42 protein-coding genes (2 of these 42 cut by a window edge) are annotated in these 57,671 nt (G+C 49.1%); 20 read left to right on the forward strand and 22 right to left on the reverse strand.

The window, feature by feature from the left end; translation table 11 throughout:
* Both MWL85_RS00225 and MWL85_RS00230 read left to right on the forward strand, forming a co-directional pair.
* On the forward strand, positions 1–206 hold the final stretch of the coding sequence (locus MWL85_RS00225) for a trimeric intracellular cation channel family protein (RefSeq protein ID WP_021903560.1). 448 nt of this gene lie to the left of the window's left edge; 206 of the gene's 654 nt are visible here — the last part of the coding sequence; its start codon lies beyond the left edge, outside the window; its stop codon occupies positions 204–206.
* 764 nt (positions 207–970) lie between these two features.
* A complete protein-coding gene (locus tag MWL85_RS00230; protein ID WP_244400838.1) occupies positions 971–1,288 on the forward strand; it encodes a hypothetical protein in 318 nt (105 codons plus the stop codon).
* 40 nt (positions 1,289–1,328) lie between these two features.
* Here the strand turns inward: MWL85_RS00230 and MWL85_RS00235 are convergent, their stop codons facing one another.
* The 7 genes from MWL85_RS00235 to MWL85_RS00265 all read right to left on the reverse strand — a co-directional run bounded on the left by MWL85_RS00235 (position 1,329) and on the right by MWL85_RS00265 (position 13,002).
* Entirely contained in the window at positions 1,329–3,659 is a 2,331-nt protein-coding gene (locus MWL85_RS00235) for a TonB-dependent receptor (RefSeq protein WP_244400839.1), read from the reverse strand.
* Between the two features lie 924 nt (positions 3,660–4,583).
* Positions 4,584–5,339: a 2,3-diphosphoglycerate-dependent phosphoglycerate mutase gene (gene gpmA, locus MWL85_RS00240; RefSeq protein ID WP_018028528.1), complete on the reverse strand. Its 756-nt coding sequence runs from the start codon at positions 5,337–5,339 to the stop codon at positions 4,584–4,586.
* Positions 5,340–5,380: 41 nt separating this feature from the next.
* Positions 5,381–6,388, reverse strand: a complete 1,008-nt coding sequence (locus tag MWL85_RS00245; RefSeq protein WP_244400841.1) for a polyprenyl synthetase family protein — start codon at positions 6,386–6,388, stop codon at positions 5,381–5,383.
* A 21-nt stretch (positions 6,389–6,409) separates the two neighbouring features.
* The gene (gene mutS / locus MWL85_RS00250) at positions 6,410–9,055 is read right to left on the reverse strand and encodes a DNA mismatch repair protein MutS (protein WP_244400843.1); all 2,646 of its coding nucleotides are present in this window, start codon (positions 9,053–9,055) and stop codon (positions 6,410–6,412) included.
* 80 nt (positions 9,056–9,135) lie between these two features.
* Positions 9,136–9,939, reverse strand: coding sequence for a nucleoside triphosphate pyrophosphohydrolase (gene mazG / locus MWL85_RS00255; protein WP_244400845.1), 804 nt, complete (start codon positions 9,937–9,939; stop codon positions 9,136–9,138).
* 75 nt (positions 9,940–10,014) lie between these two features.
* The gene (locus MWL85_RS00260) at positions 10,015–12,036 is read right to left on the reverse strand and encodes a protein-disulfide reductase DsbD family protein (protein ID WP_244400847.1); all 2,022 of its coding nucleotides are present in this window, start codon (positions 12,034–12,036) and stop codon (positions 10,015–10,017) included.
* Between the two features lie 24 nt (positions 12,037–12,060).
* A complete protein-coding gene (locus MWL85_RS00265; protein WP_244400849.1) occupies positions 12,061–13,002 on the reverse strand; it encodes a pseudouridine synthase in 942 nt (313 codons plus the stop codon).
* 479 nt (positions 13,003–13,481) lie between these two features.
* Between MWL85_RS00265 and MWL85_RS00270 the strand changes: the two genes are divergently transcribed.
* Positions 13,482–13,970, forward strand: a complete 489-nt coding sequence (locus tag MWL85_RS00270; protein WP_244400851.1) for a BT0820 family HAD-type phosphatase — start codon at positions 13,482–13,484, stop codon at positions 13,968–13,970.
* 42 nt (positions 13,971–14,012) lie between these two features.
* Positions 14,013–14,453: a hypothetical protein gene (locus tag MWL85_RS00275; protein WP_244400852.1), complete on the forward strand. Its 441-nt coding sequence runs from the start codon at positions 14,013–14,015 to the stop codon at positions 14,451–14,453.
* 664 nt (positions 14,454–15,117) lie between these two features.
* Here MWL85_RS00275 and MWL85_RS00280 read toward each other — a convergent pair.
* The 6 genes from MWL85_RS00280 to rsmA all read right to left on the reverse strand — a co-directional run bounded on the left by MWL85_RS00280 (position 15,118) and on the right by rsmA (position 24,833).
* Positions 15,118–16,692, reverse strand: coding sequence for a SusD/RagB family nutrient-binding outer membrane lipoprotein (locus tag MWL85_RS00280; RefSeq protein ID WP_244400854.1), 1,575 nt, complete (start codon positions 16,690–16,692; stop codon positions 15,118–15,120).
* Positions 16,693–16,736: 44 nt separating this feature from the next.
* The gene (locus MWL85_RS00285) at positions 16,737–19,913 is read right to left on the reverse strand and encodes a SusC/RagA family TonB-linked outer membrane protein (RefSeq protein ID WP_244400855.1); all 3,177 of its coding nucleotides are present in this window, start codon (positions 19,911–19,913) and stop codon (positions 16,737–16,739) included.
* A gap of 454 nt (positions 19,914–20,367) precedes the next feature.
* Positions 20,368–20,979 carry a master DNA invertase Mpi family serine-type recombinase gene (locus MWL85_RS00290; RefSeq protein ID WP_021903698.1) on the reverse strand — a complete coding sequence of 204 codons (612 nt, stop codon included), beginning with the start codon at positions 20,977–20,979 and terminating at the stop codon, positions 20,368–20,370.
* 183 nt (positions 20,980–21,162) lie between these two features.
* Positions 21,163–22,692, reverse strand: a complete 1,530-nt coding sequence (locus tag MWL85_RS00295; RefSeq protein ID WP_244400857.1) for a glycoside hydrolase family 10-like protein — start codon at positions 22,690–22,692, stop codon at positions 21,163–21,165.
* On the reverse strand, positions 22,693–24,057 hold the full coding sequence (gene mgtE, locus MWL85_RS00300; RefSeq protein WP_244400859.1) for a magnesium transporter: 1,365 nt from the start codon (positions 24,055–24,057) through the stop codon (positions 22,693–22,695). It abuts the gene before it with no gap.
* Positions 24,054–24,833 (reverse strand): 16S rRNA (adenine(1518)-N(6)/adenine(1519)-N(6))-dimethyltransferase RsmA, encoded by a 780-nt coding sequence (gene rsmA, locus MWL85_RS00305; RefSeq protein ID WP_244400861.1) that lies wholly within the window; start codon positions 24,831–24,833, stop codon positions 24,054–24,056. The genes mgtE and rsmA overlap by 4 nt, the downstream gene beginning before the upstream one ends.
* A gap of 105 nt (positions 24,834–24,938) precedes the next feature.
* Between rsmA and MWL85_RS00310 the strand changes: the two genes are divergently transcribed.
* Genes MWL85_RS00310 through MWL85_RS00325 form a run of 4 tightly spaced genes read left to right on the forward strand, consistent with a single transcriptional unit; the run spans position 24,939 to position 28,157 of the window.
* Positions 24,939–25,931 (forward strand): lysylphosphatidylglycerol synthase transmembrane domain-containing protein, encoded by a 993-nt coding sequence (locus MWL85_RS00310; protein WP_244400863.1) that lies wholly within the window; start codon positions 24,939–24,941, stop codon positions 25,929–25,931.
* 4 nt (positions 25,932–25,935) lie between these two features.
* On the forward strand, positions 25,936–26,964 hold the full coding sequence (gene pheS, locus MWL85_RS00315) for a phenylalanine--tRNA ligase subunit alpha (protein ID WP_244400864.1): 1,029 nt from the start codon (positions 25,936–25,938) through the stop codon (positions 26,962–26,964).
* Positions 26,961–27,617, forward strand: a complete 657-nt coding sequence (gene nth / locus MWL85_RS00320; RefSeq protein ID WP_244400866.1) for an endonuclease III — start codon at positions 26,961–26,963, stop codon at positions 27,615–27,617. The genes pheS and nth overlap by 4 nt, the downstream gene beginning before the upstream one ends.
* Positions 27,618–27,629: 12 nt before the next feature.
* Positions 27,630–28,157, forward strand: coding sequence for a GNAT family N-acetyltransferase (locus tag MWL85_RS00325; protein WP_244400868.1), 528 nt, complete (start codon positions 27,630–27,632; stop codon positions 28,155–28,157).
* Between the two features lie 611 nt (positions 28,158–28,768).
* Here MWL85_RS00325 and MWL85_RS00330 read toward each other — a convergent pair.
* Positions 28,769–30,451: a nucleoside kinase gene (locus MWL85_RS00330; RefSeq protein WP_244400870.1), complete on the reverse strand. Its 1,683-nt coding sequence runs from the start codon at positions 30,449–30,451 to the stop codon at positions 28,769–28,771.
* A gap of 80 nt (positions 30,452–30,531) precedes the next feature.
* Between MWL85_RS00330 and MWL85_RS00335 the strand changes: the two genes are divergently transcribed.
* The 3 genes from MWL85_RS00335 to uvrB all read left to right on the forward strand — a co-directional run bounded on the left by MWL85_RS00335 (position 30,532) and on the right by uvrB (position 35,790).
* Positions 30,532–31,941, forward strand: coding sequence for a Gfo/Idh/MocA family protein (locus MWL85_RS00335; RefSeq protein ID WP_394802105.1), 1,410 nt, complete (start codon positions 30,532–30,534; stop codon positions 31,939–31,941).
* Positions 31,942–32,157: 216 nt separating this feature from the next.
* Positions 32,158–33,357 (forward strand): OmpA family protein, encoded by a 1,200-nt coding sequence (locus MWL85_RS00340; protein WP_021903707.1) that lies wholly within the window; start codon positions 32,158–32,160, stop codon positions 33,355–33,357.
* Between the two features lie 303 nt (positions 33,358–33,660).
* Complete coding sequence (uvrB, locus tag MWL85_RS00345) at positions 33,661–35,790, forward strand: excinuclease ABC subunit UvrB (protein ID WP_244401886.1); 2,130 nt, start codon at positions 33,661–33,663, stop codon at positions 35,788–35,790.
* A gap of 16 nt (positions 35,791–35,806) precedes the next feature.
* Here uvrB and MWL85_RS00350 read toward each other — a convergent pair whose 3' ends face one another.
* The 5 genes from MWL85_RS00350 to rnr are packed head-to-tail and all read right to left on the reverse strand — an operon-like array spanning position 35,807 to position 42,332.
* Positions 35,807–37,060: a Y-family DNA polymerase gene (locus MWL85_RS00350; protein WP_244400872.1), complete on the reverse strand. Its 1,254-nt coding sequence runs from the start codon at positions 37,058–37,060 to the stop codon at positions 35,807–35,809.
* A gap of 3 nt (positions 37,061–37,063) precedes the next feature.
* Positions 37,064–37,525, reverse strand: coding sequence for a LexA family protein (locus MWL85_RS00355; protein ID WP_244400873.1), 462 nt, complete (start codon positions 37,523–37,525; stop codon positions 37,064–37,066).
* Entirely contained in the window at positions 37,522–39,009 is a 1,488-nt protein-coding gene (locus tag MWL85_RS00360) for a lipopolysaccharide biosynthesis protein (protein WP_244400875.1), read from the reverse strand. Before MWL85_RS00360 ends, MWL85_RS00355 begins: the two co-directional genes overlap by 4 nt.
* Positions 39,010–39,020: 11 nt before the next feature.
* Positions 39,021–40,106: a Holliday junction branch migration DNA helicase RuvB gene (gene ruvB / locus MWL85_RS00365; RefSeq protein ID WP_018028506.1), complete on the reverse strand. Its 1,086-nt coding sequence runs from the start codon at positions 40,104–40,106 to the stop codon at positions 39,021–39,023.
* Positions 40,107–40,115: 9 nt separating this feature from the next.
* Positions 40,116–42,332 (reverse strand): ribonuclease R, encoded by a 2,217-nt coding sequence (gene rnr / locus MWL85_RS00370; RefSeq protein WP_244400877.1) that lies wholly within the window; start codon positions 42,330–42,332, stop codon positions 40,116–40,118.
* A gap of 601 nt (positions 42,333–42,933) precedes the next feature.
* On the opposite strand from rnr, the gene MWL85_RS00375 reads away from it, so the two are divergent.
* Positions 42,934–43,953, forward strand: a complete 1,020-nt coding sequence (locus tag MWL85_RS00375) for a peptidoglycan DD-metalloendopeptidase family protein (RefSeq protein ID WP_244400879.1) — start codon at positions 42,934–42,936, stop codon at positions 43,951–43,953.
* Positions 43,954–44,428: 475 nt separating this feature from the next.
* Here the strand turns inward: MWL85_RS00375 and MWL85_RS00380 are convergent, their stop codons facing one another.
* Positions 44,429–44,956 carry a hypothetical protein gene (locus MWL85_RS00380; RefSeq protein ID WP_244400881.1) on the reverse strand — a complete coding sequence of 176 codons (528 nt, stop codon included), beginning with the start codon at positions 44,954–44,956 and terminating at the stop codon, positions 44,429–44,431.
* Here MWL85_RS00380 and MWL85_RS00385 point away from each other — a divergent pair.
* The 8 genes from MWL85_RS00385 to MWL85_RS00420 all read left to right on the forward strand — a co-directional run bounded on the left by MWL85_RS00385 (position 44,955) and on the right by MWL85_RS00420 (position 54,692).
* Complete coding sequence (locus MWL85_RS00385; RefSeq protein ID WP_244400883.1) at positions 44,955–45,287, forward strand: lipocalin family protein; 333 nt, start codon at positions 44,955–44,957, stop codon at positions 45,285–45,287. The genes MWL85_RS00380 and MWL85_RS00385 overlap by 2 nt on opposite strands.
* 272 nt (positions 45,288–45,559) lie before the next feature.
* On the forward strand, positions 45,560–46,030 hold the full coding sequence (rimP, locus tag MWL85_RS00390) for a ribosome assembly cofactor RimP (RefSeq protein ID WP_018029309.1): 471 nt from the start codon (positions 45,560–45,562) through the stop codon (positions 46,028–46,030).
* A gap of 84 nt (positions 46,031–46,114) precedes the next feature.
* Entirely contained in the window at positions 46,115–47,500 is a 1,386-nt protein-coding gene (gene nusA, locus MWL85_RS00395; RefSeq protein WP_021903020.1) for a transcription termination factor NusA, read from the forward strand.
* 27 nt (positions 47,501–47,527) lie between these two features.
* Positions 47,528–50,461, forward strand: a complete 2,934-nt coding sequence (gene infB, locus MWL85_RS00400; protein ID WP_244400884.1) for a translation initiation factor IF-2 — start codon at positions 47,528–47,530, stop codon at positions 50,459–50,461.
* A 116-nt stretch (positions 50,462–50,577) separates the two neighbouring features.
* Complete coding sequence (locus tag MWL85_RS00405; RefSeq protein WP_070707077.1) at positions 50,578–51,108, forward strand: CvpA family protein; 531 nt, start codon at positions 50,578–50,580, stop codon at positions 51,106–51,108.
* A 6-nt stretch (positions 51,109–51,114) separates the two neighbouring features.
* On the forward strand, positions 51,115–52,557 hold the full coding sequence (gene sufB / locus MWL85_RS00410) for a Fe-S cluster assembly protein SufB (RefSeq protein WP_018028722.1): 1,443 nt from the start codon (positions 51,115–51,117) through the stop codon (positions 52,555–52,557).
* Positions 52,558–52,605: 48 nt separating this feature from the next.
* Positions 52,606–53,367: a Fe-S cluster assembly ATPase SufC gene (gene sufC / locus MWL85_RS00415; RefSeq protein ID WP_018028723.1), complete on the forward strand. Its 762-nt coding sequence runs from the start codon at positions 52,606–52,608 to the stop codon at positions 53,365–53,367.
* Complete coding sequence (locus MWL85_RS00420) at positions 53,364–54,692, forward strand: SufB/SufD family protein (RefSeq protein WP_244400886.1); 1,329 nt, start codon at positions 53,364–53,366, stop codon at positions 54,690–54,692. Before sufC ends, MWL85_RS00420 begins: the two co-directional genes overlap by 4 nt.
* Before the next feature lie 344 nt (positions 54,693–55,036).
* Here the strand turns inward: MWL85_RS00420 and MWL85_RS00425 are convergent, their stop codons facing one another.
* Both MWL85_RS00425 and MWL85_RS00430 read right to left on the reverse strand, forming a co-directional pair.
* Positions 55,037–56,335, reverse strand: coding sequence for an NCS2 family permease (locus MWL85_RS00425; RefSeq protein WP_244400887.1), 1,299 nt, complete (start codon positions 56,333–56,335; stop codon positions 55,037–55,039).
* Positions 56,336–56,362: 27 nt separating this feature from the next.
* Positions 56,363–57,671, reverse strand: the 3' portion of a protein-coding gene (locus MWL85_RS00430; RefSeq protein ID WP_244400889.1) for an alpha-L-fucosidase. 569 nt of this gene lie beyond the right edge of the window; 1,309 of the gene's 1,878 nt are visible here — the last part of the coding sequence; the start codon falls outside the window, past its right edge — the gene reads right to left on this strand; its stop codon occupies positions 56,363–56,365.

Here is a 57,671-nt window from a genome sequence, read left to right on the forward strand (position 1 = left end):
TCTGTATGAATCAGGTGCCACTGATCTTACGAAAAGATATCTATGCGATGGCGAGTGTGGTCGGAGCAGCGGTCTATGGAATCCTAGACCTGATCGGCGTGCAACATATCGTGGTGCAGGTGGTGAGTGTGATGGTAGTGATCCTCACCAGAGTCCTTTGTGTGAAGTACCACATCTCCCTCCCCGTCCTTAAAGGTCTCGACTAACCCCTCCCTATAAAAATAATAAGCCCGAGCAGTCATCTGACTGCTCGGGCTTATTGCATTGGTTATGCATTAGATGGAGACTTAGAAGAGATTGTTGTACGAATGATCATCTACAAGCTGTTGAGGATAATGGCGTAAGGACCTCGGCAGAGGTCCCTCTTAAATAGGCACAGGTCGGAGGGGCGTTAGCCCCGAACGACCTGTGTGCAAGAGCATATTCACCGCCTCCTTGACCCCGGCTGAGGGGTCAGACCTAGAGATAGGGTTGTCCGACCCCTTGACCGGGGTCGCAAGGGTATTTTACACCTATCTATACACAGGTCTTTGGCACTGCGTGCCTTGACCTGTGCCTATTTAGCACGGATCTCTGTCGAGGTCCTTTCTCATAGACACCCTGCTAAAAAACAAGCAACAAGACACTTCTAATGCATAACCCCTGGTAAGGACTTCCGTGAGGAGATCCGATTTGTCGTAGCCCCTATTTGAGGCTCGTATAGCCGATGAATGGGGGTAAATAAGTCACTCAAATCCCACGACCCCTTGTGGGTCGGACAAATCCATAACCTAGACAAGAGGGCTGATCGCATAGGTGCACAATCTCATATGATCAATGCTATGCCACTTATTGCCTCGCCTTAATAACTGATAAGGTGAGGTTTATTTGTATTAACCTTCTGATGTTTTTGAATGTGCGTATCGGAAGTGCTATCCCACCTATAATCGCAGCTAACCATAATTTCAATACAAAATAAATTACCCAGCCGATGAGTGGTAATATTAAAAAGAGTCTTGGAGTCATTGATGATAGGGCTTTCCACCCCGATATTATACCCGCAAAACAAAAGAATGAGGATAATATCCTTATAGCTTTGCTATCAAATGATTCAGCCATCCATTCTTGTGCCACAAAAACTCCAATAATACCAGCAACCAATGTTATCAGCAACTCTTTGATGATTCGTGTTCGTTCGGCATTAGCTCTCTTTTTGTTGCATATGTCGCAAATGGGTATTTCCCAATGCGACAAACAATTCTTATTCCAGGAGGTAGCCTCAGAGTCTTTAGGCTTTCGTGCCATATGAGGGGTTAGAGTCGGTGAGGGGGTGCGCCCTTATTAAAAGACTAATCTTGAACCTTTACCACACTGTTGTTGCTGTCGTAGTTCTTGAGTCTCCTTTTCATTCGATTCACACGCTTGCCAAAGTCAAGATTCCAGACTACCCCGAGGGTGAGCATATTACCATTCTCTGGGATCTTCACATAGGACTTAAGTGGATTTACCTTGGAGTGGTTGGTGGTTCTATAAGTATCCCCCTCCTTAAATCCCACGTATAGCATCTGAGCATAGAGGATCCAATTATTTTTATTCCACATCAAGGTCAAGCCCATATTGTCACCTGATAGTTGCTCTGTTTCGTTATAGATCGTCCTTCCCGCTTTCGTATAATAGCCAGCAAAGACCAGCTCCTTGTACACTACCTGTGCCGAGATATCCCAGTAGAGGCTATTGAGATGAAGTGGATGATTCCCTACGTTACTCTCATACCGCTTGTAGCCCACTGTGGTATAGAGCGAGAGGAAGTTCATCAGATTGCTAAAGTTGACTTTCCATTCGGCTCCATACTGTCGATTGTATAGCCCATTGTCGGACTGAAATAGGAAGTACTCCTCTTCGGGCAGATAGGTGACACGGGTGTACAGCGGATGGGTGGTGTGATTGTAGCTTAGGGCTAGATTGGTATTGAACTTATCCTTGCGATAATTCATATTGAGGCGATTGGTAAAGGCGTAGCTCGACTTCAATTCACTGTTCCCTGTAAATACAGTCAGTCGGTCAAACCTCTGCTTGACACTGGATAGCTGAGCCAATGAGGGGAGGAAGGGGATGAAATTGCTATTGAGGGAAAAGGAGAGGCGATTATTGGGATTGTAATAGAATCCCAAGCTGCTCTGATTTTTGAAGTACTTCTTACTCTTCTCTTTACTTTCAACATAAAAGAACTTCAACCCACTCCCCAAGCTATACTGAACTTTTGGATTGAGCCGCCCAGAGATTTGAGCATAAAGATAGGTGTTATTATGATGCAGTTCGTCAAGATAACTACTCGGCGAGAGGTACTCATTTGTGGTGAATGCATATCTATTTTGCAGACCAGTGGTGAGGTACACCTTTGGGTGCAACGACTTTTGATACATCACTTCGCCAATTAACGACTTGTACTTACTTTCTACGGGGTTGGAGATCTTGGCTACCTCTGCTCCATTCCTGGTGTCTACCAAATCTCTGTCGTTTCTACCTGTGGATAGTGTGCCTAATAGGTTGGCTTCCAGCTTCGATCCATCTCCAAATTGGTGCTGATAAAATAGGTCTAGTGCTGGCACGTAGCCTCTATATTTGCTTTTTGAGGCTCTATGATAGGGATCTTTATCGGTCTCAATTATCTGACCTCTGATATTGTTGTACTGTCGGGCAAAAGAATTGCGCCAAGTGGCACTAAACTGGCTCACTTTGCTAGGCTGATAGAGGTAGGTGAAGTTCAGGTCGTTTGTAAAATAGCCAAATGGGCTCGCCTCCCCCTGAAGGATCCGTGTGATTTTCTTGGAGTCAGCGATAAACTTCTCCTCACTATCTCTTTGCCACTTAGGGTAGTTGCGATAAGAAGTGTTGTAATCAATTGAGAAGTCCGACTTCCCTTGGTGGTAGCTAGCACTCGCACTACCATTGACAAATCCTACCCAGAGGGCACTCTGCAGGTGACTCCTCACAGAGCCTCCATCGGTTCGCTCCTTTAGGATCACATCTATGATACCTCCAAAACCTTGGTCCAATTCGCGCATCGTAGGCATATCGGAGTAATCGACTCTAAGGATAGATTCGGGTTTGAGGTTACGTACTTCAGCAACCGACCGAGGGACGCCATTGATTTTCCATTGAATCGGCTTGCCATTTATGGAAGCATTCTTATTGACCTGATCCACCGAAAGCCCCGTTAGTCCTAGATTATGGAGTAGCGTCATAAAGTCGTGGCTCCCTCTGATCTGTAACTTCTCGGGGAAAACCAATTGGCGATTGTACTGGCGAAGAGAGCCGGTGACCGTCACCTCGTCCAATTGCTTACTATCCTCTACCAGATAGAGATCTCCAAGGGAGATGCTTCCTTTGCCACCCTCAATCTGCACCGAAATCGGGACATGCCCCACAAAACTTATCTCTAAGCGACTTTCTTTGCTCTCGTTGCCGGTGACCGTGAAGTTTCCCTTCTCGTTAGTCGTTGTCCCAGAAATAGTTGTTCCTTCAAGGTCTAGTAGCCGTACCGAAGCTCCGATGACTGCGGTAGAATCTCTTGAGAAGAGTAGACGCCCCGAGATTTTCACCTCATTAGCCAATAAGGTGGTGGCTCCAAAACATAGGAATATAGTCAGGGTCAGGAATCTAGTTAAGTTCTTTTCCATTAGGCTCCGATTAATAGCGTTGTTCCTAAATACGTTACCTTCGTAAAGATAGCCTATTTTCTTGATACTATTCCCATTAAATCTAAAGAAAAGAGAGGCTGCACTTCTCGATGCCCCCACCACCACCCCACGACCTCCCCTCGTGGAGGTCGAACAACCGAATCTAAGACTTATCACTTCCTCTCAATGTGTCTACCAGGGGTTACGCATTAGAAAGTTCTTACACCATTATCCTCAACAGATTGTATATCATCATTCGCACAATAGTCTTTTCTAATGCGTAACCCCTGATGTGTCTACTTTTTCAGGAATAGAAGAAATGGAGTGTCTACACTTTCAGGAATGCGATAGTATAGCGTCCACATATTCCGCATAGGGTGCGGAATGAATTCCGTACGCGTGCGGAACGCATTCCGTAGCCCTGCGGAATCCATTCCGCACGCATACGGAATATGAGGTTGATACAAGAGGGGAATACATGGACCTAGGCCGAGATCCTTCTTCCAAATATCGCCACTCTGCATCATCCACCTTTACCATGGGCACTTGCGACGAATAGCATACGTATATATTCGGTTCCATGTGGGCTGTGCCCATCAATCCTGCAGAGCTACCTTGCTACATGAGACTGTTGCACGAAGGCGATCTGCGGCGTTGCTTTCGGAATTCGGCTTCGGTCACGTACGTGAGTACGCTCCCTTCAGCCTCATCCTCAGCGTCTTGCATCTCATCCTTCGTGCAAAGTCTCAGCACATTTGCTTCAAATGTGCGAGAACGGCACTTCGTGCAACATTCTCTTTCTGTGAATGTTATCCACATCTCCTAATCTGTGGATTCCTAAGTTCGACAGCCTTTAATGTGAAAGGGGGCTCCGTCGCTATTGCGATGGAGCCCCCTTTTTGGAATTATTCTAGTCTCAGTGGGTTACTTCTGGCTTTTGCCTTGGTTGGCTACTGCCTCCATTAGCTTTTTCACCTCCTCTGGATCACCTACGAAGTAGTCCTTCACCAGCTTCATACCGTTTTGCTCGTCAAACTCGAAGACGTAAGGTACAGCGGTTGGAAGGTTGAGCGATACGATATCCTCATCGGAGATGCCTTTGAGTTTCTTGATGATGGCCCTCAGACTATTGCCGTGAGCTGCTACAATAATATCATCGTGCTCTGCGAAGGAGGGGAATATCTCTTGCTCCCAGTAGGGAAGGATCCTTTGGATGGTATCCTTAAGGCTCTCGGTTAGAGGAAGCTCCTCCTTATTGATATGGGCATATCTCACATCGTTGTATGGTGAGCGAGGATCGTCGGCTGCCAATGGTGCTGGTGGCACGTCAAAGCTACGACGCCAAATAAGTACCTGCTCATCGCCATACTTAGCGGCAGTCTCAGCCTTATTAAGCCCTTGGAGCATACCGTAGTGCTTCTCATTGAGTCGCCAGCTCTTCTTTACTGGGATCCAATCGAGGTCCATCTGGTCGAGGACGGTATTAAGCGTCTTAACGGCACGCTTTAGGTAGCTAGTAAAAGCCAGCGTGAAGTGAAATCCATCCTTCTTGAGCTGCTGACCAGCCTTGATGGCCTCCTCTATACCGAGTGGAGTAAGGTCTACATCGGTCCAACCGGTGAATCGATTCTCCAGGTTCCACTGGCTCTGTCCATGTCTGATTAAAACCAATCTCTTCATAATCTACAATCTTATATATATTGTTTCAAAAACCTAATACACTATTTTTCTCGTGTTGCAATATAATCGGCCACCATGATCAGTCCGTCACGACTTTCGCACGGTGGCAATCCTGCAACTAAAAGGCTCTTCGCCTCCTCTATCATTTCCTCCATTCGCTTTCCAGCATATTCAATGCCTCCCATGCGGATGGCGAAGTCTATAATATAAGCAATCTCGCCGCGCCTAAGCTCCTCATGGCGAAGGAGCTTGAGCACCTTGTCGCGCTCTTTACTCTCCTGCTGTAGGGCATGGATCAGTGGGAGGGTTACCTTGTGCTCTGCGATGTCTTGACCCGATGGCTTCCCAAGTTGGACGGTGGGTTGGTAATCAAAGATATCATCACGTATCTGGAAGGCACGGCCTAGAAGTTGCCCCGCCTGCTCTATTTTCTGAAGCGTCTCTGCATCACTCACCTTGGCCAGTAACGCACCTACCATCATACTACTCTCGATGAGAGAAGCGGTCTTTCGGTCAATGATCTCTAGGTACCGCTCCTCGGAGTGTTCGCCCAGTTCGGCCGTGTCCATCTGTAGAAGCTCTCCCTCGGAGAGGTTTTTGCCGAGGACGGCTAGTTGGAGAAGTATCTGCTTGTTATTGGTATGAACCGCCTGCATCATCGCATTGGCGAGTAGGTAGTCGCCAATCAGCACTGCCTTATGATTACCAAAAACCGCATTCATCGAGGGCACCCCTCTCCGGTGTCCACTCTCATCCACCACATCATCGTGCACAAGAGAGGAGACGTGAAGTAGCTCAATAAAGGTTGACCCTTTGATGACCTCCTCCGTGATAGGACCAAAGCAATTGGCCGTAAGAAGTAGGAGGAGCGGACGTACCTGCTTAGCCGTCTGTCGGCTCAGCAATTCAGTCGCTTTGACAATGGTTGGAGCAATACTTCGTATAGAGCCTAGATAGGCCTCCTCAAATTGCTTGAGGGCCTCTTGGATCTCTTGAGGCATCTGCTCAATGAGGGTTGCGGATTGATTATGTGGTTTGTTGCTCTGCATAAGTAACCTAGAATGCTTCTATTAATGGAGGTCTATTCCCTCCTTGCCACCTGTGAGGAGTCGCTGGATATTATTGAGTTTATTGAGGGCGTCAATGGGGGTGAGCTGATTGAGGTTGAGCCCTACAATCTCCTCTCGCACTTGGCTGAGGAGCGGGTCGTCTAGCTGGAAAAAGCTTAGCTGTACTGGCCCATCTTGCACCTGCTTTTCGGGGAGGCGTGGTTTGGAAGGAGCCTTGATTCGTCCACTCTCCTCATCGCGCTCTCTTGCCGACTCCTCTAGTAGGGTGAGGATCTCTTCGGCACGGCCGATGATCTCCTTGGGCATTCCTGCCAGTTTGGCCACGTGAATACCAAAGGAGTGCTCGCTCCCGCCTGCCACTAGCTTGCGGAGGAATATGATCTTACCCTCCACCTCCTGTACCGTGACATTGTAATTCTTGACCCGAGCAAAGTGCCGCTCAAGGTCGTTGAGCTCGTGGTAGTGTGTGGCAAATAGCGTCTTGGCTCGCCCCCTTGGGTGGTCGTGGATATACTCCACAATCGCCTGTGCAATAGAGATGCCGTCGTAGGTGCTGGTGCCACGTCCCAGCTCATCCACCAGTACCAAACTGCGATTGGTGATACCATTAAGAATCGTCGCTGCCTCGGTCATCTCCACCATAAAGGTACTCTCACCTCGCGAGATATTGTCCGAGGCACCTACACGGGTAAAGATACGATCCACGATGCCTATCTTTGCTGCACTAGCCGGTACATAGCTACCAACTTGTGCCAGCAGTACAATAAGGGCAGTCTGCCGAAGTAGTGCCGACTTACCTGCCATATTAGGACCAGTGATGATGAGGATCTGCTGCACCTCATTATCGAGGAAGAGGTCGTTGGGGATATAGCTCTCACCAGGGGGCATCAAGCGCTCAATTACAGGGTGCCTACCCGCCTCTATGTCTATGGTGTCGCCATTGTCTACCACTGGGCAGGCGTAGCCGTAAAGCGAAGCCACCTCGGCAAAGGAGCTCAGCACATCTATCTGTGAGAGCACCGTCGCATCCGATTGAATCTCTTTGATAAAACCACGCACGTAGTTGAGTAGCTGGTCGTAGATCTCATTCTCCAAGATCTGTATCTTCTCCTCTGCCCCTAGGATTTTACTTTCATACTCCTTTAGCTCGGGGGTGATAAAACGCTCTGCCTGAGTCAAAGTCTGCTTGCGGATCCACTCATCTGGCACTTTGTCCTTGTGGGTGTTTCGCACCTCAATATAATAACCAAAGACGTTGTTGTAGGCCACCTTCAGGCTTGGAATGCCCGTGCGTTCGCTTTCGCGATTGCGGAGGTCGAGGAGGTACTCCTTGCTACCACTGAGGATATCCCGTAGCTCATCCAGTCGGCTGTCAAAGCCTTTGGCAATCACATTCCCTTTACCTAGCTGATTGGGTGTCTCCTCGTTGATGGTCCTTTCAATCCGCTCCGCCAACTCCTCGAGGGGGTCTAGGGCAATGCTTAGCTCCTTGAGCGAAGCGTCGCCAGTATTGTAGAGGGCTCCCATAATCGGCTTTACCAAGCGTAGCCCACCCGCCAACTGTCGTAGCTCACGAGGGTTGATGCGGAGGACGGAGACCTTACTTGCCAATCGCTCCAGGTCGCCTATCTCCGATAGAATTTCGGAGAGCTGATGCCGTAGCTCCTCTCTCTCGAGAAAAGCGGTAACGGCAGCCTGTCGCTGTACTATCTCACGGGCGTCGAGTAGGGGGAATACCAGCCACCGCTTGAGCAGTCGGCCGCCCATTGGTGTACGAGTATGGTCAATGACGCTGATGAGTGAATTACCATCCTCATTGAGGGGTTGTAGGATCTCAAGGTTGCGGAGGGTAAAGCGGTCGAGCTGTACGAAACGATTCTCCTCTATCTTGTGAATGGTGTTGATATGCTGTATCTCGGAGTGGTGCGTCGCCTCAAGGTAGTAGAGGATTGCCCCGCAGGAGATAATCGCTAAGACCTCATGCTCTATCCCGAATGCCTTGAGGTGCTTCACCTCGAAGTGCTTTAGGAGCCTATCGCGTCCATAATCTTGCGAAAAGGTCCAATCCTCCAAAGGGTAGAGGTTGAGCCGCTCACCGAAGTGAGCTTGTACCTCGTGCTCCGTTCCCCGCTTCACCAATACCTCTTTAGGATTGAAGTTGGTGAGCAACTTATCAATTTCATCGTAGCTCCCTTCACTGCAGACAAATTCGCCAGTGGAGAGGTCTAGCAATGCTGTTCCCGCCTTGCCTCCTCCGAGAGCAATGGCAGCGAGGAAGTTATTGGTATCTGCTTCGAGAACAGAGTCGTCCATCGTAAGTCCAGGGGTCACCACTTCGGTCACCGCCCGCTTCACCAGCTTCTTGGCCAGCTTTGGATCCTCCATTTGGTCGCAGATCGCCACCCGCTTTCCCTTGCGGACCAGCTTGGGGAGGTAATTGTCAAGAGCATGGTGGGGGAATCCCGCCATAGGGTCATCACCCCTCTTAGTAAGAGTGATATTGAGTAGGCGAGAGACCTCTACCGCATCATCGTTGAAGGTTTCATAAAAATCGCCCACTCTAAAAAGCAATAACGCACCTGGGTACTGCTCCTTAAAGCGTCGAAATTGTGCCATCATCGGCGTCTCCGAAACCTTTTTCGCCATCTTAATTATTCAAATAGCCTCTTACCTAATTATGGGATACTCTATATCCCTACAAATATACCTCTTTTTACCGAGACTGCTTAAATCTCTTGCCTTTTGGCTTCATTCCAAAGGGCGTCCATCTCGCCAAGGGTCATCTCTTTGAGGCTTTTCCCCTCTGCCTTGGCCGATGCCTCAATGTAATTAAAGCGACGGATAAACTTCTGGTTGGTTCGCTCCAAACTGGTATCGGGATCCACGCCATAGAGGCGTCCCATATTGATCAGACTAAAGAGGAAGTCCCCCATCTCTCCCTCTTTATGAGCCAAGTCGCCATTGCCCTCTATCTCGGCACGTAGCTCTCCCAGCTCCTCATACACCTTATCCCATACGTCGCTTTTCTCAGCCCAGTCAAAGCCTACATTGGCCACCTTCTCCTGCACACGGTACGACTTGATGATGGAGGGAAGTCCCTTAGGCACTCCAGCGAGTACCGTTTTATTTCCTCCTTTTTCTTTGAGTTTGATCTGCTCCCAATTGAGTTCTACATCATGTGCATTATTGACCTGCACATCACCGTAGATATGTGGGTGGCGAAAGATGAGTTTATCCGCCTCACGATTGCAGACATCGGCGAGGTCAAACTGCCCCTTCTCCTCTCCAATCTTGGCATAAAATAGTACATGGAGGAGCACATCCCCCAGTTCTTTAGCAATCTCCGAGTGATCCTCATTGATGATTGCCTCGCTCAGTTCGTATACCTCCTCTATGGTATTGGGGCGTAGCGATTCATTGGTTTGCTTCGCATCCCACGGGCACTCTACCCGTAGTCGCTCCAGCACATCTAGCAGTCGTCCGAGGGCTTCTAGTTTCTCCTCACGGCTACTGCTGCTCTTTTCCTTCATGGTGATTTCTATTAATGGATTGCGTGGGTAGATCGTTTTGCACCTCTCTACCCACGCAATATAATTTGCTCTTAATTACTGTTGCTTTTTGCGATACTCCTCAAGTCCGCTCTTTAGCCAATTGACATAGTGGTCTACATCCTTATCGAAGCCAAAGCTAGGACCCAGAGGGAGCCCATTGCCATCCAGCATCACGTAGAATGGCTGCGCATTGGAGCCAAACTTCTGTGATTGGAAATAGCTCCACCGCTCTCCAATGGTCTTGAGCTTGCGGGTGCTATCGCCATCCTTCACCTCGATATACTTAGGTAGCTTGGTCTTGTCGTCCACGATGAGGGTGACGAGGATAAATTCATCATCGATGATGCTCTTCACCTTTGGATCGGTCCAGACGGAAGCCTCCATCTCACGGCAGTTGACGCAGCCGTAGCCCGAGAAGTCAATCAAAACAGGCTTTCCCTCGCTCTGAGCCGCCCGCATACCACTCTCATAGTCGTGGAACTTAGGGTGTACCTCCGAATCATAGAGGTTGAAGTCCTGAGTATAAAGCGGTGGTGCAAAGGCACTGATTGCCTTGAGCGGTGCACCCCAAAGCCCTGGCACCATATAGACGGCAAAAGAGAGTGAGATGATGGCAAGGAATAGTCGGGTCACACTCACGAAGGGGAGGTCGCTATCCTGTGGTAGCTTGAGCTTGCCGAGTAGGTAGATACCTAGAAGGAAGAAGATCACGATCCAAAGTGCCACAAAGGTCTCTCGGTCGAGGATGCCCCAGCCATATGCGAGGTCGGCAACGGAGAGGAACTTGAGAGAAAGTGCCAGCTCAAGGAAGCCGAGGGTCACCTTCACACTCGTCATCCAGCCACCACTCTTAGGCATACTCTGTAGAAAGTTGGGGAATATGGCAAAGAGGGTAAAAGGAAGCGCTAGTGCCACAGCAAAGCCGAGCATACCAATAGCAGGGCTAAGGAGACTACTTCCCGAAGTGGCTGCCTGCACCAACAGGGTTCCGATGATAGGGCCGGTACAGGAGAAGGAGACCAAAGCCAAGGTGAAGGCCATGAAGAAGATACTTAGCAGACCGCTCGTGCTCTCTGCCTTGGCATCCATCTTATTGGTCCACGATTGTGGAAGAACTAGTTCGAATGCCCCGAAGAAGCTGACCGCAAAGAAGACCAGTAGGGCAAAGAAAAGGATATTGAAGAGGGCACTTGTAGCTAAGTCATTGAGTGCACTCGGTCCAAAGATCGCTGTAATCAGCAACCCTAGTGTGAGGTAGATTACAATGATTGCCAACCCATAAATCACCGCATCGCGAATAGCGGCTTGGCGGCTTTTGCTCCGCTTGAGGAAGAAGCTCACCGTCATCGGAATCATCGGCCATACACAAGGGGTGAGTAGGGCTACCAAACCGCCCAAGAATCCGAGGATAAATATCATCAGGAGGGAGTTGTCGGTGGCGCTCAGCGTGGTATCGCCATACGCCTTGATCTCCTCTACTACAGGCTTCCAGATGTCGCCCGTAAAGTTGGCTGCTTCGCTCTCCACCGTGGTGGTAGACTCCTCCTCGCTACTGCTGTCGCTAGCAATCGCTTCCATCTCCAATGGCGTGGTGAGGTCACCAACCTTTAGACTAATGGGAAGTCTGGTAGGAGGGAGGCAAGTTTGGTCGTTGCATAGCATGTAAGTAAGGTCGCCAGCTAGCACAAAGTGCTCTGGATCCTCTATCTGTACCTGTTGCTCAAAAGTGACACTTCCCGTGTGCCAGCGCAGGTTCATCTCAAAGTTGGGGTCGTAGACGGAGGCCGCCTCTTTTGATGGCTTTAGTTCCCCTAGCAGTTTCACCCCTTTAGCCTCGTCTAATGCAAAGGAGGTGGGGGTTGGTCCGCCATCTGGGAGGGTCACATCGTAAATATGCCATCCCTGCTTTAGGGTTGCCTTGAAGCTCAAGGTCACCACCCCATCAGCACTATTTGTGTGGCTTTGCTCCCAGCTCACCGCATCGGTAATCATCTGCGCCTCTGTACTACTCCAGGGGAGGAGGGCGATGAAATAACTCAGCACGAGCCATACAAGTTGTCGTTTCTTAATCTTCATAAAAGTATGTATAGAGTGTTGGTTTTAATAGTCTCTTCCTGTTGGTTGCTTCTCTTTATCCAGCCTTAGCCAAGAGAAGTAGTGGGTGGGGTAGGGACGCTCAAATCGGCGTGGCTGCTGCTCCCCAGGGATCAGTAGCTCAAGACCGATCTGCTCCAAAGCGATCTCTCGATCGGTGCGAATCTGGCTACGTGAGCGTACATCGCCCAAGATGCTCAGCTCATTGTCACCAAATAGCTTGCGGAGGGAGAAGATTCGTGCCCCCACCACATCTATCTGTACAATATGCATCTGCCCATTTCGACTGCTCTTATCCACCCGCACCTCTGCGGTGATCAGCTTGGGCTTTGAGAGACTACGCTCCTCGGAGGTGGCACTCAGTAGCTGCACCTTCTCCTTTAGCTCGCCCTCAATGCAGGCGATGAAGCGTTGGTGCTTGGCACGTCGGCTCCACTCCTTCACCAGAAGCTCCTTGGCCTCTACACTCCTCGCAAAGACCACAAAGCCAGCCGTGTTGCGATCCAATCGATTCACCATAAAGAGCTTTGCCCCCTCTTCCCCCTTCTTGTAGTGCTGACTGAGGAGAAATAGAGCCGTCTGTTGGCGGTTTTTATGTGCGGTATTGACCGTAGGCAATCCCCGCTTTTTGTAGGCAACTACATACGCTTCACTTTCCCATACTATCTCTAGCTTGGGGTGTCGAAAAGGCATTGGTGGCACTCCACGGTGCACACGCACTACCACGCCGGCTCCCACCGTCTCAGTAGCTCTTGTGGTAGACCACTTCCCTACAGAGACCCTTCCCGAGGCAATCAATTGCTTCGCAGCTGTGCGATTGCGGCTGGACTTCTCCATCAAGAGCTCCAGTAGTGGGGCTTCGCTGCCCGCCCTGTAGGTCTCCTGCACGGGGGTAGGGTTCTCTACCCTTGTTGGATCCGGCTGTTTTATTTTATTATCATTACTCATGGTTTTCTTACCACCTATTTATATGCTTCAGTCTCAATTCCAGCCCTATTTAGTGGGGCGAATCTAGACAACTTATCACGCAAATATACTATTTTCTCCCTATCTGCCGTAACCCTTAGTACCGATTCCGAATTCCAAAAGCAGCACAACAGCTTCCCTTCGTGAAATAGGCTCAAAATAGGAGTAATATAGGGTGTCAAAAGTAGTTTTTCTAATAGGCTGAAAGCTAATGTCTTATAAGGGCGAAAGTTTAGTTGCATCTCGGTATTTGCTTAGTTGCAACTAACCGATTGCTTAGTTGCATCTCGCCAATGGCTTAGTTGCAACTAAACTTTTCCTCTCCTCTCCACTCGTTTATCGGTTGGTGGAATTCTATTAATTCTCCAATGAGTTTGACCTGCCAAATCTGAGTAGAGCCAAGATAAATTGTGTCGGGAGAATTGGGTATCTTTGTCGGCGTTAGAGGCAATAATAGAGATATGAATACCAACCGCAGATATACCATCGCCGTAGACTTTGACGGCACCATTGTGACGCATGAATACCCAAAGATCGGCACTGAGATACCCGGTGCTGTAGAGGCGCTCAAGGAGCTCCTGAGAGAGGGGCATCGGCTGATCCTATGGACTGTCCGTGAGCGAGAACTCCTAGAGGAGGCGCTGGCATGGTGCGAAGAGCGAGGGTTGGTCTTTTATTCGGTCAATAGCAACTTCCCCGAGGAGACACTCGAGGATCGCCACTTCTCACGCAAACTGAAGGCCGATATATTTATCGACGACCGCTCTATTGGAGGGCTGCCCGACTGGCCAAGTATGCTCCAGATGATTCGTGAGCAAACTCCTTTCAAAACCCCTATGACCCCGCAATTTACCGCTCAGATAGACGATACCCACCGTGAGATGATGGAGCGATACCAGAACGGCTCTCGACCCAAGCGTGGCGGGCTCTTCTCCAAGCTCTTCAAGTAATCCATCATTAATCATTATCTATCCATTACAATACAAAAAGAGATGAAAAGAGAATCCCTTACCTTTCGAGCACTTGGCCTTTTGTTTTGCCTTCTATCTGTAGTTCTTGTGTTCAGCTCTTGCAAATCCCAACTTGCGGAAAGAGATTTCGTACTATCGCAAAAGCGAGATAGCCGACTTACCGGCTCTTGGAAGTTTATACGTGAAGACCCTACGGACAACTACCTCTTGGTTTTTGAATACACTTCAAAGGGTGAGCGTAAGCAGTATCACAATGGAGAGCTAGGCCCTTTCAAAGAGTATTTCTACACCAATGACAATATCTTGTACGTATTGGAGTTGGGTGCTGGCATCAAGAGATCCAATTGGACAAGAGAGTACGAATACCATTTCTCTGAAGATGAAAATACCCTCTATATTAAACATCGAGATGGTACTATCGTGGAGCAGTGGCAACGTATTGCTGCCCAAAAAGAGAAATAATATCTGAATGCCAGCAATTGATGAAGTGACTACCCTTAGGAGTCAGGGGTTACGCATTGAGGGATAATGGAGAAAGGACCTCGGCAGAGGTCCGTGTTAAATAGGCACAGGTCGGAGGGGCATTAGCCCCGAACGACCTGTGTATAAGAGCACATTTCCCACCTCCATGACCCCGGCCGAGGGGTCAGACCTAGATAAGTTTGTCCGACCCCTCAGCCGGGGTCGTAAGGGTGTTTTGTACATCGTTATACACAGGTCTTCGGCACTACGTGCCTTGACCTGTGCCTATTTAACATGGACCCCTCAGCCGGGGTCCTTACTCATAAACACTCCGCTAAAAATCATTCACAAGACTCTTTCTAATGCGTAACCCCTGCCTTAGGGGTTGAGTTATTGTACCTATAAATGAAATATTCAGTCAGAATTCGAATTATTGTAGGTATACCTTAAATAAGTGTTATAGAGTGGCTGTGATGCCGTGGGCGATGTAGTAGCTACTTCTCATGCCTATACCTTCTGCACACTTCATTATTCATTACAAACGAGGCCACCCTATCCCTATCGATAGAGTGGCCTCTGGTGCTAATAAATAAACAATTAACAATCTCTAGCAGTCATCGAAATGGTACGAAAATGGTTGCTAGAACTGTCCTTTAGCTGTGTATTAGTCGTTATCTGCAACGTCCCACCATAATCTGGTATCAAAGTTATCGGGTCCTTGAAGCTTAATCGCTGCATCATAATTATCTCTATTCACCTCATAGTCGTTGAGGTAATAGTAGCGGCGGTAAGGGATATGTGAAGCATTGAGCTTGCCTGCTTCCCCTACACCTAGCTTTGGATAATTGAGACGTCTCCAATCGCTCCAGGCTTCAATGCCATTCTCATTAAATCCTGAGAGCCATCTCTGTAGTGCAATCTTATTGATCTTTTCTTGCTGAGAGCCTTGTAGCTTAATGGCATCTTGTGCAAGGTACTCATTAGGATCTACTAGCAGTTGATACTCTCCCTGCATCTTGTCAAAGGCGGATATTCCAGCTGGAGTCTTTTCAGCCTTAAGGAGGTCTACCGCTTCATTGACCCGCTTATTGTCATAAGAGAGGATAATGGCCTTATCATAAAGAGCCTCGGCATCAGCTGTGATCCAACCACGTACAGCTGCCTCTGCTTCAATAAGAAGCATACGAGTGGCGGAGATGATGGTAATTTTGGAGTTTTTGGCTGTGATAAATGGGTGAAGCTCGCACACCTTACCAGTATATTCTCCTATCTCAGCTCTAGGGGTACCAAATGGTACTGCAAATAGTTCATAGGTAGCTGTAGGAGCAGCATACGTGTAGACACGTGCATCCTTAAGCTCTACAAACTTATCTACTAGTGTTGCAGAGGGATAGAAGTCCTTACGATTAGAGACATAGTAGTTGCTGTAGATGGGGTTCATATTGTCATTTTCCAGCGTATACTGGTAGCATAGGTTGGCATCATTGGTGGTGATACCGCCATCGGCATAGGCTTTTGCAAAGCGAGCCTTACCTACCTCGGGAGCTACGTCGGATAGCTTAATTGCCATCATCATACGGATAGAGGCATTAAGCTTCTTCCAATTGTCAATATTGCCACCATATAAGATATCAAAGTATCCATCAATAGAGCCTCCCTGTGAGAGTAGTGCATAGGCTTCGTTGAGCTTTTTGTCAAGGGCCTCATAGATATGCTCTTGGGTGTCAAACTTGGGAGTGAAGTTACCCTCGTCTCCTAGCAGTGCCTCATCAAGATAGAGCATACCTACAATATCGGTCATATGCATGTAGTAAAAAGCTTCAAGGGTCATAGCTACACCTAGCTGGATATTGTTACTTCCCATTCCGAGGACGGTCTCAGAATTGGCTAGCTCCTTATCTAGATTCATCTCTCGGATATTCTTGAGATTCTTTAGGAAGGTGGTGTAGTAGAAGGTCATATTGAAGTCCTTAATCCCAAACTGTGTATACTGCACGTTCTTTGCTTCAGCAAAATAGTGGGTATAGAGCTGAGAGAATGGGTCGTACATATTGACGCTAGGTGCAGGTGCCGAAGTGTAGACTGGGAAGGTGACGCCTTGCATGGCTCTAGAGAAGAGATAGCGGGTATCTCTAGTACTAGGGTTATTTGGATCTATATTGACATCGCCGAAGTGACCACAAGCACCAAGTAGCATGAGTGCCAAGGTGGCGAATAGTGTGTATTTTATAGTTTTCATATTTGTCGTCTCTTCTAGTAAATTATTCCTATTTCTCTAAAGATCTAGAATGTAAGCCCTATTGTGAAACCATAGGAGCGTGTAGAGATGGACTGACCACCCTCTACATAACCATAGGTTGAGCCACTGATTTCAGATGGGTCAATATTAGGGGTAGCAGAGTAGATGAGCCATGGATTTTGAGCAACGAAAGATATGCGTGCTGCAGTAAGTCCAATACCTAGCTTGTCTAGTAGCTTTCTTTCAAAGTTGTAGCCCACTGAAAGCTCACGAAGTTTAACGTAGGTGGCATCGTAAACAGCGTCTGCCCAAGTCATAGGACTTAGATCTTGATAATAAAGCTGTGCATCAATATAGCCATCCATTGGCTTACCATTTTTATCTACACCAGTGAGATGGAGACCTCCACCCTTGTCAACTGGATCGCGGAGTGGGTTGCCCTTGTCATTGAGTCCAGCAGTCTCTTGAAGTATACCAGAGCCCTTACCCCAATAGTTGGTCCAAGAGACGATATTTCCACCTACAGCATAGTCTAGTGCTGCACTGATGACAAAACCATATAGATTGAGGGAGGTGTTAAATCCTCCAGTAAACTTTGGCTGAGCGATACCTAGCTCCTTATCTTCCTTATCTTGGATTGGAGCAACCATACCATTCTTTAGCTTACGAAGAATAAGGTTGCCACTCTCATCTCTTTGCCAGTCGTTACCCTTGATAACACCAATAGGACGACCTTCAATAGCATTGATGGAGATGGGGGTGTAAAACTTGGTCCAATAAATCTGATAGGAGTCGTCATCGCGGTCATTGGCCTCTAGCTCAACAAGAGTATTGACGTTGCGAGCGATATTGAAGTTGACGTCCCATTGGATATCTTTGGTCTTTACAGGAGTGCCACCTAGGCTGATCTCAATACCTCTATTTCGGATAAGTCCAGCATTGATCTTACGGGTGGTATAGCCACTAGCAGGAGTAACGTTTTTATTGATGATTTGGTTCCGTGAGTCACGATTATAGAAATTGATATCACCCCAGAATCGATTGTCAAACATTCTGAATTCTGTACCTATTTCGTATGAGGTAGAGATAGTTGGCTTGATTGATGGGTCTAATAGGTTACGAGAAGTACGCATAGTGGTACGACCGTCGTACTTGGTTTCTGCCACGTAAATAGGGTTGATGAGGTAGCTATTCATCGTGGAACCCACTTGAGCTGCTGAAGCTCTTAGCTTCCAGAAGTTGAGCCAAGGTGCTTTGATCAGGTTGCTGAGCATCACGGATGCACTGGCGCCACCATACAGGTAACTATTGTAATCTGGGTGAAGAGTTGAGGTCCAGTCGTTGCGGAGGTTAAGGTCGAGATAGTAGGTGTCGTCCCACCCTAGGGTCGCTGTCCCAAATACACTTTGGTTTTTTTGCTGGATAAGTTCGTTCTCACCTCCAGGAAGTCCATTTGAACTTTTTAAATTCCAGAAGCGGTTAAGGAACATACCATCTCTCGTAAAGCCTCCTACATATTTGTAATCATAGGTTTGATACTCTCCAAATAGCATGGCATCTAGGGTTAGGCGATCTTGGAAATACCTATCGCTATAAGAGAGGAAGCCTTGATACTGCATATCTTTGATGGAGGTTTGCTGAGTTACAAACTCCTCGGTGGTACCTAGACCCGCTGGTATCTTACGCTCGTAGACACTGCTCCGTATATTACCATTGATATTGGTTCCGATCTTTAGCCCTTCAATGATTGTGTACTCTACATTGCCACTGAAGACGTTCCAAAGATACTCTGATGTCCTATTGACTTCGTTTTGAAGGGCAAAAGGATTCCAGTGGAATGCTGGTGATAAGTCGGTTGGACTATTGATGTTCCAAGTCCTAAAGGTGCCATCGGGGCGCTTGTAGTCCTTTAGTGCATTGATATCTACGTTGGTATTACCCCATTGGAGGTAAGACTGTAGGAATTCACCGAACTCCCCAAATCCCTCAATCGCTGCATTGTGATTCATACGGTAGGTCATCTTGTAATCCAGAGATACTGTGAGCTTTGGACTTACGTTGAATCCCGAATAAATGGAGAGGAAGTGGCGCTTCGCATCTGAATTGTACTGCACACCATTTCTTTGGACGTTGGTAAAGGAGATCCTAGTATTGTACCCTTCACCAGCCTTGGCAAATGAAACGTTTGTGGTATTATTGGTACCTGTGCGATATAGTTCGGTGATATCCATTCCAAAGGTCCAAGGTGCCTCCTGTCCAAAACGTGGGTCGGTAGGATCCCAAGCATAGAATGGCATATATGGCTTTCCATCAAAATTTGGCCCCCAGCTAGAGTCATTATTGTAGTCATAGTATCTACGACCTTCAAATTGCTTGAATGACTCGGGCATTGTGGCGGGATCAAACTTAAAAGTAGGTAGTGGCTCGCTGGCACCTAAGTAGCCACCACCATACTCCTTTTGAATCTTAGCATGAGATAGTGGAACCTCAGCGGTGAAGGTGTGGCTAATCTCAAAGATGGCACGACCTTCCTTAGCCTTCTTGGAGGTGATGATGATAGCACCATTGCCACCTCTAGAGCCATAAAGTGATGTGGCAGCAGGCCCCTTGAGCACATTGACACTCTCCACATCGTCCATATTGACGGAGTTGACATTGGTAATCACTCCATCTACTACATAGATAGGCTCATTACCCACTGCAGAGGTAAGAGATGAAGTACCACGAAGTACTACACTACCAGCATCGAACTTGGAGCCTGAACCACCTAAAAACCTCACACCAGAGACCTTGCCAACCAAGGCATTATTGAGATCGGTCTGGCGAGTGGTCTGTAGCTTTTCGGCTTTAATCTCCTGTGCAGCGTAGCCGATAGACTTTTTCTGCCTCGAGATACCCATAGCGGTGACCACTACTTCATCTAGAATTTCATTGTCGGGAACTAATTTGACACGCATAGTAGCCGCTGCTGGCACCTCTTGATTATGGTAGCCTACATAGCTGAAGAGAATGGGCTCCCCTTTAGTTGCCTTAAGTTCAAAGGCACCATTGAGATTGGTGAGAGCACCAACGGATGGGTTGTTTTTCAGACGGACAGTTGCACTAATCACTGGGTCGTTGTTTTCGTCGACTACGACACCTTTCACTGTGATGGTCTGTCCAAGTGCACTTCCTATGACGCAAGTGCAAAGGGCGATTAATAACCAAAATCTTCTTTTCATAGTCTTCTCTTGATTAGTTTTAATTGTTATTTTTATTGTTTGCGTCTTGTCGTTCTATTGTAGTAGTGACCCTATTATTATCTAGTTATCTGTTTTATTGTCCTCTCTTGTAGCTCTTTAATCTGATTGTATTTAGCTTTGAGAAGTGCCTATAATAAATGGTCTATTCCCTTGTCTATTCATATTGAAGCTTAGATGTTGTGTTTTTCTTCTTTGAGTGTCACATCATTAATTTTCCCCAAATGTAATTAATGTTTTCTAAATGACCAAATATTCCAATAGTTTTCAGTTGTATTGCTTGGTATTGTTACTGTTTTCAAGATAAAGATGAAAATATGAACACTTTGCTGGAACTTTAATTGAGATGTTGATAGTGATAGATTTATTCATGTTGCTGTATCTAGAGATTGATTAAAATAGACCCTATAAATTCCACAGTGCTTTACTCTTTTCTTTAGGGTTCCGCCAGCTTCTGTTCGTTGATGTAGCGGGAGAGGGTATTGCGGTCGACCTTGCAGATTTTAGCTATCTTTCGTTTGGAGATTCCCTCATTGAGTAGCTCCCTAATCAGGTTTTTCTTCTTAAAGAGTTTATGCTTTTCGGGTGCTGTGCGGCTTCCTTTTGGACGCCCTAAGATGACGCCTTCCGCCTTCTTTCGGGCAAGTGCTTCTCGGGTGCGTTGGCTGATGAGGTTACGCTCTATCTCGGCTGAGAGACCGAAGGCAAAGGCGAGGACTTTGCTCTGAATGTCGTCGCCCAATCGGTAATTATCTTTGATGGTCCAGACGCGGCACTCCTTCGTCATGCAGATATTGAGTATCTCCATAATCATAAATAGGTTTCGCCCTAGGCGGGATAGCTCACTGCAGATAATGATGTCGTCTTTGTCCACCTTCTTGAGGAGAGTGCCCAGCTGTCGCTTTGTATAGTTTTTAGTGCCGCTGATGGTCTCTTCGATCCAATCGTCAATAGTTAGCTGTTGCCGCTCGCAGAAGTTGTTGATCTCAAAGCGTTGGTTCTCCACTGTTTGCTTGTCGCTACTGACTCTGATGTATCCGTATATCATGTCTCTAAGGGTGTTTTTACCGTTGTACACGAACAGAGACAATAATGGGGATCTAAACTAATGGCGCGGTTACTCTATTTTCGGTGGTATGCTGCAGCTCTTTCCTTCGGTGATTTAATAAAAAAGGCACCACTAGTTCTTTTGTATGCTATCTATTTATGACTACGAAAGGGGGAAGTAAGGTTAGATTTTGGCTTTGATGCCGTGGGCGATGAGGATCTCGTGATTGTACCGATTGATGCGGGTGATGGTGAAGGCGACTTTGTGTCGACCGTCGATGTGGGGGAGTTGAAAGAAGGGGTCTTGGGTGATAGTAAGTAAGTGCTCACCGCTGATCGCCTTCTGTAGTTTCTCGCCCCGTGGGTGCATATAGACTACAAAGTACTTGGTCTCTAGGCCTGCGGGGTAGGGCATATCAGGCTCCCAATAGAGAGTGGTGAGCCCTTGTTGCTTGATGAGGGAGGTGTCTCGCTCTGGTTCGTCAAATAACCTAAGGTCGGCAGGATAAGGGGTAGGGGGTATGAGGGCTATGGGCTTCCAATAGGTATTGAGCAGCTGCTTATTGATCCCCTTGTAATTGGCAAATAATTCGTCGGCTGGCCAAAGGATGTCGCCCTGAGCCGTCTGAGCGGAGATGTTGAGCTTGGCGTGTAGGTCGTTGGCATCAAGGCTTCGCTTCACGTCTTGCCCTATATAATAGTGTGCGAGGTGTATCTTTTGGCTCCACCAGCGTGCTAGCTCAGTATATTCGGCCGCCTTGTGCCCGATCTCCCAGTAGATTTGTGGCACAATGTAATCGACCCAACCCATAGCGTCCCATAGTAGGATATCGGCATAGAGGTCGTCGTAATTCTGTAGTCCAAAGGTCTCGCTGCCGGAGGGGTGACTCCTTTGGTTACGGTAGATGCCAAAGGGGCTGATGCCTAGGCGGACATAGGGTTTACGGGCTTTTATGGTCCGGTGTAGCTCTTGTATGAGCTGATTGACATTATCGCGTCGCCACTCCTCAATCGCTTTGAAGCCTCGTGGGTTTCGCTCAAAGTCGGCTCTATCGGGGAGCACTTCGCCAGCAATGGGATAGGGGTAGAAGTAGTCGTCGAGGTGGATGGCATCAATATCGTACCGCTCTACAAGGTCATCGACCACTTGCGAGAGGTAGTGAATCACCTCGGGAAGAGCGGGATTGAAAAAGAGCTGTTGGCCGTAGCGGAAAAACCACTCTGGGTGTCTGTAGTAGGGGTGCTGAGGGGCTAGGGTATTACTGATGTTGGTGGCAGCTCGGTAGGGATTGATCCAGGCGTGTAGCTCCATTCCCCGCTTGTGGCACTCCGCCACCATAAAGGCGAGGGGATCCCAAAGTGGCTGTGGGGCTATGCCTTGTTGGCCTGTGAGGGTACGGCTCCAGGGCTCGTAGGGGCTATAAAACCACGCATCGGCCTCCGACCGCACTTGGAAAATAACGGCATTGGCTCCTAACTGCTGTAGGAGGTCGAGCCGCTCTATCAGCTTTGCCTGTATGTATTGAGTGCTTTTTCCTTGGAACTCACCCCGCCACGCATTGGGGATCCAAGCACCTCTAAACTGTCGCTTCTGAGGTTGGTAGACCTGGCTATTGGCCTGCTGGGTATACTCTTTATTGGAGAGTGCTTTCTGTGTTTTACACCCTAAGAGGAGTAGTGGTAGGAGCAGTAGGAGTAGATATAGTCGCTTCATTTACATACCTCCAAAGTAGGAGAATAGGGCGTTGGTGATATTCATATAAATAAACATACCGATCAGGTCGTTCATAATCGTGATGAAAGGACCAGTCGCACGGGCAGGGTCCATCTTGAGTTTATTAAGCCCGAGAGGCACGACCGTGCCAAAGAGATTGGCAAAAAGCACCACCACAAAGATGCTGATTGAGACGGAGGCCATCACCACAATATTCTTGAGGAAAAAGTAATTGTAGATGAAGAGGATAAAGCTGAGGATGCCACCATTCATAATTGCGATAGCGAGCTCCTTGGAGAGAAGTTTGCCGATCCTTTCCGTCTTGAGTGACCCTGCGGCAAGGTCCTGCACGATGATAGCGGAGGACTGCATCCCCACGTTACCCCCCGTACCACCCATTAGTGGAATAAAGAGAGAGACGGCGGGCACGGAGGCAAAGACGGTATCGTAATTGCCGAGGATCATACTATTCAGCACTCCACCAACCATGCCAAGCATCAGCCAAGGGAGGCGGGCTCCTATCTGCCGGGTAACGGTATCGGAGCTCTCTACATCTTGTGAAAGACCGGATGCCAACTGGTAATCCTTTTCATGCAAGTCGCGCATCTCATCGACTACGTCGTCCACGGTAATCACTCCTACCAAGCGACCGATGCTATCAACTACTGGGATCGCCACTAAGTCGTACCGCTCAAAGGCGTGTACCACCTCTTCGGTAGTGTCGTTTTCGTGTAGCATCACAGGGTCGTGCACGATAATATGCTTGATCTTAGAGACATTGGGGCTGGTAAGTACCTTCTTGATAGGGAGGATGCCTTGTAGCCGCTCCTCATCATCCACTACATAGATGTAGTAGACCTCGTCCATCTCCGAGGCTTGCTTGCGGAGCTCCTCCATGCACTGAGGCATAGACCAATTTTCATTGACCACCATCATCTCCTTACGCATGATACCACCGGCGGTATCGTGCTCGTAGCGGAGTAGGTCGATAATCTCACCCGCCTGCTCTATATCATCAACGTGCGAGAGAATCGCTTCCTGCTTATCTTCGTCTAGCTCCTGAAGTAAGTCGGCCGCATCGTCGGTGTCCATATGGGTGACGAAGGTATCGGCGATCTCCTCATCGGAGAGGAGGTTGAGCACCTCTTTTCGCTCATCCTCATCCATCTCCATCAGTGCATCAGCAGCAAGAGACCCTGGAAGCTGTCGGTAAAGGAATAGGGTATCCTCTGCCGGTAGCTCCTCAAGTAGCTCTGCAATATCGGCAGGGTACATCTGAGTTACCAGATCTTTTAACTGCTGCTCGTCTCTATTGGCAATGAGGTCGAGGATTTGCTGCTCCTCTTTCTTATCCATCTCTATCATTGGAGTAGTTGTGCTATATCGTTGGTGAGGGTGATGAAGTCATCTACCGCTAGTTGTTCTGGTCTCTTCTGGAGAATAGGGTGCGACTCGGGCAGTTGCTGCTCACTGAGTAGGGGTTTAAGTGAATTGCGTAGCATCTTACGTCGCTGGTTAAATGCCGTTTTCACCACCTGCTTGAATAATCTCTCGTCGCACCCTAGCTCGGTACGCTGGTTGCGGGTCATTCGGATCACTCCACTCTGTACCTTGGGAGGTGGGTTGAAATTACCTGGGGCAACGCTAAATAGGTACTCTACATCGTACCATGCTTGTAGTAGGACGCTCAGAATGCCGTACTCCTTGCTCCCCGGTCCACTGGCTAGCCGTGCTGCCACCTCCTTTTGGAGCATGCCCGCTGCCGCTGGGATGAGCTCTCTGTATTCAAGCATATGGAAGAAGATCTGGCTGCTAATGTTGTAGGGGTAGTTACCAATGAGCAGAAAGGGGGCACCATCATAGACCGTATCAAGGGGTAGAGTGAGGAAGTCGGCCTCAATGATATGGGGGATGAGTGAGGGAAAGGCTACACGTAGGTAGGCGATTGACTCGGTATCTATCTCTACCACCTTAGTGGCTGGGTACTTGGTGGTGAGGTACTGAGTGAGCACTCCCATCCCTGGACCTACCTCTAATATGGGCAGATTGTACTGCACAAGGGTATCGGCAATTCGCTCCGCAATCTCAAGATTGTGGAGGAAGTGCTGACCCAATGATTTCTTAGCCCGTACCTTTTGCATCTCTGAATATTCTATTTATTGAGGTAGAAATGGTAACTTTGCCAAGTCGTATCTACCTATTTGTGCAAAGATACCAAAAACAGATGAGGAGATGAGGCATTGAAGATGAATAGGAGACTTAAGCGAATACTCAAAGTAGTCCTGCCACTAGCATTCGGACTGCTGATCCTGTGGTTGCTTTATCGCCATATGGATATGCAAGCATTGCTCTCAACACTGAGGAGTGATGCTCGCTTTGGTGTCATCTTCCTTGGCTGTCTCTTCGGTACACTAGGCAATACCATTAGGGGGTTGCGCTGGCAGCTCCTCAATCGCACACTCGATCCCGAGGTGAGCTGTATCAATTCGATTCTCACCACTCATGGCAATTATGGCGTCAGCTTGGCCCTGCCACGTGTGGGGGAAGTTTGGAGAGTGGCTACCATGTCGCACTACTCAGGGATCGGCTTTGGCCGACTCTTAGGAACCCTCTTTGTGGATCGCATCTTTGATGTGATTGTTTTGGTGGTATTGGTGCTACTAGGATTGTTGGTCAACGCTCCTTTCTTTAGTGAGTTCATAACTGCCAATCCCAAAATCGTTGCGTGGTGGGGGCAAGTGGTTACCTCGCCTTGGTTCTATCTGGTGATAGCAATTTTGATTGGCTCGCTGGTGGCTCTTGTGCTGTGGGTAAAGCGGAGTGAGCGAGGTCGACATTTGGTCAAAAGCGTGATAGAGGGGTTGCGAACGCTACAGACGATGTCGCACAAGGGACACTTTTATCTCTACACTGTGGGGATTTGGGCCGGCTACTTCTTGCAGTTTTATATCTGCTTTTGGGCTTTTAGCTTTACCCAAGGGCTAGGTTTTTCTGCTGGTTTGCTGAGCTTTGTGATGGCGAGTGTGGGGGTGTTGGTTCCTACGCAAGGGGGCATGGGTGGCTGGCACTTTATGGTGATATATACGCTGATGGCTTATGGTGTGGAGAGTGCCGATGCGCAGAGCTTTGCACTGATAGTACACACTTGCCAGGCGATCCTATGGACGGGATTCGTAGGCTTGCTATCCATGGCACTATTGCCAGTGGTGAATAGAAATAGAAATATAGTAAATGAATAAAGATATGAAGGATAAGATTCAGAACCTCCTGGAGGAGGTAAAGCAGTTGGTAGCTCCTAAGACAGAAGAGGAGCTGGAGGCGCTTCGCCTCAAGTATCTGAGCAAGAAGGGGCTGATCAATCAGTTGATGGCCGACTTCAAGAGCGTACCTGCTGAGGAGAAGCGGGAGATAGGCAAGGCACTTAATGAGCTGAAGACCAAGGTGACTAGCCAGATTGAGGGATTTAAGGCCGCGATAGAGGCCTCTAAGCATAGCGAGGAGCTACAGAGTATAGACCTCTCTCGTACTGCCTACCCATTGCCACTCGGTACGCGCCACCCTCTGAGCCTAGTGAAGGAGCAGATTATTGATATCTTTAGTCGCTTGGGCTTTAATGTGGCTGAGGGACCAGAGATAGAGGATGATTGGCACGTGTTTGAGAGCCTCAACTTCCCTGAGGATCACCCAGCTAGGGATATGCAGGATACCTTTTTTATCTCTCACCACCCTGAAATTTTGCTCAGGACGCACACCTCGTCGGTGCAGAGCCGTGTGATGGAGCAGACCGAGCCTCCTATCCGTATCATCTGCCCTGGAAGAGTTTATCGTAATGAGGCGATCTCTGCTCGAGCTCACTGCTTCTTCCACCAGATTGAGGCCCTATATGTGGCAGAGAAGGTGAGCTTTGCCGACCTCCGCCAGGTGCTGATGCACTTTGCTAGAGAGATGTTTGGCGAGGAGACCAAGATCCGTTTGCGTCCTAGCTACTTCCCCTTTACCGAGCCTAGTGCCGAGATGGATATCTCATGTAACATCTGTGGCGGTAAAGGGTGTAACCTCTGTAAGGGCTCTGGCTGGGTAGAGATCCTGGGCTGTGGAATGGTGGATAGTGCCGTGCTAGAGTCGTGTGGCATTGATAGCACCAAGTACTCGGGCTACGCACTCGGTATGGGGCTGGAGCGTATCGCCAACCTGAAGTACAGTGTGAGTGACCTACGACTATTCTCGGAGAATGACCTCCGCTTCTTGGAGCAGTTTGAGAGTGCACGATGAAACTTGCTGAGCGGTATCAGGGCGTACTCCAATGGTTTGAGAAAAATATGCCTGTGGCTGAGACGGAGCTGAACTACCGTACCCCTTTTGAATTGTTGGTGGCGGTGGTGCTCTCGGCTCAGTGTACAGATAAGCGGGTGAATCAAGTGACTCCCGCTCTCTTTGAGGCGTATCCCACACCAGAGGCGATGGCGCTGGCAACGGAGGAGGATATTTTCCGCTATATCCGCTCTTGCTCTTACCCCAATAGCAAGGCGAAGCACCTCGCTGGACTTGCCCGTATGCTTACGGAAGAGTTTGGCGGAGTGATTCCCGACGACCCGAAGGAGCTAGTGAAGCTACCTGGGGTGGGGCGGAAAACGGCCAATGTGGTGCTGAGTGTGCTCTTTGATCAGCCTCGTATTGCAGTGGATACGCATGTCTACCGCGTGGCTAGGCGGATAGGACTGGCACCACAGACGGCCAATACGCCACTAAAGGTAGAGACGGTACTCGTGCGTCATATACCTGAGGAACAGCGAGCTATTTCGCACCATTGGCTGATACTACACGGTCGGTACACTTGCCTCGCTCGTGCCCCTAAGTGCGGAAAGTGTGGTTTGGCTCCCTTTTGCCGTTATTATGCTAAGAAGGGGGTACTATTATCTGAATGATTTTGGAAGGTTATGATGAACTTTGAAAAAGTAAGTCCCAATGATAGTAAACTACAGCGGGTGATTGATATTTATATTTCGGCCTTTCCTCAAGAGGAGCGTAGAGAGATAGAGAGTATTGAGTGGCAATTGGAGCACAATGAGTGCTACAATATGTATGCAATATGCCTTGATAAGGAGGTGGTGGGGATGTTTGTTTACTGGGACTTTGGGACGACTGTATATATCGAGTATCTGGCGATGGATGCCAATCTCCGTGGAGGAGGCCTTGGAACCATAGCCCTTACTCAGATGATTGACCTTATTGGTGCGCGTAAGGTGATCTTTGAGGTGGAGCTGCCTGAAAATGAAATTGCTACTCGTAGGATAGACTTCTACAAGCGCTTCAACTTCCACCTTTGGGATCAAATCCCTTATGAGCAACCCCCTTACAGAGCCACCGACAATTGGTTCCCAATGCACTTAATGACCAATGGTGAGGAGCCTAATACCGATGATATTTTGCTCCTTCGTCAAAGGGTGTATAATGTATCTCAGTGACTTTAAACAATAAATCAAATTGTGAGACTGTTGCACGTGAGCGATCTGCTTCGTGCGACAGTCTCTATTTTTATCGTGCGTGCAATATTCTCTAGTTAGTAGAGCAAAAGTTGAGTTGCAACTAAGCATTTGCTTTGTTGCAACTCGCTGTTTGCTTAGTTGCATCTCGGCAATTGCTTAGTTGCAACTCAACTTTTGTCTACTTGGGCTTTCCTTTTTACACTCCCAGAGCTTACGCATTAGAAAGGCCTTATCGTATGATCTTTAGCGTGTTGTCTACGAGAAAGGACCTCGGCAGAGGTCCCTCTTAAATAGGCACAGGTCGGAGGGGTGTTAGCCCCGAACGACCTGTGTATAAGAGCATATTCCTCACCCCCTATGACCCCGGCTGAGGGGTCAGACCTAGGTAAGGTTGTGCGACCCCTCAGCCGGGGTCGTAAGGGTGTTTTGCATGTCGTTAAACACAGGTCTTCGGCACTACGTGCCTCGACCTGTGCCTATTTAACACGGACCCCTCAGCCGGGGTCCTCACCTATAGACACACCTATGAATGCCCTACGGTAAGGCTTTCCTAATGTGTAACCCCTGTTTATAGCCTCTGAAAAAGTCGCTTAGTCACCATAGGTGCTACCACCGAGGAACTCTCGGAGAAGAGAGTTGCGGGGTGTGGACTCCATAGGGAGCGACTCGAAGAGATCTAGGAAGGTGAGAAGGCGACTGGCGGTAGGGTAGGCGGGACTCTTTTCACATACTTGGCGAAGTGCCGATACCGCTTGCTCTTTGAGAGCCGGCATCTCGTACAGAAAGCCACTATTAAACATCACATCGGCATTCTCCTGGTAAGGGAATATCCACTGCTCCTCACCTCGGCGTACCTCTTGCCACCGTAGGATGGTTTCTTCGGCGGAGGTGCCTCTAAACTTCATATCACGAACCATTCTGCGGATAAGTCGATTATCGCTGGTGGAGATCCAGTTGTGGTCGTCAATGGAGAGGGGAGAAAGGGCGGAGACATAGACACGATAGATGGCTTCCTCAGGGATTCCTCGGAGTAGCTCAGGATTGAGTGCGTGGATTCCCTCCATGATTAAGACACCGTGATTGTCTAGCTTCATCTCTTTGCCTGGCAAATATTCGCGCTCGCCCTTAACGAAGTTATAGGTGGGGATATGTACCTTTTCACCCGCCATCAGGAGGGCTACATCTTCTCTCAGCTTGGGGAGGTCTATAGCGTAAAGGCTTTCGTAGTCGTACTTGCCCTCTTCGTCTAGTGGGGTATCGACTCTATTAATATAGTAGTCGTCGAGCGAGATGGCATAGGGCCATGTGAGGTTGGCAATGAGCTGAGTAGAGAGGCGCTTGCTCGTGGTGGTTTTGCCCGATGAGGAGGGTCCTGAGAGTAGTACTACGCGCACGCCCTTTTCGTACCGCTCTGCTATCTCGGAGGCGATGGAGGCAATTTCCTTTTCTTGAAGTGCCTCGGAAAGGGAGATCACTTGGCTCGCTTTGCCTTGGCGAATCAGTTCATTGAGCGGTGCCACATCCTCTACGCCAATCAACTTGAGGAGGGAGAGGTGATCTTTGAATACGCCAAATTGCTTAGGCTGGCGTACCTTGTCGTATAGCTTTTCAGGGGCTAGGTGGTCGGGCATACGTAGTAGGAAACCATCGCGATATTTTTCGAGACCGAAGCCCCACACCATACCTGTGGAGGGCAATACAGGTTCGAATATGTAGTCAATATAGCCATCGAGCTCCTCTAATCTAGCAAAGTGGGTACAATGCGACTCAATGAGTTGGGCGGTGGTTGGTCGGCCCTTCCTTATAAAGTAAGCGATGGCCTCTTCGCTACGTAGGTAGGTGGTATTGATAGGAAGGTCTTGGGCAATGATCTCCTTCATTCTGCTGGCGATGGACTCCAAAAGCTCGTGGGATGGGGGCGTCTCACGGCTTCCCACTACTCCATAGTAGCCATTGGATAGGGCATGCTCTACCACTACCCGTGGGTAGCCAAGCTCCTCCGCTGCTTTGTAGAGGATTAGGGCCACGGTGCTAGTGTAGGTGCGGCGTCCGTAGGGTGTCTCATAGCCTACAAAGTCAACAAAGGAGGGGCGGTGGAGTGGGTGTGAAAGTGGGGTAGGCTTATTATCCACCAGTGCCAGCATGGGAAGTCCCATGGGGCTATTGGGTAGCTCTAGCCCTTCAGCTTCGTATATCTCCATAGGAGTGATGCCAACTGGGTAGACTCTTTGAGCTCCAGTCGCCTGTACTTCTATCTCTATTTCTTTATTCATTTGAACCATTATAATTCCGTAGTATTGATTATTATTGCTATCTTGGCAAATATAGCATTTTATCACTTATACGCTTACTTATGGCTAAGAAACTGATGTTTATAATTGTGCTACCGCTTTTGGTAGTCGCTACCTTTGGGTGTAGACCTTCAGGCAGTAATGATGCATTTCCTGGACTTATCAAGACGGAAGTGCCCCTACGAGCTGAGGGGCAGGAGCATATGGTGGGCTTTTTTGTCCCTGCACTGGATACCGTACGTATAGGAGTTATTGGACTTGGAATGCGTGGTCCAGATGCCGTGGATCGTTTCTGCTATATTCCAGGAGCCAAGGTGGTAGCTCTCTGTGACCTCCATCAAGAGCGTGTGGAGAAAGCCAATGAAATACTCACAAGGCATGAGCTGCCTAAGGCAGCCGAGTACTATGGTAGCGATGATGCTTGGCGTGAGCTGGTGGAGCGAGATGACCTAGACCTTATATATATAGCAACCAATTGGCAAAGTCATGTGCCGATGGCACTCTATGCAATGGAGCAAGGAAAGCATGTGGCGGTAGAAGTCCCTGCAGCCCATTCGCTAGAGGATATATGGGCACTGATCGATACTTCGGAGCGGACGCGTAAGCACTGCATGATGCTGGAGAATTGTGTCTACGACTTCTTTGAGCTCACGGTGCTGAATATGGCTCAGAAGGGGTTGCTCGGAGATATTGTCTATGCTGAGGGTGGGTATATCCACCAGCTGGAGGACTTTTGGAATGCCTACGAGGGGGATTGGCGAATGACCTTCAATAAAACTCACCGTGGCGATATCTACCCTACGCACGGTATGGGGCCTGCTTGCCAGATACTCAATATACATAGAGGGGATAAGATGAATTATCTCGTCTCCATGGATGCTACTCCAAAGAGTATTCCGGAGTGGCTCAAGGCAAATAGAGGCGAGGAGGTGAGTGACTTTCAGAATGGACAGCATACGCTTACTCTGATTCGTACGGAGCTGGGGCGTACTATTGAGATGCACCACGATGTGGCTACACCTAGACCTTATAGCCGCCAGTATAATATCGCAGGTACTAAGGGGTATGCCTCTAAATACCCAATGCCTCTGCTCGCCCTTAAGGGGGAATCGGTAAGTAGCAATCCGATACCTGACCAAGAAAACCTAACGGCACACTCTTGGTTGCCAAAGGAGGTGCAGGATGCGATGATGCAGGAGTATAAGCACCCTATCCACCAAGAGCTAGAGGAGATGGCAAAGGAGATAGGTGGTCATGGAGGTATGGATTTTATTATGGATTATCGCCTAATATATTGTCTTCGCCATGGACTGCCACTGGATATGGACGTTTATGATATGGCAGAGTGGAGTGCCATCTCCCCGCTATCGGCCATATCGCTAGAGCACAATTCTGCCCCTGTAGAGGTCCCCGACTTTACTCGTGGCTACTGGAATATTAAGGAGGGTTATCGCCATGCTTTTGCTGAATGAAGGCTACAAAATGGGTGTAAATAGGGGGATAATGTGAATTACCCTACAATTAACGGCTGTTTTTTGTGTAAATTAAAGAGTTATTGCTATCTTTGTCAGAGAAACACCGTACACAGGTTCGTGTCGGCTCTCCGATAACGCGGTCTGAATAGGACAAGGTATCGGATTATTGAATGAGAATATAAGAGAATTGTACAATTAGAAAGTATTTTTTTTATGAAGACGAAAGTTATCGCACTTGTAGCAGCAAGTGTATTTGCACTAAGTGCTTCAGCACAGGAGGTTCAGACCTCAGCAAACGCAACCAATCTGCCAGGTAAGAATACAGCTTTTCAGCTAAACCCTGGTGACAATTGGTTTATCTCCGCTCGTGGAGGTGCTAACTATGGTGTCTCTTTCTACAATCAAGAGATCAAGGCAAAGGACTTTGCAGAGCGTCTTGGTTATGAGGCAGGTATTGGATTCGGTAAGTGGTATACTCCTTATTTCGCTAGCCGTCTGATGGTAGATTGGGCTTGGGTAAGAGATATGCACCTTGCTAAGACCGACAATACTCACGAGTATATGTTCCATACCCTGACTCCTCACATCGACTTTATGTTTGACCCAGCTAACTACTTCGGTGTGTACAACGCTAACCGTACGGTTCGCTTCGTACCTTACATCGGTGTGGGTGTTATGGCTGCTAGAACAGCTACTAATTGTGATGCGACTAACAAGCAAAAGGAGGATAGCGCAAAGGATTGGCTAAAGCATATCAACTACGCTGTTTCTGGACACGTAGGATTTGACCTAAGCTTCCGCCTTGGCAAGACTGTAGACCTAGTACTCGCTCCTAGCGTAGTATTCTCTAACATCTACCGTCCAATGTATGAGCACTATTACCGTCCAAACAACATGCTTGCTAAGCTAGACCTTGGTCTTAACTTCAACCTTGGCAAGAGCGACTTTGATGTTGTTGAGCCTATGGACTATGCTCTTCTTAACAACCTTCAGAGCGAGATCAACTCTCTACGCTCACAGAATGCTGAGCTAAGCAAGCGTCCAGTACGTTGCCCAGAGTGCCCAGAGGTAGTAGCTACTGAGGCTAAGGTTAAGTCTGAGAACGTAGTTTACTTCCGTATCGGTAGCGCTAGAGTAGATCGCAACCAAAAGATCAACATCTACAACACTGCTGAGTTCGTTAAGAGCAACAACATCCCTGTAACTGTTATCGGTTATGCTGATGCTAAGACTGGTAGCTCTAACTACAACATGACTCTCTCTGAGAAGCGTGCTCGCGAGGTGGCTCGTATCCTTACCGATGAGTATGGTGTGCCATCTAGCCAAATCACTATCGACTACAAGGGTGACACTGTACAGCCTTACGCTGAGAATGCTTGGAACCGTGTAGTTATCATGACTGCTGAGAAGTAAAATTCTCCTACACTTAGATAGTGTAATTTATAAAGGCCTGCTAGGTTTCCCTAGCAGGCCTTTATGATTCTTGTATCCAACCTGTCGCTTTCTCTTCATTTGAGAATGTTGCACGAAGTGCCATTCTCGCACATTTGCTTCAAATGTGCTGAGACTTTGCACGAAGGATGAGATGCAAGGCGCTGAGGATGAGGCTGAAGGGAGCGTACTCACGTACGTGACCTAGGCCGAATTCCGAAAGCAACGCCGCAGATCGCCTTCGTGCAACAGTCTCCATTTATTTAGTACCTTTGTAGAGATATGATGAGCTTTCAATTGGTATCGAAATTCAAGCCAATGGGTGACCAGCCCGAGGCGATCAAGCAACTGACGGAGGGGATTCGTTCGGGACAGGAGAAGCAGACGCTCCTTGGAGTGACTGGTTCGGGTAAGACATTTACCATTGCCAACGTGATCCAAAACCTTGGTATCCCTACACTGGTATTGAGCCACAATAAGACGCTTGCCGCACAGTTGTATGGGGAGTTCAAGAGTTTTTTTCCTCACAATGCTGTGGAGTACTTTGTCAGTTATTACGACTACTATCAGCCAGAGGCCTATCTTCCTAGTACCGATATGTACATTGAGAAGGATATGTCGATCAATGACGAGATAGAGAAGCTCCGACTCAAGACGACTGCCTCGCTCCTCTCAGGACGAAAGGATGTGATTGTGGTGGCGAGTGTGAGTTGTATTTACGGTATGGCCAACCCTCGTGATTACGCGTCGCAACGAATTGACATCAAAGTGGGAGAAGAGATATCAAGAGACGACTTCCTCAGGCAGTTGGTTAATGCTCATTATATTCATGATAGGGCGGAGTTCCGTCCTGGTACCTTCCGAAACCAAGGTGATACGCTAGATATATTCCCAGCGGTAGAGGGGTATGAAGGGATGGCCTATCGTATAGAGTTTTGGGGCGATGAGGTGGAGCGAATCAGCTGTGTAGACCCTAAGGATATGCATGAGCTTTCGGTACTTGATTCGGTGCAAATCTATCCTGCCAATCTATTTGTCACCACTAAGGAGCAGACGGAGCATGCGATAGAGATGATCCGTGCCGACCTGGAGTTGCAGGTTGAGTTCTTCCATAAGCAGGGGAGGTCGGAGGAGGCAACTCGTCTCTATGAGCGGGTGACCAATGATATTACGATGCTGGAAGAGCTCGGTTATTGCAATGGTATTGAGAATTACTCCCGCTACTTCGATGGCCGATCGGCTGGAGAGCGTCCCTACTGTCTGCTTGACTACTTTCCTGATGACTTTTTACTAGTCATTGATGAGAGCCACGTCACTATCCCGCAGGTGAGAGGTATGTATGCTGGCGACCGCTTCCGTAAGACTAATCTTGTTGACTATGGTTTTAGGTTGCCCGCTGCTATTGATAACCGTCCTTTGACCTTTGAAGAGTTCCAAGAGCTCACCCATCGCACCATTTATGTCAGTGCCACGCCAGCTGAGTTTGAGCTGGAGGAGAGTGGAGGAACCATTGTGGAGCAGATCATCCGTCCTACTGGGCTTCCTGATCCAGTCATTGAGGTGCGACCTGAGGAGCATCAGATAGATGACCTAGTGCATGAGATACATCTAAGGATAGAGCGTGATGAGCGGACGTTGGTCACCACACTGACCAAGCGTATGGCGGAGGAGCTATCGGAGCACCTCGCTGAGATGGGCATCCGCACAGAGTATATCCACAGTGAGGTGGTGACGATCCGTAGGGTGGAGATTATGGAGGGGCTTCGCCGGGGCGACTTTGATGTGTTGGTCGGGGTCAACCTACTGCGTGAAGGGTTGGACCTGCCTGAGGTCTCATTGGTGGCTATACTGGATGCCGATAAGGAGGGCTTTCTGCGTAACCATCGTTCGCTTACTCAGACTGCTGGACGTGCGGCTCGCAATGTCAATGGCATGGTGATTATGTATGCCAGTAAGGTGACCCCGAGTATGCAGCTCACCATTGACGAGACTAATCGCAGGCGTCAGAAGCAGTTGGCCTTCAATAAGGAGCATGGCATTGTGCCGAAGCAGATAGTTAAGAAGAGCGCCTCTATCCTAGACCTTACTGGACCAAGTCGTGGTGGCATAGAGAGCAAAGCCACTAAGGAGTACCGTCTTCAGAGCGAGCAGCAGAAGGTGGCAGAGCGAAGCTTTGACTATCTCTCTAAGGAGACTTTGGAGGAGCGTATCTCCGCCACTCGTAAAGCGATGGAAGAGGCGGCACGAGTACTGGACTTTGTCTCTGCCGCTCAGTATAGAGATGAACTCTTTGAGCTACAGGCGATGCTAGGCGACCAGTCGAAAGTCACTGCACAAGAGGCTAAAGCCCAAAAGCGATTAGATGCAGTGGAGCATCAGCGTGCCGCTCATGTCAAGAACCGTAGCAAGAAGTAACCCCTCATCAACTGCCTCACTTTGGTTGAATCTTAAGGATATCCGAGAGCTCTGTAGTATAGTTGGGACTCACATGATTGCGAGTGACCACTTCCTCTAGTGCCTTCGGGTTGCGAGCCGCGATGTAGAGGGCATGGTCGCCATACTTATCCTTGAGCTCCTTGGCAAGAGTGGTCAGTCGTTTCAGCTCCGCCTGTCCTTCCACTTCAAAAGGCAACACCTCCCCTTCATATACCAGTTGCGAGAAGAGCAATCCCGCCTTCTTGTAATTAAATCCTGGGCGAAAAGCCTTTTTAAAGAGTTGGTAGAGGATCGGCGTCAGTTCCGTGAGGTTGTTGGAAGGCAGTGTTAGGTAAGCCTCCACATACTCGTGACGCTGTTGGTCATTGATTCTATAAGCATTAGTATGCAGTACCAGTGCCACCTTAAGTGCTGCCAACTTATTCTCCCTTAGCTTCTCACAGCACTTCTCCCCAAACTCCAGTATGATACTGAAGAGTTGATGCTCGTCGGTCACCAAAGTGCCAAACGAGCGTGACCGAGTGATGCTCTTTGCCTGGTCATTCTTTGCGAAAGGAATACGTGGCTCTCCCTTTAGCTCAAGATAGGTATCTAGCCCTGTGACGGTAAAAGATTGCCGCACCCAGTTGGGATCTTTTCGTACAAATTGATACCCGTTGTAGACGCCATACTGATTGAGACGTGCCGAAATACGCCGACCAATCCCCCAGATATCGCCCACCTCTACCCACTCAAGGGCGGCTCGCCACTTCTCATTATCGTCAATGGCATACACCCCTTTTAGCTGTTCGTTTTTCTTCGCTACCCGATTGGCGAGCTTGGCAAGTGTCTTCGTCTTAGACACCCCCACACAAGTAGGAATCCCCACTCCTTTCAGAATCTTCCGTCGAAGACTCCTAGCCATCGCCATATAGTCGTCGCGAGGGTCGAATTGCACAAAGCACTCATCTATAGAGTAGATCTCCTGAGTCCCTACCTCCTCCCGTACAATCGCCATCACCCGCCTCGAGAGGTCGCCATAGAGTGTGTAATTAGAGCTACACACCTCGATGCCGTATCGCTTCACCTCCTCTTGAATCTGAAAAAGTGGCACCCCCATCGGTATCCCTAGGGCCTTCGCCTCATTTGAGCGAGAGACCACACAGCCATCATTATTGGAGAGCACCACCACCGGACGCCCATTGAGCTGCGGGCGAAAGAGTCGCTCACAGCTCACATAAAAGTTATTGCAGTCAATAAGCCCATACATTGGCTAGCGATGGCGATTTCGTGGGTTGGGCTGATGGATCACATACGTGACCACACCCCAAAGCGTGAAGTGGTCCTCAGACTCCACCTTCATCCGAGGATACTTCGGATTGGCCGAGACAAGATAGAGCTCCCCCTCGGCCGTTTTCTCGACGTACTTAATATTAAACTCCCCATTGATAAAGCAGACCGCTACATCATTGTGATTGAATTCCAGCGAACGATCTACAATAATGATATCCCCCTCATAGATATCGGCATCAATCATAGAGTCCCCGACCACACGGGCCAAGAAGGTGGTATTGGGATGCTTAACCAGCTCGGAAGTAAGGTCAATTGCCTCAAGATTATGATCTTCTGCTGGTGAGGGAAAACCGGCAAATAACCCATCATCAAGGTAGGGAACCTCCAGATAGCTCCCCTCCCGTATAGCGTAGAAGTCAAGCGGTTTAATCTCGTTTTTCATCGTCTTTTAAGTCGTCGAAGTGCAACTCTCAATTCAGGTGCAAAGAAGTAGATAGATAGGATCATAAATAGTAGCAAAAGCCCAGCTCTTAGAGCAAGCTTTAGCCAAAGGCTACTAGGCTCTATCGCCATTCCTCCAAAGTAAAAGGCCATTGCCAACGCAATAATCAGTAGGTTCTTTCCCGTGTCGTAGGGGATCGGATGTAGCTTTCGCCCAAGGATATAAGAGCAAAGAAGCATTACCCCATTGCAGGCAAAGGCACTCCACGCCGCCGCAACAATCCCAAACCGTGGCACCCCCCAGTAGATTACTGCCAGCGTCACCAGCAGACCAATGACCGAAAAGGTCGCACCATAGTGTGTGCGGTCGCTTACCTTGTACCACACCGATAGATTGTAGTAGATACCGAAGAGGATCTCACTTGCCATCACAATCGGCACCACCACCAATCCACTGTAGTAGTCAGGTGCCACAATGTGCTTAAATAGATCAATCCCATACATCACCGTTAGGAAGATCAGCAACGCAAAGAAGATAAAGTAATTCATCGCCACACGGTAAGCATCATTGCCATCTGTCGCCTTCATCTTCGAAAAGACAAAAGGGTCGTAGGCAAACCTAAAGGCTTGAATAAACATCACCATTACCACCGCGATCTTCAGGTTCCCTCCATAGATACCCAGTTGCGCCATCCCCTCCGCACGGTCGGCATAAAGACTAGGAATCAGTATCTGCCCCGCCATTTTATTGAAGATACCTGCCAAGCCGAGCAATACCAGAGGCAGACAGTAGAGAAGCAAAGGCTTCACTAGTGCCCTATCAAAGCCTCTCAAGGCCGGCTTGATGATTGGTAGCATCAATAGAAACTCAATAGTCGAGGCGAGGAGGTTGGAGATAAATATGTACCCCACACCATACCCCTCACGGAATAGCCAGCTAGGCAGCGTCACCCCTTTTGATACCAAGTAGGGGCAAAGGAGGAGGAAAAAGAGATTGAACCCAATGTTGAGGAAGATGAAGAGGAACTTGAAGAAAGCAAACTTCCACGGCCGACGCTCATGCCTCAGGTAGGCAAAAGGAATGGACATCAGTGCGTCCAAAGCCACAATCACCACAAAGATAGCAATGTACTCGGGGTGCGACATATAGCCGAGCCCCTCTGCAATCCTACCGGAGGAGAGAAGCCCCACCAGCAAGAAGAGTGCCACCGACATCCCAACTATCTTGAAGGTAGTTGCATAAACCCGCTTCGGCTCTTCACTCGTATTGATAAACCTAAATAGCCCCGTCTCCATTCCTAGAGTGAGTATCACCAAGATGATACTCACCCATGCATAGAGATTGGTCACAATTCCATACTCAGCACTATCGGCCAGTACTCGGATATAAAATGGTGCCAATAGCCAGTTAAGGAACTTACTGATGATATTGGTCGCACCATAGATAACCGTATCCTTCGCCAACGCCTTTATCCCTGCACTCATCTCACTACGCTTTAGAAGTCTTCAAAGAGGCTTTTGGGGTTGTTGGGGCGCCACTCTTTACCGAGGTGCTCGTAAGCTAGGCGAGTCACCTCACGCCCACGAGGGGTGCGTTTCATAAAGCCCTCCTTGATAAGGAAGGGCTCATAGACATCCTCCACCGTGCCAGGATCCTCTCCAATGGCTGTGGCAATGGTGCCGACCCCTACTGGACCGCCATCAAACTTATCTATGATGACGCCCAAGATCTTATGGTCAATCTGATCCAACCCATGCTTATCTATATTGAGCGCCTCCAGTGCGTAGGTAGCAATCTCGTGGTGAATACGGCCCGAGCCCTTCACCTGTGCAAAGTCACGCACTCGGCGGAGTAGGGCATTGGCAATACGAGGGGTACAACGACTCCTCTGTGCTATTTCCAAGGCTGCCTGATCATCGCAGGCGATGCCAAGGATTTCGGCACTTCGCTTCACAATCCCCGTCAGCGTCTCCGTATCGTAGTACTCGAGGTGCATATTGATTCCAAAGCGAGCCCTTAGCGGGGCAGTCAGTAGTCCACTGCGGGTGGTCGCCCCAATCAGGGTAAAGGGATTGAGGTCTATCTGAATACTCCTTGCCCCCGGCCCCTTATCAATCATAATATCTATCCGATAGTCCTCCATTGCAGAGTAGAGATACTCCTCCACCACAGGCGGCATCCGATGGATCTCATCGATAAATAGTACATCATTTCGTTCCAAAGAGGTCAGCACTCCAGCGAGGTCGCCAGGTTTATCTAGCACCGGCCCAGAGGTCACTTTGATCTGCACCCCCAGTTCATTGGCGATGATTTGCGAAAGGGTGGTCTTTCCCAGTCCGGGAGGGCCGTGGAGCAACACATGGTCCAGCGACTCCCCGCGCAACTTAGCTGCGGCAACGAAAACCTTTAGATTCTCCACCACTGAGGGCTGCCCTTGGAAGTCCTCAAACGTCGCAGGCCGAAGCGCATTGTCCCGATCCTCCTCCTGCTTGATGCTACTCCTCAAAGATTCATCGCCCTGCTCTATGCCACGGATGTCAAACTCTTCTAGCCCCTCTATGATCCTCTCCTCGTCCTTCATCTTGCCACTTTATGAAAGTAATTCAAAGTCCAATTGCCTCTTGTCCAAGTCTGCTCTAGCTACGCGTATTGTGAGTTTATCGCCAAGGGAAAAACGTCGCTTCGTATTGTAGCCAACGAGAGAGTAGGTCTTCTCATCCAGCTCATAATAATCATCGTCAAGGTCACGGATAGGCACCAGCCCCTCCACACCATTGGCGACGAGTTCTACAAAGACGCCAAACTCCTTCACTCCGCTGATCACCCCATCAAAGACCTCTCCGAGGTGGTTTTGCATAAACTCCACCTGCTTGTACTTGATAGAGGTACGCTCCGCCTCAGTGGCTTTGCGCTCCTGCTCCGAATCATACTTACAAATCTCCTCAATATCGGCCCTCTTGAGGCTCTTTCCACCATTCATATAGTGGGTAAGGAGGCGATGCACCATCATATCGGGGTGCCTACGAATTGGACTGGTAAAGTGGGTGTAGTATGGGAAGGCCAAGCCATAGTGACCGATGTTTTCGGTCTGATAAATAGCCTTTGCCATAGTGCGGATCGTCAGCGTCTCTACTAGCTCCGCTTCAGGCTTGTCTTGCACCTTTTTCAGAAGGTCATTAAGGCTACGAGCAATCTGCTCTGGCGTGCCAGTAGGTTTGATCTTGTAGCCCAGACGCCCTACAAACTCTGCCAAGTCGGCTAGCTTCTCAGCATCGGGCGTATCGTGGACACGATAGACGAAGGTAGGACCCTCCTTCCCCTCACCATAAAGTGTGCCGATATGCTTTGCCACCGTACGATTGGCAAGTAGCATAAACTCCTCAATCAGATGATTGGCTGGGATAGGATGCTTGACATAAATCTCCAGAGGCTTCCCTTGGTCATCAATCCTAAAGGCCAATTCCGAACGCTCAAAGGCGATGGCACCTGCCTTCATACGATCCGCACGGAGCTTCTTCGCAAGATTATTGAGGGCTTGAATAGCTGCCGTCTCGGGTTGCTCTGCCCCATCAATCATCGCCTGTGCCTCCTCGTAGGTTAGCCGCTTATCACTGTGAATGATGGTGCGAGTGATCTCATAATCAAGCACCTTCGCCTCGTCATCTAGCTGAAAGATGACCGAGTAGGCGGGGCGATCCACCCCTGGTTTGAGCGAACAGAGGTCGTTGCAAAGACGCTCTGGAAGCATCGGCACCGTGCGATCCACTAGATAGACACTCGTGGCACGCTTTGCCGCCTCCCGATCAATCTCATCATCGGGCAGCACGTAGGCAGTCACATCGGCAATGTGTACCCCTACCTCCCAGCGTCCTTCGCCCACCTTTTCTAGCGAAAGGGCATCATCGAAGTCCTTAGCACTTTCGGGGTCAATCGTTATGGTGAGAGGCTTACGGAAATCTTTGCGGGGGAAGATATCGCTAAAAGCTTTGTTGGCATCCAGTTTCTCACCCGCCAAAGTCACCTCTTCAGGGTATTTGAAAGGCAGACCATACTCAGCCAGGATCGCATGCATCTCGGTATCATTGTCCCCTGGTTTGCCGATCACTGCCTGCACCTCGCCGACTGGGTTCTTAGCACGCTCGGGCCACTCCAGTACCTTCACTACCACCTTATCGCCATCCTGAGCCCCATTCAGTTTGTCACGAGGGATAAAGATGTCATTGGCGAGCTTATTACTCTCGGTGATGAGGAAAGCAACATCGTTGAGGATCGAAATCACCCCCACATAATTGGTGTCGGCACGCTCTAGGATCTCTACAATCTCCCCCTCTGGTTCTTGACCTCTACGGGTGGCAAGGCGGTTCATCACCACCTTGTCGCCATCCATCGCATGCCCAGTGTTTCGCTCAGCCACGCGGATGGGCTCGCCACCATCATCGGGGTAAAACATATTGTGCCCACGTCCAGCTTTACGGCGGAGGATGCCCTCCATCTTTTGCCGTGGTGCTACATAGCGATAGCGGTCGGGTAGGCTGTCCGCCACTAGCACACGCTCCTGTGCCAGCTGTACCATCGCCTCACGCACCATCTCCACTGCTAGGTCGCCCTCGGCACCGACCCCTTCGGCTACTTGCCGGTAGTCCGATGCCTCCCCCTTGCTATTGCGGAAGTACTGAAGCACTAGGCCACGTACTCTCGAAACGCTTCTATCTTTCTTGGGCTTGGTATCTCTCGAAAATCGTGACCTGCCGACTTTCTGTGTACCCTTCCGCCCCCTTCTTTTCTCTACTTTCTTTTTTCTGCCCATATTGTTATCATTCTTTCTGTATCTACAAAGATACCAAAAAAAGAGAGCTTAAGGGAGATAGCCGAACCTCCATTAAGGGGCTATGCGTTGGAGGCGTCAACCGTGGAATTCCTATTTATAGAGACAATACTAGTCTAGAATCCCTTTTTACCTCCACAAAGTACTGCATCTTCTGGAATTCCACACTGAGAAGTAAGGTGGAATACTTGGCTAAAATAAGGGGCGCAGAGGCCCCTTTACAAATACCTGGAATTCAATGTTATACAAAATCGTTTGCCGAGATGCAACTAACCGATTGCTTAGTTGCATCTCAGTTTTTACTCATATATATAGGGTGCTGTAAGAGGTCCCTATTTTCCATCTTTCGTGGTCATATTCCACCTTAAATTGTACCTTTTGTGTGTTAATAACGCAGAAAAAATGCAAAAAAACAACCGAGGTATAAAATATATTGGTATCTTGCGAGCGATTGTGATGGTTTTATCTGTGGACTTCGGGTGGTAGGAAGCCCTATTTCTCGTTCTTTGGATATAATCCTTACGGTCATTTCGTGTTTATAACCAATTTTATTTGAGAGTTTTTTTTATCGGAATTCTAAGTAATGACGAGTAGGATTTTTACACTTCTATGTTCGTGCCTATCCATTGGTTTATTGGCGAGTGCTCAGGTGCCCAATTATACTGTTGGAAAGCAGGCCGAAAGAAAGCAAGAGAGTAAAACACCACCCCCCGCTGACACCTCTACAGCGATAGCGGAAGTGGCAAAGTTAATGGCCGACAATGATGGCTTCCTGAAGAATAACAAGAAGCTGGCCGATTTTACCAAGGCAATCAATAAGTCTATGGGCTTTGGTACTGCTTCGGAGGAGGATCTGCAGTATCCCTCTATTGATCTGTATGGAGAGCAATCGTGGCACAATAATGCGGTCAATCCCTTTATTGGGAGCTTGAAAGCTGAGGTACCTGATAGCTTTATGGTAGATCTATCTCAGTTTGTCTATCCCCTTGATGAGCTGAAACGAGTGAATAGTCGCTATGGCTATCGCCGTCGTTTCCGACGTATGCACTATGGAATTGATATCTCGGTGCGTGTGGGAGATACTATTCGAGCTGCCTTTGATGGCAAGGTGCGAATGGTGGACTTCGACCGCCGTGGTTATGGGCACTATGTGGTTGTGCGCCATACCAATGGATTGGAGACCCTCTATGCACATAATTCTAGGGTGTTGATCAAGGAAAATCAGATTGTGCGTGCGGGTGATCCGATTGCACTCGGGGGTAGCACTGGTCGCTCTACAGGGCCACACCTCCATTTCGAAGCGCGTTATCTAGGACAAGCTCTCAATCCTGAGCATCTCATTGATTTCAATACAGGTGTGCCAAAGTGTGAGGAGTATCTGTGCCTCGCCTCTAAGTACAATGGAGGAAATGGTAGAGGGGCTATCAATAGGGCTAGCCATAGGACTTCCAGTAGCGGAGTGCAGATGTATCGCATCCGTCAAGGAGATACGCTCTCGACAATTGCCAAAAGGCACGGTACGAGTGTCAATAAACTATGTAGCCTCAATAATATCTCTTCACGCACCACTCTTAGGGTAGGGCGTAGTATCCGAGTGAGGTAAATTCGATATCACTGAAAATATCAGAGGCTCCAGACTTAGCTGTATCGGCTGAGTGTGGAGCCTCTCTTTTTAGCTGGACTTGACCTAGTTCGCACTTTTCTTTTGGTATCCGAACTACCATAGGAAGCTCTGTGTGGTGGTACATTTATCTGTCAGGACTCTTTGAGAAAGGTGCTCCTCACAACGGCAGGTGTATGCCTGTAATCTTTCCACTGGCTATTGTCGGGAGGTGATGTTAATGGACATAAAAAACGTTAGTGTAAAAACAGGTTTGCCAAATAAAAAATAATGAAGTGTGCTCTAGGTGAAGCTTTGTAGTGTTGTAATATGCCTATAAATGTGACAGTTGTCGGAGTGAAGGCGTTTCTTAAACTTTAAATAAATGTGAAGTTCCTGGCTGGTGGTACTAGTGGCGAATGGAAATTCATTCTAAATTTGCGGGCTTTTTTTAATTGACAATTCTAATAACAAACTGTTAGGTAATGAAGAAGATTACTATTTTTAATGCGATGACCCTTATGACTCTTGCTATCCTATTCTTTTCTTGCAATGGGAAGTCTCCTAGGATGCCCGAGCCAGAGGTCCCCAAGAATCCCAAGGAGAAGCCGGAGCCTAAAAAGCCCGAGCCACCAGCTCCTACGCCCGGTCCTCCTGCACCTACACCCGAGCCCCCTGTGCCTGCCCCACCAACGCCCGAGCCCCCTGTGCCTGCTCCACCAACGCCGCAGCCCCCTGTGCCTGCCCCACCAACGCCACAGCCCCCTGTGCCTGCCCCACCAACGCCGCAGCCCCCTGTTCCTGCTCCACCAACGCCGCAGCCCCCTGTGCCTGCCCCACCAACGCCACAGCCCCCTGTGCCTGCCCCACCAACGCCACAGCCCCCTGTGCCTGCTCCACCTACACCCGAGCCCCCTGTGCCTGCTCCACCTACGCCGCAGCCCCCTGTGCCAACGCCACCGGCTCCGCCTGCACCAAAGCCACCGAAGGATAGGGTGCTTACCATGGTTGGTCAATGGATACAAACTTGGTCGACAAATGACTATGAGATTGGGAAGGATGAGTGGAAGCCCACCCCAGAAAAGGCAAAGTATTCCTACATATTTAGAGCGGATGGCAACTGGAAGGTCACAGTTGAGGTTGAAGGCATTGGCTCTTCTAGGTCATCTGGTACTTACCAGTTTGACGGAAAGAAGCTCACTATTGTGAATGGTGGTACTGTTGGAATAAAGGGAACATTTGAAGTGGAGCCCCTTTGGGATAACGATAACGAACTACTGGAAATCAAACTCAAAGGAATTGATAGTAAAATAGGTTACATCTTTTTGAAGCTGTAATACCTTAGTGTGTAACACTCTCTTTATATTTGGGAGTATTCAAGAATAATCCACTAGTGGTTGTGTGTTGGATGGTTAAATGTGATGAACGAGCACCCTCGGGTGCTCGTTTCTCTTATATCAACGCAATTAAACCCTCTGATGCGTCACCCCCTCCATATTCAATGGCCTAAGATTCACCCAATAGCAATATTTTTTGTACCTTTGTGGCGGAATGGTTGATGAGGGGACTCTGACAAGCAGTCTTCTCATCTTTGCGTATATCTAGTTTTATGATAGAGATAAGAGACATAGAGACATTGGTGGCTTCATTTATTGCTGAGCATGAAGGGTTTTTCCTCGTAAAGGCAGAGGTGAAAGGAGCAAATCGTATCGAGGTGGAGGTGGATCACGATAGCGAGCCAGTAGATATCGACACCATTGTAGCACTTACCAAGCACATTGAGGCAGGACTGGATAGAGAGAAGGAAGACTTTGAGCTCGAGGTCTCTAGTGCAGGCCTTACCACTCCACTTGTGGGTGTGAGACGTTACCGGAAGTTTATTGGTAAGGAACTGGAGGTGCTACTTAAGAAGGGAGTGAAGGAAAAGGGTGTTTTGGTCAGTGCCGATGAGGAGGGCTTTGTGCTCGAGGTGATCCGGATGGAGAAGCCCGAGGGAGCACGGCGGAAGCAACAGGTGGTACATCAATTGCCCTTGAAGTATGAGGAGGTAAAGCAAGCCACCTATTTACTAAAAGTATAAATAAGAGAGATGTGAGCGGTAGGAGAGCTAAGATGCATTGGCTCGGTGATTATCCCAACACAGCACGATACATATTAATATACAATGGCGAAGAAAAAGGAACCAACGATGATGGAGGCCCTTACCGAATATATGGGCCTAAAGAATATTGACGAGGATACAATGGTCAAGGTGATGGAGGAGTCTTTGCGTAATGTGATCGCAAAGATGTTCGGCACCGACCACAACTTCGATATCATCGTCAATCCTCTCCAGGGGGATCTAGAGATTTGGCGTCGCCGCATTGTGGTGCCAGATGGTGAGGTGGAGAATGAGATGCAACAGGTCTCCATCAGCGAGATTCGTGCTCTAGGGGAGGACGATATGGAGCTAGGTGAGGAGTATGTGGACGAGGTGAAGTTTGCCAAGTTCGGTCGCCGTGCCATCCTCAATCTCAAGCAATCACTCTCTAGTAAGGTGATGGAGCTGGAGAAGGATACCCTTTACGCCAATTATAGCAAGCGAGTGGGCGAGCTGATCAATGCCGAGATTTACCAAGTTTGGAAAAAGGAGGTGCTCCTTATGGATGATGAGGAGAATGAACTGATCCTGCCTAAGTCTCTTGCCATTCCACGCGATCGCTTCAAGAAGGGCGATCGTATCTGTGCTATCATTGATAAGGTGGAGTACAATAATAACAACCCTAAGATCATCCTGAGCCGTGTATCCGACCTATTTATGAAGCGCTTATTCGAGCGTGAGGTGCCGGAGGTGCAGGATGGGCTAGTAACCATCAAAGCAGTAGCGCGTATCCCTGGCGAAAAGGCTAAGGTGGCTGTGGAGAGCTACGATGAGCGTATCGATCCAGTAGGTGCTGTGGTGGGTGTGCGTGGAAGTCGTATCCAAGGAGTAGTTGGGGAGCTTTGTAACGAGAGCATCGACGTGGTACAGTACACTAGTAATCCAGTGCTATTTGTACAGAGAGCACTCGCTCCAGCAAAGAATATGGAAGTGCACCTCAATGAGGAGTCAAAGCGTGCCGACGTATATCTCGATAAGGATCAAATCTCAGAGGCCATCGGTAAGGGCGGTAAGAATATCAAGCTAGCCGGAATGCTCACTGGCTATGAAATAGATATTTACCGTGACGAGACTCAGACAACCGACCTATCTGACCTTTATCTCACTGAGTTTGATGATGTGATAGATGATTGGGTCATTGATACCTTCAAGGGCATCGGTTGTGATACAGCTAAGTCGGTGCTTCGCCATACCAAGGAAGAGCTGGTACGTGCCACTGACCTGGAGGAGAGTACGATAGAGTATGTGATGCAGGTGCTCATGACGGAGTTTGACGATCATGAGTTGCCTAAGGATCAATATGGACACCTCCCAGAGCGGGATCCACGATACTATGCACCTTACGACGAGGAGAGTACAGAGAGTGTTACGGAAGAGCCAGTAGCTACTGAGGAAGAGGAGGAGAAGTAATATAGAGCTTAAGGAGGAAAGGAGAATATGCCCAGCATAAAAGTAAATAGTATAGCTAAGAAGCTAGGAGTCGGATTTAAGACCATCGTTGAGTACCTCAACGAGAAAGATGACTCAAAGCGGTACAATGTCAATAGCAAACTGACCACAGACCAATTGAGGGATGTGGTAAATGAGTATGGAAATGAACTTCCAAAGGAGGAACGCACCAAACTACTTGAAAGCTATACTGAGGACTCTGCACCTACGTCGGACGCAAAGGAAAAAACTGCATCCGAAAAGGAGGTGAAGGAAAAGGAGAACCCCAAGCAGGAAAAAGCTCAGCTAAAAGAGACTGAGAAGGGACCTAAGGTGCTGGGAAAGGTGGAGCTTGATAAGAATAACGAGGTGGTGAGACCAACTCCTAAGAAGGAGGCTTCCAAGGCTGAGGCTCCTAAGAAGGAGACTCCTAAGGCTGAGGCTCCCAAGAAGGAAGCTCCCAAGGCTGAGGCTCCCAAGAAGGAAGCTTCCAAGGCTGAGGCTCCTAAGAAGGAATCTCCCAAGGCTGAGGCTCCCAAGGCTGAGGCTCCCAAGAAGGAAGCCCCCAAGGCCGAGACTCCTAAGAAGGAATCTCATAAGGCCGAGGCTCCTATGAAGGAAGCTCCTAAGACCGAGGCTCCTAAGGCTGAGACCCCTAAGAAGGAGGCGCCCGAGGCTATATCTGATAAAGCCGAAGAGCCAAAAGATGACAACGTGAAGTTGCTCACGACCCCTGAGGTGGAGATTAAGGTAGTGGGTAAGATTGACCTCTCTTCATTTGATGAGAAGAAGAAGTCGTCGCAAAGGAAGCGTAAGCGCATCCGCGGTGGTAAGGTCAATGTTGAGCAGGAAGGTAAGAAGCAACAAGGTCGCGAAGGAGGCAAGGCCAAGCAAGGCGCTACTAATAAGGGACAAGGTGCCCAAGGTGGAGCTCAGCAAGGTAACAATCGCAACAATAATAACAACAATAAGGCTCAGCAAAAGCAAGGACGCAAAGCCAAGCGCAAAGCTAAGCAAGAGGAGAAGCCTGAGATTACACAGGAGGATATCCAGAAGCAGATCAGGGAAACAATGGCGGCTATCCAAGGTGGACGACGGAAGTCTACCAACCAAGCTGCTAAGTATCGCAAGGAGAAGCGCGAAGCACACCGTCGTGAGATTGATGCCGAGGAGCAGGCACTACAAGAGGATAAGACACTACAGCTCACTGAGTATGTAACCGCCAATGACTTGGCACAGATGATCGATATCCCTGTTAATGATATCATCATGCTCTGCTTCAACCTTGGTATGATGGTCTCTATCAATCAGCGACTAGAGAAGGATACCATTGACCTCATCCTTGATGAGTATGGATATACACCTGAGTACGTAGAGGCTCAGGTGCTAGATATGATTGAGACGGAAGAGGACTCTGAGGAGGATCTGAAGCCACGTGCTCCGATCGTAACGGTGATGGGTCACGTAGACCATGGTAAGACGTCTCTATTGGATGCTATCCGCAATGCCGACGTGATTAAGACGGAGGCGGGAGGAATTACGCAGCACATCGGTGCGTATAGCGTTACCCTCGAGGATGGTCGCAAGATTACCCTACTAGATACTCCAGGGCACGAGGCCTTTACCGCCATGCGTGCGAGAGGTGCCAAGGTAACCGATATCGTGATCATCGTAGTGGCAGCGGATGATGGTGTGATGCCACAGACAAAGGAGGCTTTGAGCCACGCATCACTCGCTGGTACTCCAATCATTTTTGCCATCAATAAGATTGATAAGCCACACGCCAATCCAGATAAGATAAAGGAGGAGTTGGCCAATCTCAATTACCTCGTAGAGGATTGGGGTGGTAAGTATCAGAGCCAAGAGATTTCTGCAAAGAAGAATATCGGTATCCAAGAGCTACTCGAAAAGGTATTGCTTGAGGCGGAGATGATGGACCTTAAGGCCAATCCAAATAAAAAGGCAGTCGCTTCGGTGCTGGAGAGTACTATGGAGCAAGGCCGTGGCTACACCACCAAGGTGCTGGTACAAGAGGGAACTCTCCATGTGGGGGATCATATCTTGGCTGGTTCCAACTTTGGTAGGGTCAAGGCACTCTTTAATGAGCGTGGAAAGAATGTAGAGTCGGTGGGGCCTGCTGAGCCAGTAAAGGTGCTCGGACTCAATGGTGCTACTCAGGCGGGTGAGATCATGAATGTGCTAGATACCGAGCAGGAAGCTAGGGAGATAGCTACTCGCCGTAGTCAGCTCAAACGTGAGCAGAGAGAGCGGACGCAGCACTTGCCATCGCTAATGGACCTGAGCCGTCGTATTGCCGAGGGTAATGTCCAGGAGCTCAATATCATCGTCAAGGGAGATATGGATGGTTCGGTAGAGGCACTTTCGGACTCTATTGTGAAGCTCTCTACCGATGAGATCAAGGTGAATGTCATTCACAAGGGCATCGGACAGATCTCTGAGAGTGATGTGATCCTCGCTTCGGCTTCAGACGCTATCATCATCGGCTTCCAGGTGCGTCCTGCACAAGGGGCTAAGAAGTTGGCTGAGGCTGAGGGGGTAGAGATCCGTACCTACTCTATCATCTACGATGCGATTGATGATGTCACCACCGCTATGGAGGGTATGCTTTCGCCTGAGATCAAGGAGCGTGTCACTGCCAATATCGAGGTGCGCGAGACCTTCAAGGTATCCAAGGTGGGTACCATTGCCGGATGCTATGTGGTGGAGGGTAAGGTGTCTCGTACCGATAAGGTGCGTGTAATTCGCGATGGTGTGGTGGTGCACACTGGTGCCCTCGGGTCGCTCAAGCGCTTCAAAGACGATGCTAAGGAGGTGGTCGCTGGCCTAGAGTGCGGACTTAATATAGAGAATTACAACGACGTACAGGTCGGAGATATCATTGAGGCCTACGAGGAGATGGAGGTAGAGCGTAAGCTCTCCTAATACAGAGGTCGCTCCTCTCTCCACATGAGGGAGGCGCACAGAGCACTCCTCATCTATCTTTTTACGAGCAAGTAACATACTAGCTCAGAAGTGGACAACTAGAGAAATCGAAAGATATGCATTGGTTGGATATTACGCTCCTATTGCTTCTTGGGATAGCTATCCTGAGGGGTTATAGGAGCGGTTTTATGTCGCAAGCGATTCAATTGGGGAGCTGGGTATTGGCGTGGTTACTTGCCGACCCTGCTTCCCAAGTACTTATCGACCTATTTGCTGCAAAGGGGGTGACCCTAACTATGGGCTGGATTACGTGGCTCATCGCTTTCCTGGTGGTACAACTCCTCAGTCGCCTGCTCCTTAAGTTTTTCTTTAAAGGCGTCGGTGTGGCACTAGGGATATTCAATAAGGTGGCTGGGGCACTACTTTCACTACTTGTCACCACCATGGCACTGGTGGTGATGCTCAATTGCTACTCGGCCCTCAGTCCACGGTATGGCTGGGGTGGCGTACCCCAACAATCCACCATCGCACCCGAAATAGTGCGGTTTGGGGAAACAATTCTCCCCACACGGCTGTTAATCCAAAAGGAAGTGAATCAACATCTAACACCTAAGGCGAAGGAGGCAACTCCCGCCGACACGATATAATAATATATGAGCGAACATTTTGATGATATAATAGACAAGGTGACGCAGTCCGACTATGAATATGGTTGGACTACCGATGTCGAGACGGAGTATATCCCTAAGGGATTATCCGAGGAGACGATTCGCCTGATTTCAGAAAAGAAGGGAGAGCCCGAGTGGATGCTGGAGCGGCGTCTTGATGCCTACCGCCACTGGCTCACCATGGAGCAACCCGATTGGGCACACCTAGATATCCCTGAGATAGACTTTCAGGAGGTGATCTACTTTGCACAGCCCAGGGCACGCAAAAGTCATGATGAGGAGATGGATCCTGAGCTAGAGCGTACCTTTGAGAAGCTGGGCATCCCTGTAAATGAGCGTAAAGCGCTTGCTGGCTATGCCGTGGATGCGGTGGTGGATAGCTCCTCAGTAAAGACTACATTCAAGGAGACTCTGGCAGAGAAAGGGATCATCTTCATGTCCTTTAGCGAAGCCCTCAAGGAGTATCCCGAGCTGATCAAAAAGTATCTAGGTACCGTAGTCGGCTATCGCGACAACTTCTTTGCGGCACTCAATGCTGCAGTCTTCTCCGATGGTTCTTTCGTCTATATCCCTAAAGGGGTGCGTTGCCCAATGGAGCTGAGCACCTACTTCCGTATCAATGCGATGAACACCGGTCAGTTTGAGCGTACTTTGATCGTCGCCGATGAGGGGGCTTATGTTAGCTACCTAGAGGGGTGTACCGCCCCCATGCGCGACGATAATCAGTTGCACGCTGCGGTGGTGGAGATCATTGCCGAGACCGATGCCGAGGTGAAGTACTCTACAGTACAAAACTGGTACCCTGGCGATAAGGAGGGTAAGGGAGGTATCTACAACTTCGTTACGAAGCGAGGCATTTGCCGTGGCGACCGCTCCAAGATTTCTTGGACACAGGTAGAGACCGGTTCGGCCATTACTTGGAAATATCCTAGCTGTATTCTACAGGGAGATGATTCGGTGGGGGAGTTTTATTCCGTGGCGGTGACCAATAACTTCCAGCAAGCCGATACCGGTACCAAGATGATACACCTCGGAAAGAATACCCGTAGCCGTATTGTCTCCAAAGGTATCTCGGCAGGCAGAAGCGAGAATAGCTATCGAGGACTGGTCAAAGTGAGTAGCGGTGCACAGAATGCTCGTAACCACTCGCAGTGCGATAGCCTCTTGATAGGGGATAAGTGCGGGGCACATACCTTCCCATATGCCGAGGTGCATAATCCTACCAGTATCATTGAGCACGAGGCGACTACCTCCAAGATTTCAGAGGATCAGCTCTTTTATTGCAATCAAAGGGGCATCCCTACCGAGGAGGCGGTGGGGCTTATCATCAATGGATATGCCAAGGAGGTGATGAATAACCTGCCGATGGAGTTTGCCGTAGAGGCACAAAAGCTCCTATCGATCTCCCTAGAGGGCTCGGTGGGTTAAGTGAAGTGAAGAGGATAATTAAAGTTTGCTAGAAAATAAGAGATATATATGTTACAGATAAAGGATCTACATGCTAGGATTGAGGATAAGACCATTTTGAAGGGGGTCAACCTCACCGTAAATGCTGGAGAAGTACACGCTATAATGGGACCTAATGGAGCAGGGAAGAGTACCCTCTCCAATGTGCTCACGGGTCATCCTCGCTATGAGGTAACTGGTGGTTCGGTGCTCTACAATGGCCATAACCTTCTTGAGATGGAGCCAGAGGAGCGTGCACAGGAGGGCATCTTTATGAGTTTTCAATACCCAGTGGAGATCCCTGGGGTCAGTATGATTAACTTCCTTCGCACCGCAGTGAATTCCAAGAGAGTAGCACGCGGGGAGCACCCTATGAGTGCCTCGGAATTCCTCAAACTGATCAAGGAGAAGCAAAAGCTAGTGGAGCTCAATAGCGAGCTCACAGGACGTGCCGTAAATGTTGGCTTCTCGGGCGGTGAGAAAAAGCGTAACGAGATATTCCAGATGGCTGTGCTACAGCCTGCTCTCTCTATCTTGGATGAGACCGATTCGGGCCTAGACATCGACGCACTGAAGATTGTAGCACACGGAGTCAATACCCTTCGTTCACCCGAGACGGCGGCGATTGTGATTACTCACTACCAGAGGCTACTCGACTTTATCAAGCCCGATATCGTACACGTGCTACTCGATGGCCGTATCGTGAAGACAGGTGGCCCCGAGCTTGCCCTAGAGCTAGAGGAGCGTGGTTATGACTGGATTAGAGAAGAGCAAGAGAAGGAGGCAGAATGAAAAAGAGTAAGAGAAAGGAAGCACAGCTGGCACTCGCTCAGCACTTCCTCAGTCAGTACCAGCCTGCCCCCACGCATCCGCTCTTAGAGCGTGATCGTGCAGCCGCTAGGGAGTACCTTCAGGAGCGAGGGCTACCTATCTACCGTGGGGAGGACTACCAGTATTTCAAGATAGATGAGTGGCTCTCCAAGGAGTGGCAACTCTCTTCCGCCCCATGCCTTACTGAGGCCGAAGCAAAGGCTTATGCTTGCCGACTTACCTATCCCGATGTGGTACAAGCCTATTTGATTGGCGGAAAAGTGGCATCTTCGGCTGAGGGTCAGGGCTACTTCGCTGGCTCAATCACTGAGTTCGCTAGCAAATATCCTGAGGTGGCGGAGCGATATTATAATCAGATGCCCTCTACCAAAGAGGCACGCCTCACCCAGCTCAATAGCCTCTATAATGAGGACCTATTTGTCTACTATATCCCAGAGGGAGTACACTTGCCCTCCCCTCTGCACCTTATTCATTATCCTTCTTCTTCTAAAGACCAGGGGCAGACGCTTACCTTCCCTCGTATCCTTGTGATTGCCGAGGCGGAGAGCGAAGCTACACTGCTTTTCTGCGACCATGGGAATCACGAGGAGGCGACTGGCTATATCGGTGCCATTGAGATCTATGTGGATCGAGGAGCCAAGTTTAGCTACTTCAATATCGAGGAGAGTAGCACCCACAGCCTGCGTGTTATGGAAACCCATATCCAGCAAGCTGAGGATAGTATAGTGATTGTGGATAATGTCACGGTGCAAAACGGAGCAACGCGCAACAACTTCTTTTGCGATCTCATAGGCGAACGAGCCTCTATTGACCTCGATGGTTTGGGCGTGCTTGACGATGCTAAGCGACTAGACAACTGGTGCTTTATACGCCATAACAGTCCCAATTGCCACTCCGACCAACTCTTTAAGTACACCATGAATGATACCTCTATTGGCTCTTTCTGCGGTCGGATCTACGTTGCTCCTGATGCTCAGAAGACCGAGGCGTATCAAAATAATCGCAACCTCCTTCTTTCAGAGCAGGCAAAGATGTTTTCCAAGCCACAGCTAGAAATCTATGCCGACGATGTGAAGTGTTCGCACGGTATGACCACCGGTGAGCTCAACGAGCAGGCAATCTTCTATATGCGTCAGAGAGGAATCCCATTAATGGAGGCTAAGCTGATGCTCACCGCCGCCTTTATGAGCGACGTGCTAGAAAAGATTAGTTACCTCCCTCTGCGTGAGCGACTAATTAATACCATAGATAAGCGGTATAGAGGCCTACCTGCCTCCTGCCAATAACCGTTTCCCGAAATAGATAATATCCCCGTTGACCCTTATGGATCAGCGGGGATTTTTTTATCGGAACTGGCTCATTCAAATCGGAGATATGAGCCTAGTTTGACCTCTCAAGCATATTTTTGGAGGCCACCTTGGATATTCTCTTTCGACCCATCTGTATCGTCTTAGAAATCAAATGGTTATAAGAGCGAAAATTGAGATGCAACTAAGCATTTGCTTTGTTGCATCTCGCCGATTGCTTAGTTGCAACTAACCGATTGCTTAGTTGCATCTCAACTTTTGCTCTCCTCCTACAAGGCGTTTTGGGACTATTTGGAGAACTCCAAATCTTCGCCCCCTTTTGGCTAGAGGGCGTAGCGGATCATGAGGAGGATGGTGACGATGACGAGGGTCCAGTTGAGTTGTTTGTATTGGCCACTGAAGAGCTTCACTAGGGTGAAGCTGATCATACCGAGTGCCATACCCTCTGCAATGTTGTAGGTGAGTACCATGGTGAGCATGGTGATGAAGCAGGGGAGTGCCTCGGAAAGGTCGGAGAGGTTGATATCTCTCACGGAGCTTAGCATCAGTACTCCTACCATCACTAGTGCTCCTGTGGTGGCAGCGGAAGGGATGATGAGGAAGAGTGGGGAGAAGAAGAGTGCTAGCACAAAGAGAAGTGCGGTCACTAAGGCGGTGAGCCCTGTTCTACCCCCTTCGGCAATACCGGAGGCACTCTCCACGAAGGTGGTGACGGTAGAGGTACCGAAGAGTGCACCTGTGGAGGTGGCGATGGCATCGGCCATCATTGCCTGCTTGATATTCTTGACATTCCCCTGCTTATCCATCATCTCGGTATTGGCGGCCGCTCCAATGAGGGTGCCCATGGTATTGAATATATCCATAAAGACCAAGGCAAAGATGGTGAGTGCCATATCTGCATTAAAGATCGCGTGGAAGTCGAGCTTTAGGAAGGTAGGCTCTAGTGATTGGGGCATTGAGACCACCGAAAAGCTGGAGGGCACGTGGGTAACCCCCATTGGTATACCGACAATGGTGATGATGATGATGCTGTAGAAAAGGGCGCCTTTGACCCTCAGTACCATCAACACTCCGCTGAGGATAATCCCCATCATAGCGAGGAGGGCGGTAGGGGTAAACTCTCCGAGGGCCACGAACGTGGCTGGGTCGCTCACGATGATCCCCGCATTCTTCAGTCCGATAAAGGCGATGAACATACCGATACCACTGGAGATGGCGAAGCGTAGATTGATAGGGACACACTTCACGATCTGCTCTCGTATATTGAAGAGGGTGAGGAGGATAAAGATGATACCCTCCACGAAGATCGCTGCCAAGGCGGCTTCCCAACTATAGCCCATCGCTTGTACCAATGTAAAGGCAAAGAAGGCGTTGATACCCATGCTTGGGGCTTGGGCAAAGGGGAGCTTTGCCATAAAGGCGATCAAGAGGGTGCCGACTGCCGAAGCGAGTGCAGTGGCGGTGAAGACGGCTCCTCGATCCATCCCAGCGGCACTAAGTATATCTGGATTGACCGCTAGGATATAGCTCATGGTGAGGAAGGTGGTGAGCCCTGCCATCATCTCGGTCTTGAGGTGGTATTTCTTTGGGTCGAAGCCCAACCATTGATAAAGTTTTTGCATCTCTGTAGTGACGTCTATGTAGTTATGCTATTTTAGTCGGAGTGTTGAAAGATGTGCAGGAGATGCGAGGGGCACCTGCCATAGCTTAGTGAGTGTTACTTCGCCCTTGGGTAGGCGGATCTGTTGCTGGTGCTCGACCCACGTGGTGGGGATCTCTAGCTGAAGGTGTGATGCCTTTGCCCACCGATTATAGAGCTTAATCGTGATTTGGTTCTCCCCTTTTCGGAGAGGCAATAGTAGCTGGAGCGTGGCATTGCCCTCCTCTCGGTGGAGTGCCCCATCGATGTATTCGCCATTGAGGTAGAGGAGGATGCCATCGGTGTAGGTGAGGGTAAGGGGTAACTCGGTTGCCTGGTCTACTGTGATCGCTTGCCGGAATAATCGTCCTGAACTGAAGCCCATAGGGAGTGTGACCCCTTGTCGTAAATCGGCTTGCGAGGGAACCCACTCTGGGTTGTTGGCGATAGTCGCCATCCGTCCTCTCTGAGGTGACTCTTCGAGTGGACCCCATTGGTATGAAGGGGTTGGTATCGTGGTACTTTTCTCGGGCTGTAGGGTTAGGGGCTTGCCATTGAGTAGAATCTCCCTCCCTACCTCCTTGTCGGTATAGGTGAGGGTGTAGCTCTTGGCACGAGGAACGCTCCATTGATAGCCTACGATGCTTTGGAAACTAGCATAGTAATCTGCCGAGGAGTGGGCAAATAGCGGTGCCGCATTGAGCGGTGTGAGTGCCCCCTTAGTTACTTCTTGCTTTGGTGCTCTATACTTGGTTTTGTAGAGATGATAGTAGGTGTTGCTGGCGATGAGCTGAGCACCCTTAGGGGCGGGAGTTCCTTTCTTCTGAAAGATATACTTTTGGCTCTTATCGGCACTCAGTGTGGCGAGTTGGTTGAGGGTAGCGGCAGGGTGGGTCTGGTAGATCGCCTCCTTAAAGGGGGCTAGCTCCTCGCCAATCCGCTGGATCACCTCCGCCTCAAAAGGAACGATAGAGCCGTCGCCCTTCGGTCCGATATTGAGTAGGTACTTGCCACCGTAGGCAACCACCTTGAGCAGTGCATCGAGTTTCTCTTGCACCTTTGCCTCTACCGATCCCCTCTCTTGCCACGATCGGTAACCCCAAGTCTCATCAAAGATAGAGGCGGCTGTTTGCCACGGCATCGCCATCAGATAGTCGGGGTATTCATTGTCCGCCATCACGCAGAAGTCGGCGTAGTCATTGCCGAGACGTCCGCTCACCATACAGTCGGGCTGTAGCTGATGTACGAGGGCATAGAGCTCGGCACTTTGCTCAGTGGTGAGGCTTCCCATATCAAACCAGAGCTCATCTACTCGCCCA

Source organism: Porphyromonas somerae (genome assembly GCF_022845615.1).
GTDB lineage: Bacteria > Bacteroidota > Bacteroidia > Bacteroidales > Porphyromonadaceae > Porphyromonas_A > Porphyromonas_A somerae.

Coding starts and splice junctions, on each gene's coding strand:
- gpmA (WP_018028528.1), bottom strand. CDS start 5,339: ATGAAGAGATTGGTTTTAATCAGACATGGACAGAGCCAGTGGAACCTG.
- sufC (WP_018028723.1), top strand. CDS start 52,606: ATGTTACAGATAAAGGATCTACATGCTAGGATTGAGGATAAGACCATT.
- mazG (WP_244400845.1), bottom strand. CDS start 9,939: ATGAAGGAAAAGAGCAGCAGTAGCCGTGAGGAGAAACTAGAAGCCCTC.
- pheS (WP_244400864.1), top strand. CDS start 25,936: ATGAAGGATAAGATTCAGAACCTCCTGGAGGAGGTAAAGCAGTTGGTA.
- mutS (WP_244400843.1), bottom strand. CDS start 9,055: ATGGCGAAAAAGGTTTCGGAGACGCCGATGATGGCACAATTTCGACGC.
- rsmA (WP_244400861.1), bottom strand. CDS start 24,833: ATGCAAAAGGTACGGGCTAAGAAATCATTGGGTCAGCACTTCCTCCAC.
- MWL85_RS00310 (WP_244400863.1), top strand. CDS start 24,939: ATGAATAGGAGACTTAAGCGAATACTCAAAGTAGTCCTGCCACTAGCA.
- MWL85_RS00425 (WP_244400887.1), bottom strand. CDS start 56,335: ATGCAAAAACTTTATCAATGGTTGGGCTTCGACCCAAAGAAATACCAC.
- MWL85_RS00295 (WP_244400857.1), bottom strand. CDS start 22,692: ATGAAGCGACTATATCTACTCCTACTGCTCCTACCACTACTCCTCTTA.
- MWL85_RS00380 (WP_244400881.1), bottom strand. CDS start 44,956: ATGGTAAGCACCCTATCCTTCGGTGGCTTTGGTGCAGGCGGAGCCGGT.
- MWL85_RS00360 (WP_244400875.1), bottom strand. CDS start 39,009: ATGAGTGCAGGGATAAAGGCGTTGGCGAAGGATACGGTTATCTATGGT.
- MWL85_RS00325 (WP_244400868.1), top strand. CDS start 27,630: ATGATGAACTTTGAAAAAGTAAGTCCCAATGATAGTAAACTACAGCGG.
- infB (WP_244400884.1), top strand. CDS start 47,528: ATGCCCAGCATAAAAGTAAATAGTATAGCTAAGAAGCTAGGAGTCGGA.
- MWL85_RS00265 (WP_244400849.1), bottom strand. CDS start 13,002: ATGAGTAATGATAATAAAATAAAACAGCCGGATCCAACAAGGGTAGAG.
- sufB (WP_018028722.1), top strand. CDS start 51,115: ATGAGCGAACATTTTGATGATATAATAGACAAGGTGACGCAGTCCGAC.
- MWL85_RS00280 (WP_244400854.1), bottom strand. CDS start 16,692: ATGAAAACTATAAAATACACACTATTCGCCACCTTGGCACTCATGCTA.
- uvrB (WP_244401886.1), top strand. CDS start 33,661: ATGAGCTTTCAATTGGTATCGAAATTCAAGCCAATGGGTGACCAGCCC.
- nth (WP_244400866.1), top strand. CDS start 26,961: ATGAAACTTGCTGAGCGGTATCAGGGCGTACTCCAATGGTTTGAGAAA.
- MWL85_RS00355 (WP_244400873.1), bottom strand. CDS start 37,525: ATGAAAAACGAGATTAAACCGCTTGACTTCTACGCTATACGGGAGGGG.
- MWL85_RS00260 (WP_244400847.1), bottom strand. CDS start 12,036: ATGAAGATTAAGAAACGACAACTTGTATGGCTCGTGCTGAGTTATTTC.
- MWL85_RS00245 (WP_244400841.1), bottom strand. CDS start 6,388: ATGCAGAGCAACAAACCACATAATCAATCCGCAACCCTCATTGAGCAG.
- MWL85_RS00275 (WP_244400852.1), top strand. CDS start 14,013: ATGAAAAGAGAATCCCTTACCTTTCGAGCACTTGGCCTTTTGTTTTGC.
- MWL85_RS00340 (WP_021903707.1), top strand. CDS start 32,158: ATGAAGACGAAAGTTATCGCACTTGTAGCAGCAAGTGTATTTGCACTA.
- MWL85_RS00385 (WP_244400883.1), top strand. CDS start 44,955: ATGGTTGGTCAATGGATACAAACTTGGTCGACAAATGACTATGAGATT.
- MWL85_RS00230 (WP_244400838.1), top strand. CDS start 971: ATGAGTGGTAATATTAAAAAGAGTCTTGGAGTCATTGATGATAGGGCT.
- rnr (WP_244400877.1), bottom strand. CDS start 42,332: ATGGGCAGAAAAAAGAAAGTAGAGAAAAGAAGGGGGCGGAAGGGTACA.
- MWL85_RS00335 (WP_394802105.1), top strand. CDS start 30,532: ATGGCTAAGAAACTGATGTTTATAATTGTGCTACCGCTTTTGGTAGTC.
- MWL85_RS00405 (WP_070707077.1), top strand. CDS start 50,578: ATGCATTGGTTGGATATTACGCTCCTATTGCTTCTTGGGATAGCTATC.
- MWL85_RS00350 (WP_244400872.1), bottom strand. CDS start 37,060: ATGTATGGGCTTATTGACTGCAATAACTTTTATGTGAGCTGTGAGCGA.
- mgtE (WP_244400859.1), bottom strand. CDS start 24,057: ATGATAGAGATGGATAAGAAAGAGGAGCAGCAAATCCTCGACCTCATT.
- nusA (WP_021903020.1), top strand. CDS start 46,115: ATGGCGAAGAAAAAGGAACCAACGATGATGGAGGCCCTTACCGAATAT.
- MWL85_RS00235 (WP_244400839.1), bottom strand. CDS start 3,659: ATGGAAAAGAACTTAACTAGATTCCTGACCCTGACTATATTCCTATGT.
- rimP (WP_018029309.1), top strand. CDS start 45,560: ATGATAGAGATAAGAGACATAGAGACATTGGTGGCTTCATTTATTGCT.
- MWL85_RS00285 (WP_244400855.1), bottom strand. CDS start 19,913: ATGAAAAGAAGATTTTGGTTATTAATCGCCCTTTGCACTTGCGTCATA.
- MWL85_RS00270 (WP_244400851.1), top strand. CDS start 13,482: ATGAATACCAACCGCAGATATACCATCGCCGTAGACTTTGACGGCACC.
- MWL85_RS00290 (WP_021903698.1), bottom strand. CDS start 20,979: ATGATATACGGATACATCAGAGTCAGTAGCGACAAGCAAACAGTGGAG.
- MWL85_RS00330 (WP_244400870.1), bottom strand. CDS start 30,451: ATGAATAAAGAAATAGAGATAGAAGTACAGGCGACTGGAGCTCAAAGA.
- ruvB (WP_018028506.1), bottom strand. CDS start 40,106: ATGAAGGACGAGGAGAGGATCATAGAGGGGCTAGAAGAGTTTGACATC.
- MWL85_RS00420 (WP_244400886.1), top strand. CDS start 53,364: ATGAAAAAGAGTAAGAGAAAGGAAGCACAGCTGGCACTCGCTCAGCAC.
- MWL85_RS00375 (WP_244400879.1), top strand. CDS start 42,934: ATGACGAGTAGGATTTTTACACTTCTATGTTCGTGCCTATCCATTGGT.